The organism is Streptomyces sp. NPDC049954 (genome assembly GCF_040656295.1).
GTDB lineage: Bacteria > Actinomycetota > Actinomycetes > Streptomycetales > Streptomycetaceae > Streptomyces.
Genome location: NZ_JBFALS010000008.1, coordinates 91,975 through 148,043 on the forward strand (window position 1 = coordinate 91,975; position 56,069 = coordinate 148,043).

50 protein-coding genes and 3 pseudogenes (2 of these 53 only partly in view) are annotated in these 56,069 nt (G+C 72.2%); 28 read left to right on the forward strand and 25 right to left on the reverse strand.

The features are described 5' to 3' along the window. From AB0J21_RS19845 to AB0J21_RS19855, 3 genes and pseudogenes are all read left to right on the forward strand, one after another. Positions 1-118: pseudogene (locus AB0J21_RS19845) on the forward strand (CGNR zinc finger domain-containing protein); its annotated part reaches 158 nt to the left of the window's first position; the annotation flags it as partial. A gap of 106 nt (positions 119-224) precedes the next feature. Next, complete coding sequence (locus AB0J21_RS19850) at positions 225-731, forward strand: amino acid transporter (RefSeq protein ID WP_363147629.1); 507 nt, start codon at positions 225-227, stop codon at positions 729-731. Beyond that, complete coding sequence (locus tag AB0J21_RS19855; protein WP_363147325.1) at positions 728-1,714, forward strand: aminoglycoside phosphotransferase family protein; 987 nt, start codon at positions 728-730, stop codon at positions 1,712-1,714. Before AB0J21_RS19850 ends, AB0J21_RS19855 begins: the two co-directional genes overlap by 4 nt. A 21-nt stretch (positions 1,715-1,735) precedes the next feature. Here the strand turns inward: AB0J21_RS19855 and AB0J21_RS19860 are convergent, their stop codons facing one another. Next, positions 1,736-2,854, reverse strand: coding sequence for an MFS transporter (locus tag AB0J21_RS19860; RefSeq protein ID WP_363147630.1), 1,119 nt, complete (start codon positions 2,852-2,854; stop codon positions 1,736-1,738). A 138-nt stretch (positions 2,855-2,992) separates the two neighbouring features. Next, positions 2,993-3,475, reverse strand: coding sequence for a MarR family transcriptional regulator (locus AB0J21_RS19865; protein WP_363147326.1), 483 nt, complete (start codon positions 3,473-3,475; stop codon positions 2,993-2,995). 121 nt (positions 3,476-3,596) lie between these two features. Here AB0J21_RS19865 and AB0J21_RS19870 point away from each other — a divergent pair, with 121 nt between their 5' ends. After that, positions 3,597-4,007, forward strand: coding sequence for an organic hydroperoxide resistance protein (locus tag AB0J21_RS19870; protein ID WP_363147327.1), 411 nt, complete (start codon positions 3,597-3,599; stop codon positions 4,005-4,007). A gap of 122 nt (positions 4,008-4,129) precedes the next feature. Here the strand turns inward: AB0J21_RS19870 and AB0J21_RS19875 are convergent, their stop codons facing one another. Then, positions 4,130-4,747 (reverse strand): TlpA disulfide reductase family protein, encoded by a 618-nt coding sequence (locus AB0J21_RS19875; protein ID WP_363147328.1) that lies wholly within the window; start codon positions 4,745-4,747, stop codon positions 4,130-4,132. Positions 4,748-4,928: 181 nt separating this feature from the next. Here AB0J21_RS19875 and AB0J21_RS19880 point away from each other — a divergent pair, with 181 nt between their 5' ends. Further along, positions 4,929-6,164, forward strand: a complete 1,236-nt coding sequence (locus tag AB0J21_RS19880) for an SLC13 family permease (protein ID WP_363147631.1) — start codon at positions 4,929-4,931, stop codon at positions 6,162-6,164. Between the two features lie 90 nt (positions 6,165-6,254). On the opposite strand, the gene AB0J21_RS19885 is transcribed toward AB0J21_RS19880, so the two are convergent. Both AB0J21_RS19885 and AB0J21_RS19890 read right to left on the reverse strand, forming a co-directional pair. Continuing rightward, positions 6,255-6,377, reverse strand: a complete 123-nt coding sequence (locus AB0J21_RS19885; protein WP_363147329.1) for a 50S ribosomal protein L36 — start codon at positions 6,375-6,377, stop codon at positions 6,255-6,257. A 145-nt stretch (positions 6,378-6,522) separates the two neighbouring features. Beyond that, positions 6,523-8,028 (reverse strand): MFS transporter, encoded by a 1,506-nt coding sequence (locus tag AB0J21_RS19890; RefSeq protein ID WP_363147330.1) that lies wholly within the window; start codon positions 8,026-8,028, stop codon positions 6,523-6,525. A 252-nt stretch (positions 8,029-8,280) separates the two neighbouring features. On the opposite strand from AB0J21_RS19890, the gene AB0J21_RS19895 reads away from it, so the two are divergent. The 3 genes from AB0J21_RS19895 (at position 8,281) to AB0J21_RS19905 (ending at position 10,016) form a co-directional block, all read left to right on the forward strand. Further along, positions 8,281-9,003 (forward strand): YoaK family protein, encoded by a 723-nt coding sequence (locus AB0J21_RS19895; RefSeq protein ID WP_363147331.1) that lies wholly within the window; start codon positions 8,281-8,283, stop codon positions 9,001-9,003. Positions 9,004-9,060: 57 nt separating this feature from the next. Continuing rightward, positions 9,061-9,675, forward strand: a complete 615-nt coding sequence (locus AB0J21_RS19900; protein WP_363147332.1) for a thioredoxin domain-containing protein — start codon at positions 9,061-9,063, stop codon at positions 9,673-9,675. A 140-nt stretch (positions 9,676-9,815) separates the two neighbouring features. After that, the gene (locus tag AB0J21_RS19905; protein ID WP_363147333.1) at positions 9,816-10,016 is read left to right on the forward strand and encodes a hypothetical protein; all 201 of its coding nucleotides are present in this window, start codon (positions 9,816-9,818) and stop codon (positions 10,014-10,016) included. 112 nt (positions 10,017-10,128) lie between these two features. Here the strand turns inward: AB0J21_RS19905 and AB0J21_RS19910 are convergent, their stop codons facing one another. Beyond that, the gene (locus AB0J21_RS19910; RefSeq protein ID WP_363147334.1) at positions 10,129-10,983 is read right to left on the reverse strand and encodes an NmrA/HSCARG family protein; all 855 of its coding nucleotides are present in this window, start codon (positions 10,981-10,983) and stop codon (positions 10,129-10,131) included. Positions 10,984-11,247: 264 nt separating this feature from the next. Between AB0J21_RS19910 and AB0J21_RS19915 the strand changes: the two genes are divergently transcribed. Next, positions 11,248-11,568, forward strand: a complete 321-nt coding sequence (locus AB0J21_RS19915) for a GNAT family N-acetyltransferase (RefSeq protein WP_363147335.1) — start codon at positions 11,248-11,250, stop codon at positions 11,566-11,568. Positions 11,569-11,781: 213 nt separating this feature from the next. Next, a complete protein-coding gene (locus AB0J21_RS19920) occupies positions 11,782-14,175 on the forward strand; it encodes a phosphoketolase family protein (RefSeq protein ID WP_363147632.1) in 2,394 nt (797 codons plus the stop codon). Between the two features lie 239 nt (positions 14,176-14,414). On the opposite strand, the gene AB0J21_RS19925 is transcribed toward AB0J21_RS19920, so the two are convergent. The 4 genes and pseudogenes from AB0J21_RS19925 to AB0J21_RS19940 form a co-directional block, all read right to left on the reverse strand. Continuing rightward, positions 14,415-16,535 carry a TIM-barrel domain-containing protein gene (locus AB0J21_RS19925; protein WP_363147336.1) on the reverse strand — a complete coding sequence of 707 codons (2,121 nt, stop codon included), beginning with the start codon at positions 16,533-16,535 and terminating at the stop codon, positions 14,415-14,417. Between the two features lie 134 nt (positions 16,536-16,669). After that, complete coding sequence (locus AB0J21_RS19930; RefSeq protein WP_363147337.1) at positions 16,670-18,058, reverse strand: right-handed parallel beta-helix repeat-containing protein; 1,389 nt, start codon at positions 18,056-18,058, stop codon at positions 16,670-16,672. A gap of 501 nt (positions 18,059-18,559) precedes the next feature. Further along, a complete protein-coding gene (locus tag AB0J21_RS19935) occupies positions 18,560-19,453 on the reverse strand; it encodes a carbohydrate ABC transporter permease (protein WP_363147338.1) in 894 nt (297 codons plus the stop codon). Further along, positions 19,450-20,349 (reverse strand): annotated as a pseudogene (locus AB0J21_RS19940) (ABC transporter permease subunit); the annotation flags it as partial. The pseudogene AB0J21_RS19940 and the gene AB0J21_RS19935, both read right to left, overlap by 4 nt. Before the next feature lie 650 nt (positions 20,350-20,999). On the opposite strand from AB0J21_RS19940, the gene AB0J21_RS19945 reads away from it, so the two are divergent. From AB0J21_RS19945 to AB0J21_RS19965, 5 genes are read left to right on the forward strand one after another with little or no spacing between them, the layout of a single operon-like run. Continuing rightward, complete coding sequence (locus AB0J21_RS19945; protein ID WP_363147339.1) at positions 21,000-22,661, forward strand: extracellular solute-binding protein; 1,662 nt, start codon at positions 21,000-21,002, stop codon at positions 22,659-22,661. Then, the gene (locus AB0J21_RS19950) at positions 22,658-24,613 is read left to right on the forward strand and encodes a heparinase II/III family protein (RefSeq protein ID WP_363147340.1); all 1,956 of its coding nucleotides are present in this window, start codon (positions 22,658-22,660) and stop codon (positions 24,611-24,613) included. Before AB0J21_RS19945 ends, AB0J21_RS19950 begins: the two co-directional genes overlap by 4 nt. 36 nt (positions 24,614-24,649) lie before the next feature. Next, entirely contained in the window at positions 24,650-25,639 is a 990-nt protein-coding gene (locus tag AB0J21_RS19955) for a hydroxyacid dehydrogenase (RefSeq protein ID WP_363147341.1), read from the forward strand. Between the two features lie 10 nt (positions 25,640-25,649). Beyond that, positions 25,650-26,567, forward strand: a complete 918-nt coding sequence (locus tag AB0J21_RS19960) for a sugar phosphate isomerase/epimerase family protein (RefSeq protein WP_363147342.1) — start codon at positions 25,650-25,652, stop codon at positions 26,565-26,567. Then, positions 26,567-27,013: a phytanoyl-CoA dioxygenase family protein gene (locus tag AB0J21_RS19965; RefSeq protein ID WP_363147343.1), complete on the forward strand. Its 447-nt coding sequence runs from the start codon at positions 26,567-26,569 to the stop codon at positions 27,011-27,013. The genes AB0J21_RS19960 and AB0J21_RS19965 overlap by 1 nt, the downstream gene beginning before the upstream one ends. A gap of 71 nt (positions 27,014-27,084) precedes the next feature. On the opposite strand, the gene AB0J21_RS19970 is transcribed toward AB0J21_RS19965, so the two are convergent. Both AB0J21_RS19970 and AB0J21_RS19975 read right to left on the reverse strand, forming a co-directional pair. Further along, on the reverse strand, positions 27,085-28,194 hold the full coding sequence (locus AB0J21_RS19970) for a LacI family DNA-binding transcriptional regulator (RefSeq protein WP_363147344.1): 1,110 nt from the start codon (positions 28,192-28,194) through the stop codon (positions 27,085-27,087). A gap of 114 nt (positions 28,195-28,308) precedes the next feature. Then, positions 28,309-28,904: pseudogene (locus AB0J21_RS19975) on the reverse strand (family 1 glycosylhydrolase). Positions 28,905-29,452: 548 nt separating this feature from the next. On the opposite strand from AB0J21_RS19975, the gene AB0J21_RS19980 reads away from it, so the two are divergent. From AB0J21_RS19980 to AB0J21_RS19995, 4 genes are all read left to right on the forward strand, one after another. Beyond that, the gene (locus tag AB0J21_RS19980) at positions 29,453-30,982 is read left to right on the forward strand and encodes an MFS transporter (RefSeq protein ID WP_363147345.1); all 1,530 of its coding nucleotides are present in this window, start codon (positions 29,453-29,455) and stop codon (positions 30,980-30,982) included. A gap of 71 nt (positions 30,983-31,053) precedes the next feature. Next, a complete protein-coding gene (locus tag AB0J21_RS19985; RefSeq protein ID WP_363147346.1) occupies positions 31,054-32,301 on the forward strand; it encodes a glycosyl hydrolase in 1,248 nt (415 codons plus the stop codon). Positions 32,302-32,574: 273 nt separating this feature from the next. Then, positions 32,575-32,841 (forward strand): hypothetical protein, encoded by a 267-nt coding sequence (locus tag AB0J21_RS19990; RefSeq protein ID WP_363147347.1) that lies wholly within the window; start codon positions 32,575-32,577, stop codon positions 32,839-32,841. Between the two features lie 67 nt (positions 32,842-32,908). Continuing rightward, the gene (locus AB0J21_RS19995; RefSeq protein ID WP_363147348.1) at positions 32,909-33,418 is read left to right on the forward strand and encodes an isochorismatase family protein; all 510 of its coding nucleotides are present in this window, start codon (positions 32,909-32,911) and stop codon (positions 33,416-33,418) included. Here the strand turns inward: AB0J21_RS19995 and mnhG are convergent. The 7 genes from mnhG to AB0J21_RS20030 all read right to left on the reverse strand — a co-directional run bounded on the left by mnhG (position 33,415) and on the right by AB0J21_RS20030 (position 41,078). After that, positions 33,415-33,774, reverse strand: a complete 360-nt coding sequence (mnhG, locus tag AB0J21_RS20000; protein ID WP_363147349.1) for a monovalent cation/H(+) antiporter subunit G — start codon at positions 33,772-33,774, stop codon at positions 33,415-33,417. The two genes, AB0J21_RS19995 and mnhG, sit on opposite strands and share 4 nt — an antisense overlap. 52 nt (positions 33,775-33,826) lie before the next feature. Next, positions 33,827-34,144: a monovalent cation/H+ antiporter complex subunit F gene (locus tag AB0J21_RS20005; RefSeq protein WP_363147350.1), complete on the reverse strand. Its 318-nt coding sequence runs from the start codon at positions 34,142-34,144 to the stop codon at positions 33,827-33,829. Beyond that, positions 34,141-34,749 carry a Na+/H+ antiporter subunit E gene (locus tag AB0J21_RS20010; RefSeq protein ID WP_363147351.1) on the reverse strand — a complete coding sequence of 203 codons (609 nt, stop codon included), beginning with the start codon at positions 34,747-34,749 and terminating at the stop codon, positions 34,141-34,143. The genes AB0J21_RS20005 and AB0J21_RS20010 overlap by 4 nt, the downstream gene beginning before the upstream one ends. Next, positions 34,746-36,359 (reverse strand): Na+/H+ antiporter subunit D, encoded by a 1,614-nt coding sequence (locus AB0J21_RS20015; protein WP_363147352.1) that lies wholly within the window; start codon positions 36,357-36,359, stop codon positions 34,746-34,748. The genes AB0J21_RS20010 and AB0J21_RS20015 overlap by 4 nt, the downstream gene beginning before the upstream one ends. Beyond that, positions 36,356-37,081, reverse strand: coding sequence for a Na(+)/H(+) antiporter subunit C (locus AB0J21_RS20020; protein WP_363147353.1), 726 nt, complete (start codon positions 37,079-37,081; stop codon positions 36,356-36,358). Before AB0J21_RS20020 ends, AB0J21_RS20015 begins: the two co-directional genes overlap by 4 nt. Then, complete coding sequence (locus AB0J21_RS20025) at positions 37,078-39,993, reverse strand: Na+/H+ antiporter subunit A (protein ID WP_363147354.1); 2,916 nt, start codon at positions 39,991-39,993, stop codon at positions 37,078-37,080. Before AB0J21_RS20025 ends, AB0J21_RS20020 begins: the two co-directional genes overlap by 4 nt. 170 nt (positions 39,994-40,163) lie before the next feature. Further along, positions 40,164-41,078, reverse strand: a complete 915-nt coding sequence (locus AB0J21_RS20030; protein WP_363147355.1) for a class I SAM-dependent methyltransferase — start codon at positions 41,076-41,078, stop codon at positions 40,164-40,166. A 167-nt stretch (positions 41,079-41,245) separates the two neighbouring features. Between AB0J21_RS20030 and AB0J21_RS20035 the strand changes: the two genes are divergently transcribed. The 4 genes from AB0J21_RS20035 to AB0J21_RS20050 all read left to right on the forward strand — a co-directional run bounded on the left by AB0J21_RS20035 (position 41,246) and on the right by AB0J21_RS20050 (position 44,793). Continuing rightward, the gene (locus AB0J21_RS20035) at positions 41,246-42,040 is read left to right on the forward strand and encodes an SDR family oxidoreductase (protein ID WP_363147356.1); all 795 of its coding nucleotides are present in this window, start codon (positions 41,246-41,248) and stop codon (positions 42,038-42,040) included. 186 nt (positions 42,041-42,226) lie between these two features. Then, positions 42,227-42,607, forward strand: a complete 381-nt coding sequence (locus AB0J21_RS20040; protein WP_363147357.1) for a metalloregulator ArsR/SmtB family transcription factor — start codon at positions 42,227-42,229, stop codon at positions 42,605-42,607. A gap of 507 nt (positions 42,608-43,114) precedes the next feature. Further along, a complete protein-coding gene (locus AB0J21_RS20045; RefSeq protein WP_363147358.1) occupies positions 43,115-44,440 on the forward strand; it encodes an ATP-binding protein in 1,326 nt (441 codons plus the stop codon). After that, on the forward strand, positions 44,437-44,793 hold the full coding sequence (locus tag AB0J21_RS20050) for a DUF742 domain-containing protein (RefSeq protein ID WP_363147359.1): 357 nt from the start codon (positions 44,437-44,439) through the stop codon (positions 44,791-44,793). Before AB0J21_RS20045 ends, AB0J21_RS20050 begins: the two co-directional genes overlap by 4 nt. A gap of 85 nt (positions 44,794-44,878) precedes the next feature. On the opposite strand, the gene AB0J21_RS20055 is transcribed toward AB0J21_RS20050, so the two are convergent. The 4 genes from AB0J21_RS20055 to AB0J21_RS20070 form a co-directional block, all read right to left on the reverse strand. Then, a complete protein-coding gene (locus tag AB0J21_RS20055) occupies positions 44,879-45,964 on the reverse strand; it encodes a Gfo/Idh/MocA family oxidoreductase (RefSeq protein ID WP_363147360.1) in 1,086 nt (361 codons plus the stop codon). Then, positions 45,949-46,605 carry a ThuA domain-containing protein gene (locus AB0J21_RS20060; protein ID WP_363147361.1) on the reverse strand — a complete coding sequence of 219 codons (657 nt, stop codon included), beginning with the start codon at positions 46,603-46,605 and terminating at the stop codon, positions 45,949-45,951. The genes AB0J21_RS20055 and AB0J21_RS20060 overlap by 16 nt, the downstream gene beginning before the upstream one ends. Before the next feature lie 328 nt (positions 46,606-46,933). After that, complete coding sequence (locus tag AB0J21_RS20065; protein WP_363147362.1) at positions 46,934-47,503, reverse strand: lamin tail domain-containing protein; 570 nt, start codon at positions 47,501-47,503, stop codon at positions 46,934-46,936. 570 nt (positions 47,504-48,073) lie between these two features. Then, on the reverse strand, positions 48,074-48,733 hold the full coding sequence (locus tag AB0J21_RS20070; RefSeq protein WP_363147363.1) for a TetR family transcriptional regulator: 660 nt from the start codon (positions 48,731-48,733) through the stop codon (positions 48,074-48,076). 179 nt (positions 48,734-48,912) lie between these two features. Between AB0J21_RS20070 and AB0J21_RS20075 the strand changes: the two genes are divergently transcribed. Next, positions 48,913-49,680: an SDR family NAD(P)-dependent oxidoreductase gene (locus AB0J21_RS20075; RefSeq protein WP_363147364.1), complete on the forward strand. Its 768-nt coding sequence runs from the start codon at positions 48,913-48,915 to the stop codon at positions 49,678-49,680. A 159-nt stretch (positions 49,681-49,839) separates the two neighbouring features. On the opposite strand, the gene AB0J21_RS20080 is transcribed toward AB0J21_RS20075, so the two are convergent. After that, a complete protein-coding gene (locus AB0J21_RS20080; RefSeq protein WP_363147365.1) occupies positions 49,840-50,538 on the reverse strand; it encodes a ribonuclease H in 699 nt (232 codons plus the stop codon). A 74-nt stretch (positions 50,539-50,612) separates the two neighbouring features. Next, entirely contained in the window at positions 50,613-51,596 is a 984-nt protein-coding gene (gene ppk2, locus AB0J21_RS20085) for a polyphosphate kinase 2 (protein ID WP_363147366.1), read from the reverse strand. Between the two features lie 294 nt (positions 51,597-51,890). Between ppk2 and AB0J21_RS20090 the strand changes: the two genes are divergently transcribed. The 4 genes from AB0J21_RS20090 to AB0J21_RS20105 form a co-directional block, all read left to right on the forward strand. Next, entirely contained in the window at positions 51,891-53,171 is a 1,281-nt protein-coding gene (locus AB0J21_RS20090; protein ID WP_363147367.1) for an ABC transporter substrate-binding protein, read from the forward strand. 124 nt (positions 53,172-53,295) lie between these two features. After that, positions 53,296-54,234, forward strand: coding sequence for a sugar ABC transporter permease (locus tag AB0J21_RS20095; RefSeq protein ID WP_363147368.1), 939 nt, complete (start codon positions 53,296-53,298; stop codon positions 54,232-54,234). 118 nt (positions 54,235-54,352) lie between these two features. Continuing rightward, complete coding sequence (locus AB0J21_RS20100) at positions 54,353-55,180, forward strand: carbohydrate ABC transporter permease (RefSeq protein WP_363147369.1); 828 nt, start codon at positions 54,353-54,355, stop codon at positions 55,178-55,180. Continuing rightward, a protein-coding gene (locus AB0J21_RS20105; RefSeq protein WP_363147370.1) for a LacI family DNA-binding transcriptional regulator crosses the window boundary here: on the forward strand, positions 55,177-56,069 show its 5' portion. Its footprint extends 136 nt past the window's final position; only the first 893 of its 1,029 coding nucleotides appear in the window; it begins with the start codon at positions 55,177-55,179; the stop codon falls past the right edge of the window. The genes AB0J21_RS20100 and AB0J21_RS20105 overlap by 4 nt, the downstream gene beginning before the upstream one ends.

Below are 56,069 nucleotides of genomic sequence, written 5' to 3' on the forward strand. Positions count from 1 at the left end.
GCCGGGCTGCTCGCGGGTGTTCCTCGCCCTCGGCAGCGGCCCCGCGCGCCGTTACTGTTCGCGCCGGTGCGCGACGCGCGAACGGGTCGCGGCCCACCGGCGCGCCCAACGGTCCTGACCGCCGCCCGCCGCAGGCCGCGCCTCTGCGGGGGGCCTCTGCGGGGGGGCCTCCTGATATTCGCTCGACCGGCGCTCCTCTCCTGGCCTACCGTGCGCGGGTGTTGATGAGCGCCGAGTCCGTGATCGTCCTGCTGGACCGCCTGGAGTCGGCCGGCTGTGCCGTGTGGGTGGCCGGTGGCTGGGGTGTCGACGCCCTCCTCGGTAGGCCTACGCGACCCCACGAGGACCTGGATCTCGCCCACCGGGCGGATCAGGAAGCGGAGTTGACGGCAGCCCTGGGCACCCTCGGCCAGGTGCTCGCCGAGGACGCGCGCCCGGTCCGTCGCGTGCTGCGCGACGGGCACGGCCGTCAGGTGGACCTCCATCCGCTCGCCTTCGCGGCGGACGGGAGCGCGCGGCAGGAGTCGTTCACGCCGGGCCGCCCGTACGCGTACCCGGCGGACTGCTTCGTCACGGGAAGCATCGGGGGACGGACCGTGCCCTGCCTCTCGGCGCGGCAGCAGGTCGTCTTCCACGCGGGTTACCCGCCCAGGGAGCGCGATCTCCTCGACATGCGGAACCTGCGGACCGCCTTCCCCGGACTCCCGGACCCCTACGAGGAGCAGCTGTGACCGCCGCCCGCGCCCGGCTCACTCTCGACGACGTACGCCCCTTGGTGCGGGAGGCCCTGGGGCGGGCGCGCCGGGCCGTGGGCGTCGAGCGGCTCACGGGTGGCTCCAAGAAGGGCACCTACCGGGTCGCGCTGGACGACGGCCCGACGGTCGTGGTGCACGTCTGGACGGCCGACGAGGACTACTGGCCCGAGCCGCACGACACGTCCGGTGACGATCCGGCCGACCCGTTCTCGCCCGGTACCGGCTTCGGGCTGTTCGCCTCGGCGGTGCGGGAGTTGACGGCGGCCGGGGCGAGGACCCCGGAGGTGTACCTGTTGCGGGAGCCGTACGCCGTCGTCCAGGACCTGTCCGGGCCCGGCCTCGACGAACTGCTCGGCCGTGACCCGGCGCTGGCCGGGGCCCCGCTCGACGAACTCGCCGACATCCTCGCCCTGTTGCGGTCGCGGAGCGGGCCGGCCCCGGGGAAGGTCGGACCGGTGCGTGCGGGTCACCGCACCACGCGGGGCACCACCTGCGCGGGCCTGGTGTACGACAGGGCGCTCGCGGATCTCGCGGAGGCCGCGGTCCGGGTGCCGGCGATCGCGGAGGTGCGGGAGCGGGTGGCCGGCGAACTCGCGGAGCGCTACGGGCAGGTGGCGCCGCGCGAGGCGTTGTCGGTGATCCACGGGGAGCTGGGCCCGGACCATGTCCGGCTCGACGCGCGGCTGCGGCCCGTGCTGATCGACGTCGAGGGCACGATGTTCTTCGACGCGGAGTGGGAACACGCCTTCCTGCGCCTGCGCTTCGGCCACCACTACCCACGCCTGGTGCGCGGCGCCCCGCTGGACCCGCACCGGCTGTCCCTGTACGCCCTCGCCCATCGCCTGTCCCTCGTCGCGGGCCCCCTGCGGCTGCTCGACGGCGACTTCCCCGACCGGGAGTTCATGCTGTCGATCGTGCGCGAGCACACAGCCGGGGTACGGGCGGCGGTGGGGAGGTAGGGCGACTGCTCGGAGTACCGCTCACCGCACGCCGCGTCCGGCCCGTGGCCGCTCGCCGAGCAGGACCGCGCAGGAAGCGGCGGTCAGCAGACCGCCGACGAGGAAGACGCCGCGCACCCCGGCGAGCGGCAGGAGCAGTCCGCCCAGGCCGGCGCCGGCCGCGATCCCGCCGTTGTAGACACCGGAGTTGGCGGCGAGCGCGAGGTCGGTGCGGCCCGGCGCGCAGTGCAGCATCTCGTTCTGGGTGGCCATGAACACCGGTCCGAGCGCGCCGCCCGTCAGCGACAGGAACACCACCGCCGCCACCGGGTCGGTGCCGGCCGCACCCAGGCCGAGCATGCCCACCGTCTGCGTGGCCACGGCCGTGGTGAGCGTGGCGCGCGGGAAGCGGTCGAGCACGGCCCCGGTGAGGCTCACCCCGAGGAGACAGGCGACTCCGAAGGCCACGAACAGGGCGTTGACCGCGTCCGGCGAGAAGCCGCTCACCTCCCCCAGGAAGCGCACGACGTAGGTGTATCCCGCGAACGCCCCGGTCGCCGAGAGGGCCCCGGCCACCAGCACGGCCCTGAACCGCCGGGTGTCGGGGCTGGTTCCGTAGGCGGCGTGACCCGCTTCCGGACGTGAGGTCGGCAGCAGGACGGCGATCGTCACCAGGGCCAGCAGCCCCAGGCCCGCGAGCGCGGCGAAGGGAACCGCCCAGTCGGTGCTGCGGCCCAGCCAGGTTCCGGCGGGGACACCGAGGACGAGGGCGAGCGAACCGGCGACGGACAGCGCCCCGACGACGCGCCCGCGCGCCGCGGGCCGGAACAGCCCGACCGCGACCGGTCCCATGACCGCCCAGAACAGCGCCTGGGCGAGGGCGGTCAGCAGCCGGGCGGCGAACAGCGGCCAGTAGGAACCGGCCACCGCCGCGACCAGGCTGGACACGACGAGCGCGGCCAGCAGCGCCGTCAGCACATGGCGCCGGGGCACCGCCCGTACGAGGTGGGCCAGCGGCAGGGAGGCCACGGCGACCGTGACACCGTACGCGGTGACCAGATAGCCGACCGCCGACAGCGACACCCGCAGGCCCGCCGAGATGTTCTCCAGGAGGCCGACCGGCAGGTTCTCGGCGGTGTTGAAGGTGAACGCGGCGAGCATCAGGGCTGCGAGCACCGCCACCCCGCGCGCCGCGGGCCGTCGGCCGGTGGCCGGCGCACCGCTTCCCGTCGTGGTCAACCCTCTCCCCCCGCCGCTGGTCTCTCGCGGGCCGGTGGACGGCCGGCCCGACGCGTGCGATCAGCCGCCGAGCCCCTCGGCGGCGGCCCGGTCGAGCGAGGCGGTGAGCCGGGTGAGGTGGGAGCGCAGCTCGTTGATCTCTTCGAGGCCGAGTCCGGTGGCGCTCGCGATGGAGCGCGGGACCCGGCGCGCCTCGGCGCGCAGCGCGGTGCCTCGCGGGGTCAGACGTACCGAGACCGACCGCTCGTCACTCGCCAGCCGCTCCCGGCGCAGCAGACCCGCGCCCTCCAAGCGCTTGAGCAGCGGGGAGACAGTGCCGGAGTCCAGCCGCAGCAGCTCCCCTATGCGCTTGACCGGCAGCTCTCCGTGCTCCCACAGCACCAGCATCACGAGGTACTGGGGGTAGGTGAGGCCCAGTTCCCGCAGGGCGATGCGGTAGACGCTGCCGAAGGCGCGGGAGGCCGCGTTGAGCGAGAAGCAGATCTGGCGGTCGAGCAGCAGGAATTCCTCGTCGGGGGGGTCGAGCGGCGTCATGTCCTCCATGGCTCCAGGATAACGCCTCCGAGAGTTTTAGTTGTGCACAACTAAATTGCGTGCTCTACTGACGTCACGGTGAACGAACGGTGAGCAGCACCGGCACCGGCGATCGAGAGGGATGGTTTTCATGGACGCGCTCTACACCGCTGTGGCCACCGCCAACGGACGCGAGGGCCGGGCGGTCAGCTCCGACGGACAGATCGACCTCACCCTGGCGATGCCCCCGGCGCTCGGCGGCGACGGCAAGGGCACCAACCCGGAGCAGCTGTTCGCGGCCGGGTACGCCGCGTGCTTCGCGAGCGCGCTCGGCCTCGTCGGCCAGCAGGCGAAGGTCGACACCTCCGACATCTCGGTGACCGCCGAGGTCGGGATCGGCAAGGACGGCGAGAGCTTCGGCCTCGCGGTCACCCTGCGCGTCGAGCTGCCCGACGAGATCGAGGCCGCCGCCGGGCAGAAGCTGGTCGAGCAGGCGCACCAGGTGTGCCCCTACTCCAAGGCCACGCGCGGCAACATCCAGGTCGACCTCGTCGTCGAGTAACCTCCGCCGCACCGCTGCGGCCCCGTCGGCGGGGCCGTGCGTGACGGCGCACAGCGCTGAGGCCGGACTCCGCGGGGTCCGGCCCTCAGCGCTGTCGCTCGTGGTGCGGCCGGCGGGGGCTGTCAGTCCTCCGACACGACCGGGCGGATCAGCGCGCGCAGCGAGCGTTCCCCGAGCGGGGCGAAGGCGCGGGCGGCGATCCGGCCCCGGCGGTCGAGGACGACGGTCACCGGGATCGTCTGCGGGAAGGTGCCCCGGGGGAAGCCGAGGAGCACGCGTCCGTCCGGGTCGTAGAGGCTCGGATAAGTGATCTTGTGGGCCTTCTCGAAGGACCGGGCGGCTGCGCGGCTCGTCTCGCGGGTGTTGATTCCGAGGAAGACGACCCCCTGTTGCCGCGTCCGCCCGGCGACCTTCGCGAAGGCGGGGGCCTCGGCCCGGCAGGGAGCGCACGTGGACTCCCACACGTTGAGCACCACGATCTTGCCCCGGTAGGCCGCCGCGTCCAGCGGCTGTCCGTCCACGGTGGGACCGGAGAGCGCCGGGGCCCGCTGCCGGTCGGGGGCCTGCACCCTCAAAAACCCGTCGGCGTCCCCCCGGGAGCCGCGCGCGTCCGCACTGCCCGTGTTACCCCCGCACGCCGTCAGCAGCAGAAGCCCCGCGGCGACGGCCGCCCCCGCCACGCGCCGCGCCCTGCTCCGGCGGGAGGACCACGGGCGGGGCAACGATGATCGCGTCGTCATGGGGAGCATGATGCCACGCGCCGTCCGGCCTTCCGTGGGTGTCCCGCGCGCTTGGGTGGGGCCTGCCGGGCGCTGGGCGTGAGGGGTGGGAGGCTTGGCGCCGTACCGCCCTCTCCGGGCGCCGCGGCGCCGGCGCCCCGCGCACCCGGAGCACCCACTGAGTACCGTCCCCGCCGAGATCCTGTCCGTGGCCGTCCTGCTCGCGGTGCTCGCCTTCGCCGTGGTCCGGCCCCGGGCGCTGCCGGAGGCGGCGGTGGCCGTGCCGGGGGCGGCCCTGCTGGCGGGCACCGGCGCGGTCGGGCTGTCGGCCGCCTGGGACGAGGTGCGCACGCTGCTGCCGGTCGTCGGCTTTCTCGCGCTCGTCCTGATGCTCGCCCGGCTCTGCGCCGACGAGGGCTTGTTCAAGGTCGCGGGGGCCTGGGTGGCGCGCTGGTGCCGGGGCAGCGCGCCCCGGATGCTGGGCGGGGTCTTCGCGGTGGCCGCCGTGGTGACGGCGGTGCTCAGCCTCGACGCGACCGTGGTGCTGCTGACCCCGGTGGTGTTCGCCACGGCGGCGCGGGCCGGTGCCCGGGCCCGGCCGCACGTGTACGCGACGGCCCATCTGGCCAACTCCGCCTCGCTCCTGCTGCCGGTGTCCAATCTGACCAACCTGCTGGCCTTCGGCGTGAGCGGGCTGTCCTTCCTGCGTTTCGCGGGGCTCATGGCGGCGCCCTGGCTCGTGGCGATCGCGGTCGAGTACGCCGTGTTCCGCCGGTTCTTCCGCGCCGACCTCGCGGCGGGCGCCTCGGCGGTGCCCCCGACGGAGGAGGCGCCGCGCGCCCCGGTCTTCACGCTGGTCGTGGTGGGGCTGACCCTCGCCGGGTTCGTCGGCGCCTCGCTGATCGGCGTCGAACCGGCCTGGGCCGCGCTCGCGGGGGTCCTCGTGCTGGCCGCGCGCGGGCTGCGGCGGCACACCACGACCCCGCGCACGCTGGTGGCCTCGGCCTCCCCGCTGTTCTGCGTGTTCGTCCTGGCGCTCGGCGTGGTCGTACGAGCGGTGGTCGACAACGGCCTGGAGTCCGGCCTCGGCCGGCTGCTGCCCTCGGGCGACTCCTTCTGGGCGCTGCTCGCGGTGGCGGCGCTCGCCGCGCTCCTGGCCAATGTCATCAACAACCTGCCGGCCGTCCTGGCACTGCTGCCGATCCTCTCTCCGCACGGCCCGGGCCCGGTCCTCGCGGCCTTGCTCGGCGTCAACCTGGGCCCGAACCTGACGTACGCGGGCTCCCTCGCGACACTGCTGTGGCGCCGTGTCCTGCACCACCACGGGGAGAGCGCCTCGCTCCGGGCGTTCACCCGGCTCGGCCTGATCACGGTCCCGCTCACCCTGCTCGCCTCGACGGCCGCCCTGTGGGCCGGCCTGCGACTGACCGGGGGCTGAGGCCACGGGCCGACGCGGCCGGGAAACGCACACGGATGATCCCCCGCGCCCGGGTGGGCGCGGGGGATCACGGGTGTGGCGGGGCGGAGGTCAGCCCTGGCGGGTCTTCTGGCGCGGGTCCTTGCGGTTGAGGACGTAGACACGGCCTCGGCGGCGGACCACCTGGGCGCCCGGCTTGTTCTTCAGCGCGCGCAGCGAGTTGCGGACCTTCACGGTTGCGCCTTCCGGTCGGGGCAGTGCGTCGGCACCGTACTGCCGGTGATGGACATGCCAACGCGGACGGGGAGTGGTTCATTCCGGCGCGCGGAAGCAGGCGCGGCGGCAGGGTCCACGGCGGACCGCTCGCAGGGGTGCCGCGTCACCCCTGCGAGCGGGTCGCACCCCCCGTGTGCGTGCCGTCCGGCTCGCGCGCCGCTCGCCGGTGGTCCCGGCGGCCGGCCAGGACGTCGGCGAGGGCCAGCACGAAGGCCCCGAGGACGAAGGCGACGGAGACGTACAGACCGTGGTCGAGCGCGGTGGACCAGCCGTCCTTCCCGACCTGCGCGAAGAACACCGAGCCGACGGCGGCGATCCCGATGGCGGAGCCGACGCGCTGTCCGGTCTGGAGGGTGCCGCCCGCGCTGCCCGCCCGGTGCACGGGTACCTCGGACAGGGTCAGCGTCTGGTTGGGGGCGATCACCAGTCCGCTGCCGAGTCCGGCGAACAGGAGGGGGACGAGCATCGCCCAGCCGGCGCCCCGGCCCGGCACCTGGTGGACGGCGAAGGCCGTGCCCGCCAGTCCGATCGCGACCATGGCCAGCCCGAGTGCGACCAGCGGACGGCCGAAGCGGTCCACGAGCCGTCCGCCGAGTCCGGCCGCGGCGCCCGAGCCCACGGCGAAGGGCGTGATGGTGAGCCCGGCCTGCAGCGCGCTGTAGTGCAGGCCGTTCTGGAGGTACAGGGTGGTGACGAAGAAGATCGAGGTGAAGCCCGCGAAGTAGAGCAGGATCAGCGAGGAGCCGAGCCAGTACGAGCGGACCTTGAACAGCGCCAGCTCCACGACGGGCTGCGCGCCCATCGCGGCACACCGCGACTCCCACCACACGAAGACGCCGAGGACGGCCGCCGCGACCAGCACCAGCAGGTACTTGGCGTTGCCGTGCCACTGCTGGGACTGCACGAAGGGCAGCAGCAGCGCGAGCACCCCGCAGCCGAGCAGCAGAACGCCCAGCGGGTCGAGCCGGCGCAGCCCGACCGGGTGGGCGTCCGGGGTGTCGGGCAGCAGACGGCGCGCGAGCAGCAGGCAGAGCACGCCGAGCGGCAGGTTGACGTAGAAGACCCAGCGCCAGCCCTCCTGGGCCCCCGCCGCCTGGATGAGCAGCCCGCCGAGCAGCGGGCCCACGGCCGTGGAGATCCCGACGACGGTGCCGAACATGCCGAAGGCCTTGCCGCGTTCGCGGCCCCGGAACATCTGCTGGATCAGCGCGGAGATCTGCGGCGAGATGAGCCCGCCGGAGGCGCCCTGCACCAGCCGGGAGATCACCAGCCACATGCTCGACTGGGCGGCGCCGCAGGACGCGGAGGCGAGGGTGAACAGCGTGAGCCCGACCATGAACACCCGCCGCCTGCCGCGCGCGTCGCCGAGCCGTCCGGCGGGGATCAGGAACAGGCCGAAGGCCAGCGCGTACCCGGACAGGACCCACTGGAGGTCGGACTCGGGGGTGTTCAGGCCCTTGCGGATGGAGGGCAGTGCGACGTTGACGATCGACACGTCGAGCAGCGTCATGAACCCGGCGACGAGGCAGACCGCGAGGGCCTTCCACCGCCGGGGGTCCGGCTCCTCCGGTGCGGGAGCCGGAGGGTTCGCCGACTGGTCCTGGGCCACGTGCTCTCCTTCGTACGCGGGGTCCGGCGCCCCTGTCCGGCCCGTCCGCCGGGGCTCCCCGTGCCCCTGGTACCCGTCCCGAGCAGAGTATGGCCAGTTTTCGCGCGCCCGCCTGCCGAGGGGCCACGGCGCGGGAGGGGCGCCGGGCCGTTCGGAGCAGCGCCCGCGTCCGGGCGGGCGGGTGTCGTGGTGTGCTGGGCGGGCAGCCGGGCCGAGGAGGCCGGGAGGCGAGGCGGACGAGAGGCGGGAGCGGTGGCGACGAGCGCGGCGGGCCGCAGGGCGGGCCGGTACCAGGTGCTGACCGGACGCGGGGCGCTGCTCGCCCTCAGTTTCGCCTCGGGGGCGGTGGACGCGCTGGCCGTCGTCGCGCTGGGCGGGGCCTTCGCGGGCGTCATGACCGGCAACCTGGTCTTCCTGGGCGCGGCGGCCGCGGGGCGCGCGCCCGAGGGCGCGTGGGCACCGGGCGCGGCGCTGTGCGGATATGTGCTCGGCTCGGCGCTCGTCGCCCCGGTGCTGCACACGATCGGCCCCCGTTCCGCCGAGCGGCCGACGTGGCCCGGCCGGGTGCTCGTGGTGCTCGGCGCGGAGGCGCTCCTGCTGGCGGCGGTCGCGGCCGGCTGGGCGTGGGCGGGAGTCGATGCGGGGCCGCCGACGCGGTACGTCCTGCTGGGGCTGCTGGGCACGGCGATGGGGGCGCAGGCTTCCGCGGTGCTCGCACTGGGCCCCGCCGGGGCGCCCACCACGTTCTTCACGAGCACGCTCACGACCCTCGTGCTCGGTGTGTCCGCCGGGCGGGCCACGGCGGCGAACGGCTGGGCCGCGGCACGTCTGCTGTGCCTGGTCGCGGGCGCCTGCTGCGCGGTGCTGCTGCGCCGCACCCTCCCGGCGTGGTCCCCGGTGCTGCCCGCGGTACTCGTCGCGGTGGTGGCCGTGACCGGGGCGCTCGCGGCGCGGCGGGCCCGGGTACCGGACTGAGGCGCCGCGGCGCCTTTCCTTTTGCGGGCCGCGCGTGCGCACCGCAGCCTGGGACACATGACCTCTGCGAGTGCAAGGAACCCGGCGGGTGCCGCGGTCCCGGCCCACACCTCGGGCCCGGGTCACACCGTGGTGCGCTACGGGCCGGACACGGCCGCGCACGTGCTCAGCGTGTACGAGGACCTCCGCTGCCCGTACTGCAAACGGATGGAGAACGGCCTGGGCGCGGTGTTCCAGGAGGCTGCAGACGCGGGCCGGGTGCGTGTCGACCACCACTTCGCGACCTTCATCGACGTCAACGCGGGCGGTACGGGCTCGTTGCGGGCGCTCTCCGCGCTCGGCGCCGCGCTGGACGAGGGCAGTGAGCAGTTCGTCATGTACCTGCGGGTGCTGTTCGCCGAGCAGCCGTCCGAGGACGAGGACCTGTTCGCGGACACCACGACGCTGGTGCGGCTCGGCGCACAGGTGCCGGGCCTGGACACTCCGGAGTTCCGCGAGAAGGTGACGGAGGGGACGTATCTGTCGTGGGCGCGCGCGGTGTCGGAGGCCTTCGACGGCAGCGGCGTGCGGGCGACTCCGACGGTGCTGCTGGACGGTGAACCCCTCGCCGTCCTCGGCCCCGAGGGGTACGCGGTGACTCCGGAGGCGTTCGAGGCGCAGCTGCCGCGCTGAGTGTGCCGCCCCCTCGCCCGGGTACGCGAGCCGGGCGCGCTCCCGTGCTTCCGAGTGGCCGGGAGCGCGGGGGGCCGTGAAGATGACCAGAGCACAGGGCGCGGCCCGCACGGGTCCGCGCCGCGAGACGAGGAGGCCGCATGGCAGGCGAGAAGGACGCGGAGAACATGCCGCGCGTCGTCACTCCGGACGACGAACTCCACACCGGTGCCCAGGGTGAGGTGACCCCGGAGGACCTCGTTCAGGCCACCGGCCGCGACGTGACTCCGGAGAACCTGGAGTGGGCCCGGAAGAAGATCGCCGAAGAAGGACAGGAAGCCATCGAGCGGCTGCTGCCCTGACGGCGGGGCCGGTCGTGGTCGCGCGGCGGCCCGGGCCGTGACAGGGCGGTGGGGCGGAACCCGGTCCGGGTCCGCCCCACCGCCCTGTCGTCCTGCGCCCTGCCGCCCACGGTCAGCTGCCGGGGACCGGCCAGCGCTGGTCGGCCGCCCAGTCGGCGAACGAGGTCCACCCGATGTCGGGGAACTCGGCGTGCAGCGCGGGGATGTCCACCTGGTAGCCGACCTCCGTGAGGTAGGTGTACATCGCCCCCATGTCGGGGCTCGCGCGTACGACGGACTCCAGGGGGATCTGCCGGAAGCTGAGCGGGCCGCCGGCCGCCCGGCCGATGGCGCGGGCCATCTGCGCGGGGGTGGGGTCGTCACTGGCGATCTCGATGCGCCGGCCCCGGTAGCGCTCGGGGTCGGCGAGCACCGCGGCCACGACCCGGCCGAGGTCGCGGCGGGCGACCTGCTGGAGCGGGAGGTCGGGCGGCAACGCCATGGTGATCTCGCCGTCCGCGATCTCCTGGACCTCGCCGAAGGCGTTGTCGAAGAAGTAGGTGGGCGCGACGACGGTGGCGGGCAGGCCGGAGGCGGCGAGGATCCGGTCGGTGTGCGCCTTCGTGTCGAAGTGCGGGATGCCGGTGTCGCGGTCGGCGCTCGCGACGGAGGCCATGACGAGGTGCGGGAGCGCGGAGCGCGCCGCGGCGTCGACGATGGCGACCCCCTGGGCCTTCTCCGCCTCAAGACCGGACTCGAAGGGGGTGGTGACGGCGAAGGCCGCGGCGGCTCCCTGGAAGGCGGCGGCGAGGGAGTCGGTGTCGGAGAGGTCGGCGCGCACCACCTCCACGCCGGAGGAGGCGAGTGCCCGGGCGCGGGCCTCACCCGGGTCGCGTACGACGGCGCGCACGGACCGCCCCGCCTCGCGCAGGGCGTTGAGCACGGCGCCGCCCTGACCTCCGGTGGCCCCCAGTACCGCGATCTTCATGTGGTCGTCCTCCCTGGTGCGGATGGTCGCCCGGTGGCGCCAGGCGCGCGCTTCACCACTCTCCGACGGGCGGCGGGGCCGGGCCAGGGGACCCGGGCCGAACGGATGAGCGGCGCGCGAGCGGGGACCGCGCGGGGGCTCGGGCCCCTTCCGTCCGGCTCAGGCGAACAGCGCCGTCCGGCTCGCGCGGTCCGCCCGCGCGGGTCAGGCTGGTGCCCGTCAGCGCCGCGTCCGTGCGGCGGGCTGCGACAGTGAGGCGGGCCGATGGGCGACAGCGGTACGCGGCCGGTGGAGGTCACCGACGATCCCGCGACGGGCAGGTACGAGGCGCGGCTGGGCCCCGAGCTCGCGGGCTTCGCGCAGTACATCCACTCGGACGGGCTGATCGCCTTCGTGCACACCGTGGTGGACCCGGCGTACGAGGGGCGGGGCGTGGGCAGCGCACTCGTGCGGACCTCGCTGGACGCGGCACGCGCCTCGGGCACGCCGGTACTCGCGGTGTGCCCGTTCTACTCGGGGTGGGTCGCCCGCCATCCCGCGTACCAGGACCTGCTGTACCGCGAGAAGAGCCGGGTCAGCGACTGACGGCGGGCCTCTCGGGGGAACTGGGGCAAAGGGTTGTGCGGACGTACCGGTCCCGAGCCCGGCGCCCGGTGCGGGAAACCCGGCGGCCGGGCGGTGGACGGCGGGCCGCCGGGGTACCGGGGGTGAGAAGTGCGGTCCGCACTGGCGCGGGCCGAGACGGCCGGGGTCCCCGCCGTGGCCGGTTCCAGTGGTAGACGTGCCGGAAGGCTGGCGATGCAGGAGTTCACGTACGAGACACCGACCGCCCTCGCGCCCGAGCTGCCGGAGGACGAACTCCGTGCCCTGCTCGCGCACTGGCGTGCCGCCAACTACCTGGCGGTCGGCCAGATCTATCTCATGGACAACCCGCTGCTGCGCGAGGAGTTGCGGCCCGAGCACGTCAAGCCGCGCCTGCTGGGCCACTGGGGCACCGTCCCGGGCCTGAACCTCGTGTACACGCACCTGAACCGGCTGATCCGGCTGCGCCGGCAGAACGCCCTGTGCGTCTGGGGGCCCGGGCACGGCGGTCCTGGGGTGCTCGCCAACAGCTGGCTGGAGGGCAGCTACTCGGAGATCTACCCGGACGTGAGCCGGGACGAGCCGGGCATGCGACGGCTGTTCAAGCAGTTCTCCTTCCCCGGTGGGGTGCCCAGTCACGTGGCACCGGACGTTCCCGGTTCCCTCCACGAGGGCGGCGAGCTGGGCTACTCGCTGCTGCACGCGTACGGGGCCGCCTTCGACCATCCCGATCTGCTGGTGACCTGCGTGGTCGGCGACGGGGAGGCGGAGACGGGGCCGCTGGCGACCTCGTGGCACTCCAACAAGTTCCTCGACCCGGCGCACGACGGCGCGGTGCTGCCGGTCCTGCATCTGAACGGGTACAAGATCGCCAATCCGACGATCCTCGCCCGGCTCCCGCAGACCGAGCTGTACGACTTGATGCGGGGCCTCGGGTACCGGCCCATCGAGGTCGCGGGCGACGACCCCGAGGAGGTGCACCGGCTGATGGCGGGCGCCCTCGCGCAGGCGGTCGGCCGGATCGACGAGATCCAGGCCGAGGCGCGCCGGGGCCGTTCCACGGAGCGCGCCCACTGGCCGATGATCATCCTGCGCACCCCGAAGGGCTGGACCGGCCCCGCGGAGGTGGACGGGAAGCCGGTCGAGGGCACGTGGCGCGCCCATCAGGTCCCGCTGTCCCAGGTGCGCACCGACCCGGAGCACCTGCGGATGCTGGAGCGGTGGATGCGCTCGTACGGGCCCGAGGACCTGTTCGACGCGGAGGGCCGGCCGGGTCCGCAGGTCCTGGAGTGCCTGCCGGAGGGCGAGTTGCGGCTCGGCGCGAACCCGGTGGCCAACGGCGGCCGGCTCCTGCGGTCGCTGCCCACTCCCCCGCTGGAGCGGCACGCGGCCCGGTTCGACGGCCCGGGCACGACGACCCACGAGGCGACACGGGTGCTCGGCCACTATCTCGCCGACATCATGCGGGACACGGCCGACCGGCGCGACTTCCGGCTCGTGGGCCCGGACGAGACGGCCTCCAACCGGCTCGAAGGGGTCTACGAGGAGACCGGGAAGACGTGGCAGGAGAAGATCCTGCCGGTCGACGAGCATCTGACGCGGGACGGCAGGGTCATGGAGGTCCTGTCGGAGCACATGTGCCAGGGCTGGCTGGAGGGGTACCTGTTGACCGGCCGGCACGGGGTGTTCTCCACCTACGAGGCGTTCGCGCACATCGTGGACTCGATGGCCAACCAGCACATCAAGTGGTTGCGCACGAGCCGCGCACTGCCGTGGCGGGCCCCGGTCGCCTCGCTCAACTACCTGCTGACCTCGCACGTGTGGCGCCAGGACCACAACGGTTTCTCGCATCAGGACCCGGGGTTCATCGACCACGTGCTCAACAAGAGCCCCGAGGTCGTACGGGTCTATCTGCCGCCGGACGCCAACACGACGCTGGTGACCGCCGAGCAGGCGCTCGCGAGCCGCGACAACGTCAATGTGATCGTCGCGGGGAAGAACCCGCGGTTCGACTGGCTGACGCTCGACGAGGCGCGCGGGCACTGCGCGCGGGGAGCCGGGATCTGGGAGTGGGCCGGGACCGAGGGCGGCCGGGTGCCGGAGGTGGTGCTCGCGTGCGCGGGTGACGCGCCGACCCTGGAGATCCTGGCCGCCGCGCAACTGCTGCGGCAGCGGCTTCCGGAACTGGCCGTGCGGGTCGTCAACGTGGTGGACCTCGCGCGGCTCATGCCGGAGAAGGAACACCCGCACGGTATGCCGGACTTCGACTTCGACGGGCTGTTCACCCGCGACCGGCCGGTGATCTTCGCGTACCACGGGTACCCGTGGCTCGTGCACCGGCTGGCCTACCGCCGCTCCGTCCACCCGCACCTGCACGTACGCGGCTACCGGGAGCGCGGGACGACGACGACCCCCTTCGACATGGTGGTCCTCAACGACATGGACCGCTACCGGCTGGTCATGGACGTGATCGACCGCGTTCCCGGGCTGGCCCAGCGCGCGGCGGGCCTGCGGCAGGAGATGGCCGACACCCGTACCCGGCACCGTGCCTTCGTGCGGGAGCACGGCGAGGACCTGCCCGAGGTCACCGACTGGCGCTGGGAGGGCTGAGGGCCTGGCGGTGACGGAGTGCGGGGCCCTCATGTCGATCGTCTCGCACCGCCGGCCCGGCACCGCCGGCCCGGCACCGCCGGCCCGGCACCGCCCCGCCGGCCTCGTCGTCGCGGACGGCCGAGCCCGAGGCCAACACGGTCCCGGTCTCCAAGGCACACAAGCCACCAGTGGAATCTGCCCGTTCAGGCCCCGCACGCGGGCAGATCCCACAGATCGAACACGACTCGATTCGTGCTCTAGGCGTTCTGTCCGGGGAGGGTGGGTGCAGTGCCGCCGGAGCCCTCGACGAAGCCGCGGAGGCCGGCGAGAACCGGGGCGCCCGCCTGGCACCGGACCCACAGGGGGGCATGCCGCAGCCGCAGGGCCACCTCCCGCCACTGCGGCCCGGCGACTTTCTCACCGGTGGCGTAGTGTGCCCACTCGCCCGGGGGGAACCAGACCTGCCTGCGCCCACCAGGGGCGTACAGGGGCGCCACCAGGAGGTCGGGACCCAGGAGGTACTGGAGATCGGCGGCGTGGGCGTCCGGACGCCGTGGCTGGTCCAGGAACATGGGCCGCATCAGGGGCAGCCCGCCGCGTACGCACCGCGCGGCCTGTTCCACCAGATACGGCAGGAGGCTCTCCCGCAGCAGAGCGGCCTCGCGCACCGCGTCGCACGCCTCCTGCGGGAAGTCCCAGGGCAGCCGGGAGGTCATGCCGTGGAACCGTGCCATGGGAGACAGGAGACCGAACTGCGCCCAGCGAACATAGAGTTCAGGTGAGGGGGTGCCGTGGAACCCCCCTATGTCATGGCTCCAGAAGGGCTGCCCGGTGAGGCCAAGCGACAGTCCGCCGCGCAGTACCGAGGCGAGGTCCTCCCAGGTGGAGTTGGGGTCGCCGGCCCACTGGACGGCGTGCCGCTGGCCGCCGGTCCACGAGGAGCGGCCCCACACCATGCCCGTGCCACCGGTGACCTCACGCAGTACCTCGGACACCAGGTCGTTGTAGAGAAGCGGATAGAGGTTGTGGAGCCGTTGGCCCGTCATCCCGTTGGCGGCGACCGCATCGCGCGGGACTCCTTCCCCGAAGTCGGTCTTCATCGCGTCAGCCCCGCAGGACAGCGCCTCCCGCAGCAGTTCCCGGTACCAGGAATCCGCTTCCGGACGAGTGAAGTCGACCATCGCGACCTCGGGATGGAAGCCGCTCCACGCGTCACTGATCCAGGTCGTGCCGTCGGCGGTACGCAGAAGGTAGCCGGCGCGCTCCGCCTCGGCGAACCTCGGACTGGCGACGCCGATGTAGGGGTTCATCCAGAGGCAGGTGCGCAGGCCCTGGTTCCGCAAGCTCGTGATCAGGCCCTTGGGATCGGGGAACGCCCTGTCGTCCCACCGGAGGTCGGACCAGTTGCCGTGCTTCTGCCAGTGGCAGTCGATGTGGATCACCGAGCAGGGAAATCCGTGTTCCCGGATCTCCTCGGCCCTCCGGGTGACCCCGGCGGCGTCCTCCGTCGAGAAGCCGGAGGAGATCCAGGGGCCGAAAGCCCAGTCGGGCGGCAGCAGCGCCTCCCCGGTCAGCTCCCGATGGGCCCCCAGACAGGTGGCGGGGTCGCCCGCGATCAGGTAGTAGTCGAGCTGTTCGTCGGGGACGCTGAACGACCAGGCGGCGGTGTTGCTGTGTGCCAGGTCGAAGACCGCACGGGTCGTGGTGTCGACCAGCACCGCGTACCCACGGCTCGACAGGAGCCAGGGGCTCACCTTGTAGGCCCGGCTGCCCGAGGTCCCCATGGCGTCCTGGATCCAGCAGCTCACCTGCCGGCCCCTCAAGTTTGGTCCGGTGAACTGCTCCCCGAAGCCGTAGAACTTCTCTTCGGGTGCCGCCGCCCAGGTGTCGTGGTAGACGAGGGAGCCGTCCGTCAGCTCGGAGACTCCGAGGGGGAGCACGGTGAGGAGCTCGTCGGGCTGCCGGTCGTCCCCGTTCTGCCGCAAGACCTCGCCCGAGGTGCCGGGAGACAGCTGGAAGGCCATACGGAAGGGGTCGAGGTCCACCCGCAGTACGGCGCCGGGGGTGGCCAGTGCGACATGGTGCTCGTCCCGCACGACACGCCCGGTACTCCTGCCGGGGCGGGCCAGGCTCACCCGCGGTTCCCGCGGAACACCGTCCATGCGCAGGGTGACGCGTACCGATCCGGAGACAGCCGCCGCCAGGCGCAGAGTCCCTTCCCTGCCCTGCTCGGTGCGCACACGAAGGGTCAGGGCGTCCTCGGCGGTCTCAGCGATCTCGGCGCGGACGACCGGGTCGAGGGCGCCGGGGCCCGTGGCCGTCAGGGTGGGAGGCGGGGCGATGAACGGGTGGACCGCGCGGGGATGGAGGGTGGTCATGGTGTTCCTCGGGAGTCTGCTCGGAAGGACGGGTCGTCCCCTGGCTCAGGGACGGGGCCGCGCTGCGCGTCAGGGGCGCGCAGCGCGGCGCCGGGGTTCAGCAGGCCGGGGCCAGAGGCACCCCTGCGGACCCCCTACTGAGAGGGAGACGTGCGGGCGCCTGCCGACTTGCCCTGGCGGGGGAGGTTCTCGTAGACACCGCGGTCGTACGCGCCACCGAGCCCGCGCGGGACACCCAGTTGATCGGTCGGGACAGCCGGGAAGCCGGTGCCGCTGTCGAGCGCCGGCGAGTCGTCGCGCACGTGAAAGTCGGCCTTGGCGGGATCGGTGCTCGCACTGACGAACTTCGGGTCGGCGACCACATCGTGCGGGCCCATCGTTTCGGGCGCCAGGCCGTTGTAGTAGACGTTGTAGTCGTAGACGACGTCGGTGTTGTGGCCCACCTTGTTGGTCGCTTTGCCCGGGCGGGCGTAGGAGATGTTGTTGAGGAGCCGGACGTCCTTGCTGTAGCCGGCGTAGATGTTGGGATAGCCGTCGTAGGGCAGCTTGTCCTGGCGGGAGTTGTAGTACGCGGTGTTGTTGACGATGTCCACATGCTGGCTGTTGAACGAGTGGATACCCGAACCACCGTTGTCGTACGACAGGTTGTTGGCTACGAGAGTCCGTCCGGTGTACGGGTCGCCGGGGATCCCCTCGTGGCGGTTGAAGTCGATGATGATGCCGTTGCCGTCGGAGTAGCAGTCGCAGGACGACCACTTGACCTTGGTCTCGTTGTCGTGGACGACGTTGTTGGTGATCCGCACCTTGTAGCCGGATGTCTGCTCGTGGTCCACGTCCGTCGCCCGCAGGATGGAGATGCCGCTGGTGGCGAAGACGTTGTACCAGGAGGTGGAGTGCACGGTGTTGCGGTCGATGGTGATGTAGTCGGCGTCGTTGACCGAGATGCCGGCGCCGGGGCAGTCGTGCACGTCGTTGTCACGGATCACCAGGTGATGGGAGGGCGCGCCAGTGGTGGGGTCCTTGTAGAAGGCGAGGCAGTTGGTGTTGTACGTCGGGTCGGTGCGGTTGGCGTTCTGCTCGGCGTCGGCGAGGTTCAGGTTCTCGCTGTCCCCCTTGAACTCCAGCCCGATGACCTGGAGGTAGGAGCTGCCGAGGACGTTGAAGCCGTGCCAGCCGGTGATCGGGTGGATGACCGGGTGCTGGCCGGGGAAGTTGCGGTAGGTGATGGGGGCGCCGGGCGCGCCGGAGCGGGTGATCGTGACGACGTCGGTCTTCGGCTCGGCCTCGCTGTAGGTGCCGTTCATGACGTACACCGTGTCGCCGGGCTCGGTGAGATCGGCGGCCTTCTGGATGGTGCGGAACGGGTGGGCGGGGTCGGTTCCGGCGTTGCCGTCCGAACCGGCCGCGCTGACGTAGTAGTGGTGTCCGTTCGCCGCCTGTGCCGTGCCGGTGGTGACGGCAGTGAGCCCGAACGCCGAGCAGGCCAGGGCGAGTGCGGTGGCCAGGGTGCTTCTGCGGTTCATGGTGTGCCTTTCCGGTGACGTTTGAGGGACGGGATGGAAGGTGAAGGTGAGTCGGGCGTGTCGGCTCGCCTCCCTCGTCCGCACGCCCAGCCGCCTGACCTGACGGGATAGGTGCGCCAGAGCGTCGAACTGAGCGTGCCGAGGGGGGACTCGGCGGCTCGCCGGCCCGCCCGGACCAGTTCGCCGACGGCCTGCGGACCGAGCCGTCGGCCAGGCTCCGCCCAGGCGGACCGGTCGTCCACGCGCGGGAAGGGCTGCCATGACGGCGGGGCGGCGGCCAGCATGGCGCGGACTTCCCGCCGGCTCGCCCGTGGCAGCTTCGCGGCCGCCGGATCCCACCGGGAGACGCTCTCCCGCGGGAGCGGGCCGCCGCCGGGAGCGGACGGGGTGTCTGACGGATACACGCTGGATCGCCTCCTGGAACAATGGGTGGCTGCGAAGGTGCGGCGCTCGGCGAGCCGTGGGTGAAGCACCCGCCCCCGGTGGACGGCGGAGGCCGTCTCAGCCCTTGACGGCTCCGGTGAGGACGCCCTTGGAGAAGTGGCGCTGGACGAAGGGGTAGACACACAGGATCGGGATGATCGCGAGGACGACGACCGCCATCTGTACCGCCTGCTGGGGCGGTGGCACCTCTCCCGCGCCCTGGTCCATTCCGGCCAGCGGTGCTCCCTGCAACACATAGGTGCGCAGGATGAGCTGGAGGGGCCACTTCGTGTTGTCCGACAGGTAGAGGGTGGCGCTGAAGAAGGAGTTCCAGTAGGCGACGGCGTAGAAGAGGCCGACGACGGCGACGACGGCCTTCGACAGCGGAAGGACCATGGTGCGCAGAATGCGCCACTCACCCGCACCGTCGATCCGGGCGCTGTCCAGCAGTTCCTGCGGGATTCCCTGGAAGAACCCGCGCACGATCACCACGTTGAACGCGCTGATGGCGGTGGGCAGGATCAGCGAGGCGTAGTTGTCCAGCAGGCCCAGCTGCTTGACGACCAGGTAGCTGGGGATGATCCCCGGGGTGAACAGGAACGTCAGCAGAACGACGAGGAGCAGCGGCCGGTGGAACGTGGTGCCTGATCTGCTGAGCCCGTAGGCGGTCAGCACGGTCACGGTGAGGCTCACCGCCGTCCCCACGAGCGTCACTCCAGCACTCACCAGTACGGCCCGGGTGACGATGCCTCCGGAGAGCACCGATTCATAGGCTTCGAGGGTCGGATGGGACGGCCACAGCACGAAGCCTCCGCCGCCGGTGATCTCCGCCCGTCCGGCCAGGCTGGTCGAGAGGACGATGAGGAACGGGAAGGTGACCGCCAGGACGATCGCGGTCAGCACGAGGCCCTTGGCCGCGTTGCCGATCGGAGTCGGCCGCTCCCTCCACACCGGCCGTATCGCTGAGCTCATTTCGAGTACACCCCTTGCTCTCCCAAGGCTCGCGCGGCCCGGTTGGCGGCCAGGACGAGGATCAGGCTCACGACGCCCTTGAAGAGACCGGCGGCGGCCGCCACGCTCCAGTCCCCGTTGGCGACGCCGTGGAAGTACACGTAGGTGTCGAGCACCTCGCCGGCCCCGGGCCCCACCGCGTCGCGTTGCAGCAGGATCTGCTCGAAGCCGACGGACAGGCTCTCTCCGAGGCGCAGGATCAGCAGCAGCACGATCATGGGGCGGATTCCGGGCAGCGTGATGTGCCACAGCCGGCGCCACCGGCCCGCGCCGTCGACCACGGAGGACTCGTAGAGCTGGTCGTCGATGGTGCTCAGCGCGGCCAGGAAGATGATGGTTCCCCAGCCCGCGTCCTTCCAGATCGTCTGGGTGGTCACCAGGACGGCGAAGAGGTCGGGGTTGGTCATGATGTCGATGGGGTGCCAGCCGTGGTCCCGCAGCGTCTGGTTCAGTACTCCGGCTCCGCCGAGCACCTGCTGGAACAGGGCGACGATGATCACCCAGGACACGAAGTGCGGGAAGTAGACGACCGTCTGCACCAGCCGTTTGATCCGGGTTCCCACGAGGCTGTTCAGCAGCAGGGCCAGGGCAATGGGCAGCGGGAAGAAGAGGACGAGCTGGAGCCCGGTGATCTCCAGCGTGTTGCGCATCGCCTGCCAGAAGGCAGGGTCCGCGAACAGTGTGCCGAAGTTGTCGAACCCCACGAACTCGCTGTTCCTGATCCCCACGTAGGGCAGGTAGGTCTGGAAGGCGATCACGTTGCCGAACAACGGCAGGTAGTTGAAGAGCACGAGGAGCAGCAGGCCCGGGAGGACCATCAGGAGCAGCGAGCGGTCCCGCCTCATACGCCGGAGGAGGCTGGTGGGCCTGGGCTGCGGGGGACGGTTCCCCGCCGGTCGCGGCGGCTCTCGTTTCGCGCTCTTGGGTGGGTCGCTGGTGCGCGCGGTGATCGCCAAGGCGCTTCTCCCTGAGGTCGGTCCCGGTCGACGACCGGTGGAAAAGACATCCCAGGCGCCGGGGCAGTGAGGGGAGCCGCTCGGCCGCCGGGATGTTCAGCTGCTTGGCCGGGACCTTAAAAGGTTTACAGGAACGTCGTCAACACTTTCGCCGTCATTTACAACGAGACGCTATAGACAGGGACTTGCTCGCTCGCCACCGTTTCCCCAGTTCAGCGACTACGGGACGGGGCGCTGTCGACCTCGAACCGAGGCCTCCGGGTGGCGCCCGGCTGTTGCGCCGCCCATAACCTGCCACAGCGGAGCGCCTGACGCGCCATCCTCATGCCGGGACGGAGAGTGCCAGGTCACCTCGGCATTCGTTACCACTTCCCTCCGTACCGAGGTCTTGCGCCCACCCATACCTCTATGCAAACTACTGAGAAAACGTTTCCATCCTCCGTTCGCCACATCCCTGTGCAGACCGCCCCACGGCGGGAAGCCGACGCCGCGCCCCTGCCCCGCACGGACGGCGCCCGGCCGCTTCATTCCTCCGACCCCGGGACCCCCTCATGGCTCCTCGTGCCTCGTCTCCACTCGACCGCCGCACGTTCCTGCGCGGCGCTGTCCTCACCGCCGCCGCGACGACCGTCGGCGCGCCTCTGCTCACTGCCTGCGGGGGAGGTCCCTCCGCCGCTGGCTCCTCCGCCGCCAAGGCGGCGCTGCCCGACTACGTTTCGGCGCTGAAGGCGAAGCCCGAGCTGGCCGGCACCACGGCAGGGGTCCGGGACGGCTTCACCAGCCCCATCACCTCGCACTACCGTTCCGTCACCGGAGAAGTCGCCGACGGCAGCAGTGTGAAGGCGATGCTGCTCACCTACACACCGCCCCCGCCGCCGGCCAGGAAGAACACCTTCCTGCAGGCGGTGAACAAGCGGGCGAACATGACCTTCGATCCCCAGGTCACTCCGGCGGCCGACTACCCGGCGAAGTTCGGCGCCGTCACGGCGGGCGACGCGTTGCCCGACCTCGTACAGATGCCCCTGTTCATGAACCTGCCGCGACTGGACGAGCTGCTCCACTCCCGCTTCGCCGACCTCTCCGAGCACCTGTCGGGAAGCCGGATCAGGAAGTACCCGAACCTGGCCGGGATACCGACCTACGCGTGGAAGGCCGCGCGGATCGCGGGCCGGATCTACGGCATCCCGCTGTCCCGGCCCGTCGTCGCCTGGCCCATGGTGGTGCGGCAGGATCTCCTCTCCGAACGGGGGCTGGAACAGCCCACCACCGCCGAGGAGTTCGTCGGACTGTGCAAGGAGCTGACCAACGCCAGGGCCGGCCGCTGGGCACTGGGCTCCGACTCCACGTACATGTACGACGTCAACTGGTTCGGCCAGATGTACGGGGCACCCATGCGCTGGGGGAAGAAGCCGGACGGCTCACTCGTCAAGGACTGGGAGACCGAGGAGTTCGTCCAGGCAGTGGAGTTCGCCCGCAAGCTCAAGGCGGCGGGCTACTTCCACCCGGACTCCGGCGCCGTCAGCGCGGTGCAGGTCAAAGAACAGTTCATCCAGGGCAAGGTCTTCATGTGCATGGACAGCCCGATGGGATGGACGGCGTACTACGACACCTACGGCAAGACGGTCCCCGGCCTGAACATCGACGCGCTGGTCCCCTTCGCGCCCGGCGGCGGCCGCGCCAAGCAGTATCTGGACACCGGCATCTACTCGATCACCGCCATGAAGAAGGCCGGCAAGGACAGGATCGAGGAGCTGCTGCGGGTGATGAACTTCCTCGCCGCGCCGTACGGCAGCGAGGAGTACGAGCTGCTCACCTACGGGGTCAAGGGAGTCGACCACACCGTCGACGCCAAGGGTTTGCCCGCCATGACGGACCGGGGAACGGCCGAGAAGAACACGTGCTTCTTCTTCGTCGCGGCCGGCGCTCCCGTACTGGTCAGCTCCGCCTACCCGAAGCACGTGAAGCAGGCCCACGCCTGGGAGAAGGAGGTGGTCCCCGGCGGTGTGTCGGACCCCACCAACGGGCTGTTCTCCGAGACCGCCTCCCGGGTCGGCAGTCAGCTGACCAAGGCGATGACCGACAGCCTGCTCAGCATCATCTCCGGGCGCGGTTCGCTCCGTGACCTGAAGCCCGCGGTCACCGCCTGGCGCAACGGCGGCGGCGACAAGATGCGCGCCGAGTACGAGAAAGCCCTTGAGGAGGACGCCAAGTGAACGACCAGGACCCCGCACTCCCCCGCTATCCCGAGCAGGTCTCCCTGTTCGACCCGCTCGCCGCACGGCTGCCGAGGCCCAACCCCTACGACGTGCGGATGATGCTGGAGCGGGCACCTGCCGACTGGCACCCCTTCCCCGCGGTGGACGACAGGTCCGCCTGGGGGGCGATCGGCGCAGGCCTCGGCGCCGATCGCGAGCGGCTGGTCGAGGACGGCCGTCGTCTCGCGGAGCGAGGGCTGCTGCCGATGCCGGTCCAGGCATGGCGCGACATGCTGCTCAAGGGGGAGCCCGCCCCCTATGTCGACCTGTGGATGGAACGGCGCAGTGATCTGGCCAAGCTGCTCGTGGCGCACCTCCTGGAGCCCGGGGAGCACACCCGCGACGCGATCATCGACCTGGTGTGGGCCACGTGCGAGGAGACCAGCTGGGCCCAGCCGGAGTACGACCCGCCCTCCGAGTTCCCGGACTCCGAGGACCACATCGTCGATCTCTGGTCGAGCATCACGGCCGTCGGCCTGGCCGAACTGTGCGCGGTGCTGCGGCCGGTGCTGCCGCGGCCAGTGATCGCACGCGTGGAGCGGGAGATCGACCGGCGCGTCATCACTCCGTACCTCAGCAAGGACACCTGGTGGTGGATGTACGAAGGGGCGAAGCGGGCGAGCAACTGGGACGCGGTCTGCAACTGGGGCGTGGTGGGCGCGGCGCTCTACGTCGAGTCCGACACCGCGCGCCTGGCGTCGATCCTGTGCAAGTCGGCCCGCTCCCTTGAGGACTACCTGGAGAACTTCGATCCCGAGGGCGGCACCAGCGAGGGCACGGGTTACTGGAACTTCGGTTTCGGCTCGTACTGTCAGCTCGCCGATCTCGTGGAGCGTCGCACCGGCGGAGCGCTCAACTGGTTCGACGCACCGATCGTGGAACGGGTCGCCGCTTACCCGCTGCGTTCGCGGCTCACGGTGAACTCCTGGCCCACGTTCTCCGACGCCACTCCCGACCCGTCCTTCAACACCACCCTGCTGCTCGACCTCGGCCGGCGCCTGGGCATGGCCGACCTCGTCACGCTGGCGTCCACCCGCGCGGCGGGCGACTACTGGCTGATCGGCAACTCCCCGGTGACACAGGCCCTGCGCACGACCTGTGCCGGACGACTCGCGAAAGACGGCCCGATGCCGCCGCTGCGGGGAAGCTCGCAGTACTTCCGCGGGGTGCAGTGGCTGCTCTCGCAGGCCGACCCGGAGGACGAGGACACCCTCGCGCTCGCGGTCAAGGGCGGTCACAACCTCGAACTGCACAATCAGAACGACCTCGGGTCGGTCATCGTCAGGGCCGGTGGCGAGGATCTGGTCGTCGACCCCGGACGGGGCCGTTACACCCGCGACTACTTCAGTCCTGATCACCGCTACTCCTTCTTCGTCAACCGGTCCTTCGGCCATTCCGTGCCGTGTCCGGGCGGGATCGAGCAGGGCGAGGGCAACGAGTACCGGGCCGCTGTGCGGGAGTTGCGACAGTCCGAGGAATCGGACCGCATCGTCCTCGACCTCACCGCCGCCTATCCCCCGAAGGCGGCGCTGCACCGGCTCGAACGGACGGCCGAACTGCGCCGGAAGGACGCACGCGTCGTCCTGACCGACGACTTCTCCTTCAGCACACCGCAACAGGCCGAGAGCGCGATCGTGACCCACGCCGAGGTGATTCTCGTCGAGGAGGGCCGGCTGCTGCTGCGCGGCGAGAAGGCGACCCTTGCCGTCAGCTTCGATCCGCAGCTGGTCACCGAGGTCCACACGCAGGACGCACTCGACCTCTTCGACGGCCCACGGGACGCCTTCCGGGTGGCGTTCCGCACGCGGGAAGCCGTGTCCACAACGACGATCACCCTGGTCATGACCCGCAGCGACGAGGACGTCCCGCGCAAGCAGCACTCCCGGCCGCCCCTTCCGGCGTCCCGATGAATCTTTGAAAGGCGAACAGTGCCAGAACCTGTGATCATGGTGGCCATTCAGGACGAGCTGTTGCGCCGGCTCTTCGCCGGACCGTCCTGGGAAAGACTCCGCTCCCTGGGACGAGTCGTCGTCTCCCCCACCCCCCAAGACCACCTCAGCCCATCGGCACGCGAGTTGCTCGGCGAGGCGGACGTGCTCGTCACCGGCTGGGGAACCGCCATGGTGGACGCGGCCGTCCTCGACGCCGCCCCGCGCCTGAAGGCCGTGGTGCACACGGCAGGGTCCGTGAAGGCCTTCGCCTCACCCGACTGTTACGAGCGCGGCGTCGCCATCTCCTCCCAGGCCTCCGCGCTCGCCGGTCCGGTCGCCGAGTACACCCTGGCGATGATCCTTCTGGCGGCCAAGGGGGCCTTCCGGGCAGAGCGGATCTACCGCTCCCGGCGGGCGGCCTTCCACACGCAGAGCGAACTCGCTTCGTACGGGGTGCACGGCACACGGATCGGCATCATCGGAGCCTCCATGGTGGGCCGGAAGGTGATCGAGTTGCTGCGCCCGTTCCACCTGGAGGTGGTGGTGGCCGACCCGACCATCGACGATGCCGCGGCACACAGCCTCGGTGTCCGGCGCATCGGGCTCGACGAGCTCATGGCGACCTGCCCGGTGGTCTCCCTGCATGCACCAATCCTGGAAGACACGATCGGCATGATCACCGCTTCCCACCTTCGTTCACTGCCCGACGGAGCCACCTTCATCAACACGGCTCGCGGGGTGCTCGTCGACCAGGCGGCGCTCGTCGCGGAACTGGAGACGGGGCGGATCGAGGGCATTCTCGACGTGACGCATCCGGAGGTCAACGAACCGGGATCGCCGCTGTGGCAGCTGCCGAACCTCGTCCTCACCCCGCATATCGCGGGCCCCTTGGGCACCGAACTCGAGCTCCTTTCCTCCGCCGCCGTGGACGAGATCGACAGGGTGCTCAGCGGCCGGTCCCTGCACCGTGCCGTCGAGCCGTCCCGGTACCACGCCCTGGCCTGAGGAGGCATGTATGACCACGACCTGCGGGTCTGCCCGCACTTGGGCCGTCGGAGCCTCGACGCTCGGGGCCCCCGGCGAGGAACTGGCGACGGTTCTTCGCTGGTTGTCCGAGGCCGCTGTCAGGACCATGGAACTGCGTGTCGCCCACGGTCAGCCGGTTCACGTGGACAGTGGGCCCGAGCGTCGCGCGCGGGTCAGGGCGCAGATCGCGGACTCGGGTGTCGAGCTGCTGTCCTGCTCCTCCTACGTCCGGCTCGCCTCGGAGGCGCAGGACCGGGTCGTCGTCGATGACCTGAAGCGTCACCTGGAGCTGACCGCGGACCTGGGGGCGCGCTTCCTGAGGGTGTTCCCGGGGGCCGCGACCCTGCCGGGGCCGGGCGACCGTCCACCCGGGACCGTGCACGGTGTGCGGGAGGCGGACGAGAGCATCGTGCGCCGGCTGGCCGCGGTCACGACCACGGCCGAGGGTCTGGGGGTCCGGCCGGTGCTGGAGACCCACGGCTCGCATCCGCGCGGCCAGGACGTGGCCCGCGTGCTGCGCGCGCTGGACGAGCGGTCCCCCGACCACCGGGTGGGCGCCGTCTGGGACTTCGAGCACCCCTTCCGCACCGGCGAGGCTCCCGCACGCACGTGGGAGGAGATCGGGCGGCGTGTCCGGGGCGGTCGCGGTTTCGTACAGATCAAGGACGTCCGCTCCGTGCGCGACCAGACACCGGTGCTCGTGGGCCATGGCGTCCTGCCGCTGGCCACGATGGTGGACGTACTGGATACGGGGGGTTACACCGGACCGCTCTCACTGGAGTGGGAACGCACCTGGCATCCCGAGGTCGCTCCCCTGCCCGTGGCCCTCGGCTCGTTGAACGACTGGCTCGGCCGGCAGGCGCCAGCCGTCGACCGCCCCCACGCCGGAAACAGAAACGGAGAGTGATGGACATCCCGACTCCACCGGCGCAGGACGTGCCCGTCGATCCGGCGGCGCGTCGTGCGTACCACCTGAGCCCCCGACAAGTCGCCGCCTTCGACCGCGACGGCTTCCTGGTCCTGCCCGGATCGCAACGGGAGCCCTGGGACATCTGCTCGCTGGAGAGGGAACACGGCTGGGACGTGCCCGGCGCGGTATCCGTGGACATGGCTCCCGGTGACGTCCTCGTGCACGATGTCATGCTCGTTCACGGCTCCGCGTCGGTCGTGGGCAAGGATCTCCGCTGGACCTCGTCCTACGAGTTCAGGTCGGCCGAGCAGTTCGTCCGGCGGGCCCCCGAGGCCGTACGTCCGGCCGGGCGGGGCTCGGTGCAGGAGGAGTTGCGCGTGGTGCACCAGGCGCATCCCCCCGGCGCCTACTGCAGCGCGGGGGACGTGCCGCAGCCGTTCTGAGCCGGTGGGGGCCGGCCCGGCCGGCCCTTCCTCAGCCTCCCGCGGTCCCGCTCCCCCGGTGCCGCGGGAGATCAGCCTGCGGCCGGGCCCGCTCCACGCCCCAAGCCGGCGGAGAGCGGGCCCGGGCGCACTGAGTCTCGTGTGACGATGTGGGTGCCCAGGACGACGTGCTGCCGGTCGCGGGCGTCTCCGTCGCGATGCAGCGCCATCCGCACCGCTGTGCGGCCCAGTTCCTCGTGCGGCAAGTGCACCGAGGTCAGCCCGGGATGCAGGTCCGAGGCCACGGGCAGGTCGTCGTACCCGACCATCGAGATGTCCTCGGGCACGCGCAGACCGGCCTCGCGCAGGACTTTCATGGCGCTTGCCGCCATGTCGTCGGTACCCGCGAACACCGCCGTGAAGTCGAGTCCGGCGTCAAGAGCCCGCCGCATCCCCCGTGTCCCGCCCCTGCGGGTGAACTCGGTGTGGATGACCAGGTCCCCGTCGTACGGGACGCCGTGATCGGTGAGCGCCTGCCGATAGCCCTTGAGGCGATTCTCCGCGACCGTGCTTCCGGGAATCCCGGACAGGTGCAGGATGCGTTCGTGGCCCGCGGACAGAAGATGGCGGGTCACCGCGTAGGACCCGCCCTCATTGTCGTACTCGACCACGGAGGCGGGGACCCGCTCCCCCAGCGAAGGGCGGCCGCAGAGCACCAGCCGGCTCCCGGAGGCGTCCAGCGCCCGGGCCGAGGCGGTCATCCGCTCCTCGTAGTGGGGCCCCTGCACCGCACCGCCGACCACGATGATCGCCTCGGCGCCCTGCTCGCGCATCAGGGAGACCATCGCCATCTCGCGCTCGAAGTCGCCGCCGGTCGAGCAGATCAGGCACATCCGGCCCTCGACCGCGGCCTGCTGCTCCACGCCGTGGCACACCTGGGCGAAGAAGGACGCCGTGAACTCCGGCACCACGATCGCCACCGCTCCCCGGCTGGATCCCACCAAGGCGCGCGCGTGGGCGTTCACGACGTACTCCAGGTCCCTGGCGGCGGCAACGACACGCTTATAGGTGTCCGACCGCGCCGAGGCCTTGCCGGACAGCACGCGCGAGACCGTGGCGATGGACACATCGGCTCGCGCGGCCACATCCCGGATGGTCGCCCGCCTGCCGAGCCCCTCGACCGGCTTCTCACCCTGACGCACAATCCGCTCCTGCCCACTGAACACAGTCGATAAAACGTTTACACGTTACGTCTTCAAGCCGTTTCCATGCCAGCGGCCCGGGGCCCTCCCGGCGGGCCGGCACCGGCCCTCTGTTCACCCATCTTGCCTTCCGTACCCGCCCGGCGCGCGGGGCAGACGAAGGTAGTCCGCGAAGCGGTGGGCCGTGTCACGGGTGGGCCGGCCCGCCGCCTCCGGGTCCTGGGGCAGGTCCCCGTGGTGGAGGGTGAGCCGGGGGCGTACTCCGCGGCTCAGGAGTTCGTCGGCCAAGCGACCGCAGAAGGCCGTTCCCCGCGCGTCGGCAGGTCCCCTGCCGTGGAGTTGGACACGGGGCCACGACCCGGACAAGCGATGGACGTCCACGCCGAGGTCCGCGATCACCACGACGCCCTCAGGCATGCGGTGGTGATGATCGACGGCCGTCTCGCCGGTGCCGCCATCCGCGACAGCACCAGGTATGCGACCGATGATGTCCCAGATCGACTCCGTCCGTCCTCGGCGACCGCGCCCTCGATCCGGTAGGCGGACGTGGCCACGCCCCAGAGAAAGCGAGCCGGCCGACCGGACACTGCGCCCGGCGGGATCGGAGCGGACGAATCGGTCAGGGCGGGTGGCTGATGCGGCTTCAACGCGACTCCTGAGGAGACGGGGCGGGTGCGCGAGCTGCCGGGGCCGACAATTCGTCGAGCCACGGCTCGGCCCCCTGCCGACCGTCAACCCGGCCCTGCGGACCTGATACAGGTGTTTGACACCAGACCTTAAAAGGTTTTCTGGAACAAGGTCAACACGTGAGCGGGCGGGCCGCTGACTCGACATGAGGGGACCGTGGGGAATCAGCCAACACCCACCGCTCAGAAGGTAGTTTGCCGCATGGCATCGCCATCGACGGCAGTGTAAATTTCCAGAGATCGCTTCCTTTCGATCACTGCGGTGATCCAGTACGGCCAGCCATTTCGGTGCAGCCGCCGATCCCGCACCAGGCAGGCAACCCGAAGAGCCTGCGGCCGTGATGAACGCACCCCCTCCACACCTCAGCCGCCGCACGGATCACCAAGGATCGACTCCACCTCGCGACCCGACATCCCCCGCATCGGCCCCCTTGTCGGCCTCCCGTCCGGGCAGTAGGGTCACCATGATCCGCAAACGTTTACATACTGTTCCGCGGGCAGGGGTACCGGATCCCGCCGCAGGCTGGGCTCGGTGGCAACGGCTGGGCCAGGGGACGAGGGAGAGGGAGGCCGTGCGGCAGCCATCGCGAGCCCGCCACGGGGGCCGGGCAACAGGGCGAGGCAGGGAGCGGGGCCACCTCTGCGGTTCACGCGCTGGTGCGGCGAGTTCCGAAACCCTGGCCCGTGGAGCGTGGGCGGCCTGGGGCACGGGAGCGGGCGTCTACGTCTTCGCGGTCACCCAACGGACGAGTCTGGGCGTCGCGGGCCTGGACGCCTCTGAGCGCTTCGGGATCAGCGCCTCCGCCCTGTCCGTCTTCCCCGTGTTCCAGGTCCTCGTCTACGCGGTGGCACAGATACCCGTAGGGCTGGCGATCGACCGCCGCGGGCCCCGCAAGGTACTGGCCACCGGGCTGGTCCTGCTGATCACCGGACAGCTCGGCTTCGCCTTCGCGGACAACTATCCCTCGGCCCTCGTCTCACGCACCGTTCTCGGTTGCGGGGACGCCATGATCTTCACCAGCGTGCTCCGGCTCGTGTCCAACTGGTTCCCGCCCCACCGAAACCCCTTCATCTCCCAACTCGCCGGTCTGGTGGGGACCCTGGGAAACCTCCTGGCGGTCACCGCGCTTGCCCGTCTGCTGCCGGTGTTCGGGTGGACGGCGACCTTCGCCGCCACCGGGCTGCCCGGTTTCGCGGCGCTGGCCGTGGTCCTGTTGTTCCTGCGTGAATCACCACGGGCACACACCCCGGCGCGGGGCCTGCGGCAGCTACGTCGGCCCTTGTGGCGGCGGACAGGGGGCACCGCCGTGGGACGCGAGAGGTCAGGACCTGCCCCGCTCCATCCCGAGGCCGGGAGCGTACGGTCCCAGTCCCTGACCTCCCAGGTCCGCACGGCGTGGGGGGAACCCGGCACAAGGCTGGGCATGTGGGTTCACTTCACCACGTCCTGCTGGGCCAATCCGTTCCTCCTGCTGTGGGGACTGCCCTATCTCGTCGAAGGGCAGGGCCTGAGCCGCTCCGAGGCGGGTTCGGTGCTGGGACTGGTGGTAGTGAGCGGCATGGGATTCTCCCTGCTGTTCGGCCAGTTGGTCTCGCGTCGTCCTGCCGCCCGCACCCCGCTGACGCTCGCCGTGGTCCTCAGCACCTGCTCGCTGTGGGCGGCCGTGCTGGGCACACCACCGGGGCACGTCCCCTGGTGGCTGCTGGTCGCCCTGGCCGCCGCGATGGGCAGCAACGGCCCCGCGTCACTCGTGGGGCTCGACTACTCACGCCCGGTGAACCCGCCCGCCCGGGCCGCGACCGCGACCGGCATGGTCGTCATGGGAGGCTTCACCGCCACGATCTTCGTGATCCTGGGGGTCGGCGCAGCCCTCGACAGGCTCACCCCGGCGGGCTTCTCCGGTTACTCGCCCTCCGCGTACCGCACCGCCTTCCTCGTCCCTTTCGTGCTGACGGCCCTCGGACTCGTCCAGATCCTTCGCCTGCACGGCAGAGCCGCCCGCCGCGAGGAGGAGATCACCCCGGGGTCACCGGGTGAGAGCTCGGCTCCGTCCTCGCACACAGCCCCTGAAGGTCCCGCCGGGAGCGGGCCGGCGGGCTGACCTTCCGGCCGCGTCCAGGCCCCCTTTGTCGTTCTCCCCCTACGTCTTCGGACAGGAAAAGCCAGGAGCGCATGTTGAACAACACCCACCGCGTCGGCCCCCGATTCGGCGTCAACTACGTCCCCAGTCGCAACTGGTGGTACTGCTGGAACGACTGGGACGCGGACTCCGTCCTGGCGGACCTGCAGGCCGTCTCGGCGCTCGGCATGGACCACATCCGGATTCAGTTGCTCTGGCCGGTGTTCCAGCCCAATCCGGCGATGGTCAGTCCTTCCGCCCTCGACCGGCTGAGTGAACTGCTGGACCTCGCCGACCGGCCGGACACCGGGCTCGACGTCAGCGTCAGCGTGCTCGACGGCTGGCTCAGTGGATTCGCCTTCAAGCCGGCCTGGCTCAAGGGCAGAAACATGATCGGCGACGAGGACGTCGTCAGGGCGGAGCTGTACCTCCTCGACGCACTCGCCGCTGCCGTCGGCGCTCACCCACGCTTCCTCGGCTTCGATCTGGGCAATGAGATCGCCGTGCTCAACGACGACGTCGCACCGGCGGTGGGCGACCGCTGGGCCGCCCGGCTGCTGAACCACTGCGAGCACATCGCGCCCGGACGGTTCCACGTCAACGGGGTCGACCATCTTCCCTGGCTGGAAGGGCAGACGTTCTCGCAGCGGGGAGTGGTGACGAGCGGCAGCGCGAGTGTCTTCCACAGCTATCCGTACTGGACGGGCGTACTCGAACGCCACGGCCCCGACGGCACGGGAACCCGGCACCTCGGTGAGTTCATGGCGGAGTTGGCCGAGGCCTACGCGGAGCAGCCCGGCCGGCCCAAGTGGCTCCAGGAGTTCGGGGCCTCTCCTGCCGAACGCGCCCCGGAGACGATCCCCGACTGGGCCGAGACCTTCATCCGTGCCACCTTGTCCTCCGCGGGTGTCTGGGGCTGTACCTGGTGGGGCAGCCATGACATCGACCGGCGCTTCGCCGGCTTCGACGAGTACGAGTACGGGCTCGGCCTTCTCACGGTGGACAACCAGGTCAAACCGGCGGGCCGCAGAATCGCCGAGCTTGTCGCCACGTTCCGGAACAGTCCGCCCCAACCCGTTCCCCGTCCGACGGCGCTGGTCGTGGAGGACTTCGGCAAGGCCGGCCTGGAGGTGGCGGAAGACTTCTTCGCACTGATCGACGAGGGAATCCGGCCCGCCCTCGTTACCGCGGATCGAGCAGCGGACGCCTCTTACCTGGCATCACGCGGCATCACCGAACTGCGGAGGAGGCCGGAGCCGGATCGCTCAAGCCGGAGGCAGACCGGTTCGGACAGCCGCTGAGCCGGATTCCGGCACGGGCACGGCACATGCACAGCCGACGGAGATGACGTGAGGCGTCCGCCTCGCGGAACCGTCGCACCTTGGCCAGGGCCCGGCCGAGTGCGCCCGCCTCGCCCGGGCAGCCGGCCAGGGAGGCGATGGATCGCCTCCCTGGCGAGGACGGCACCGAGACCGTGACCGTGCCACGTCTCGTCCGGGCTCGCCCTGTCCATCCGGAGCGGGGCGGAGCCGACGTGCGGCAGCCACCCGCCGCTGTCCTGGGTGCAGCTTCCTGTGCGTCCATCGCGAGTCCAGCCGCTGGTCGTCCCGGCGCTGCCGCTCGCGGTGGGTCTGTCCGACCACGCCTACCGGGATGCCTCGGCGGTGAACGCGGCTTTCCACCGGGCCGCGTCCGGGAGGGCGGGCCTGCTGGTCCTCGCGGCGGCCCTGGCGGCGCTGTTCGTGCGCCGCCAGGCCCCGGAGGCCGGGGAGCGGCCCGCCGCCCGCGGTGCCGCACGCGCGCCGGGCCGTCCGGGCGCCGGGCCGTCCGGGCGCCGCTGAGCGCCCCTGTCCCGTAGGGGCGGGAAACCGGTTGGCGCCTCCGGCACAGGTGCCTAGCGTGGCGGCCATGACGTCCGTCCTGCTCCTGATCGACCTTCAGCGCTCGGTGTTCGCCCCGCCCGACCCGGTGCCGGAAGCCTCCGCGCTGCGGGAGGCGGTGGCCGTGCTGCTGGCCGGGGCGCGGGACTCGGGCACGCGGGTGATCCACGTACGGCACAACGATCCGCGCGAGCCGGGGTGTGTGCCGGGCAGCCCCGGCTGGCATCTGGAGCACGCGGTGCGGGAGGGGGAACCGGTGCTCGACAAGACCCGGGCGGACGCCTTCGAGGGCACGGGGCTCGGGGAACTGCTGCCCGAAGGGGCCACGGTGGTGGTCGCGGGCATCGCGAGCGGCCTGTGCGTGCGGGCGACGGTCCTCGCGGCCCTGCGCCGGGGCCGTCCGGTGCGTCTGGTGCGGGGCGCGCACGCGGACTGGGACGGTGCGGAGCCCGCCGCGGTGTCGATGCGCGCCGTCGAGCGGGAGCTGTCGGCGGCCGGCGCGCACGTCGTGCCGCTCACCGGGGCCGTCTTCCGCTAATCACCTTCGCCGTCGCTGAGTTGCGGATCGAGGTCGTCCCGTACGAGGTCGCGGGAGCCGGTCTGCGCGGTGCGGTAGGCGGAGCGGGCGACCAGGTGCGAGGCGACGGGGCTGGTGAGGAACTGGAAGAAGACGACGAGCGCGAGGGTGCCGATGTCGATGCCGTTGCGCAGCCGCAGCGCGACCCCGACCAGGACGAGCAGCATGCCGAGGGTCTGGGGTTTGGTGGCGGCGTGGCTGCGGGCGAGCACGTCGGGCAGCCTGAGCATGCCGATGACGCCCAGCAGGCACTGGAAGCAGCCGAAGAACAGCAGCAGCGCCCCCGCGAGGTCGGCGATCTGTGCTCCCACGCTCATCGTTCGTCCTCCCGGGTCGTCGTGGCCGCGCCCGCCGCCGCGGTGCTCCGCCTCATCGGTGGTCCTCCTTGTCGTCCCCGTGCCGAGGGGGCCGGTCGCGGACGGCGATGAAGCGGGCGATGCCCACGGAGCCGGTGAAACCGAGGAAGGCGAGCACGAGCATCACCGGGAAGTAGAAGGGGTCCATGTCCAGGGCGGACTTGGCGCCGATCCCGGCGATGATGAGGGCCGCGACGACGTCGAGGGCGACGGCGCGGTCGAGCATCGAGGGGCCGCGCCAGATGCGGATCACGATGAGGGCCCCGGCCAGCAGGATCATGCAGCCCGCGGCGATGATCAAGCCCCTCTCGGCGGAGTGCAGCGCGCTCACGGCGACGGGTTCCCTTCCGGTCGGGGCGGGTTGCTGACGGCCTCGATGTCCTCGGCGGTGCCGAAGGCCCGGGCGGTGAGTTCCTCCATGCGCCACACGGAGCGCCGCGCCCGTTCGATCTGCGCGGGGTCGTCGGCGTCCAGGACGTGCAGGAACAGGGTCGCCGTCGCGCGCCGTACCTCGACGACGGAGCCGCCCGGCACGTTGGAGACGGCCACGGCGGTGGCGGCGAGCATGAGATCGCTGCGGCAGCGCAGCGGGACGGCGACGACGGCCGCGTGGAAGGGACCGCGGGAGAAGATCTTCCCGGTCACCTCGACGCTGGAGGAGAACATGTCGTACAGCAGGTAGCCGAGGAAGCGCACGATGCCCAGGGGCCGCAGCCGCAGTCCCAGGTCGACGGCGGGCAGCGGGAACGCGAGGCACAGGACGAAGCCGACGACGAGCCCGTTGATGAGGTTGGCCCAGGACAGGGTGCCCCACAGCAGTACCCAGATGACGGTGAGCCAGGCGATGAGGGGCAGGTCCAGGACGCGGCGGCTGGTGCCCCCGCCGATGGTCCAGCTGTAGGGCGAGCGTCTGCGGCCCCGGAACAGGATGCTCATGGTCCGAGTACCGCCTCGATGTAGGGGGAACGGGTGAGGAGTTCACCGGCGGCGCGGTCGGCGAGGCTGGTGAGCGGGCCGCCGAGGACGGTGTAGAGCAGGCCGAGGCAGACGGCCCCGGTGGTCGCGAGGGTCATGGTGCGCGGCAGCCGGCTGGTGGTGGTGACAGCCCGCCCCGACAGGGTCGCGGCGACCGCGCGGCCCGCCGGTTCGGGGCGGGTCGTCTCGTCGTCGCCCTCGTCCTCGCCCTCGTCGGACTCCAGGAGGACGCCCTCGGCGATCTGGCCGGGCGGGGCCTCGCGCCAGAACGCGAGGTTCCAGATCTTCGCCATGACGTAGAGGGTGAGCAGGCTGGTGGCGGCGGAACCGGCCACGAGAGTCCACGCCCAGCCGCCGCCGTTCTCGACACCGGCCCGCATGAGCCCGAGCTTGCCGATGAAGCCGGACAGCGGCGGGATGCCGGCGAGGTTCATCGCGGGGACGAAGAACAGCACGGCGAGCAGCGGCGCGGAGCGCGCGAGGCCGCCGAGCCGGGTGAGTTCGGTGGTGCCGCCGCGCCGTTCGATGAGCCCGGCGACGAGGAACAGCGTCGTCTGCACGGTGATGTGGTGGGCGACGTAGACGATGGCTCCGCCCAGGCCGGCCCGGGAGGCGAGGCCGATCCCGAAGACCATGTACCCGATATGGCTGATGAGGGTGAAGGACAGCAGCCGTTTCAGGTCCGTCTGGGCGACGGCCCCGAGGATGCCGATCACCATCGAGGCGAGCGCGGCGAGCAGCAGCAGGTTGCCGAGGCGGTGGCCGGGGAACAGCAGGGTCTGGGTCCGCAGCATCGAGTAGACGCCGACCTTCGTGAGCAGTCCGGCGAACACGGCGGTCACGGGCGCCGGCGCCGTCGGGTAGGAGTCGGGCAGCCACGCGGCGAGCGGGAAGACGGCGGCCTTGATGGCGAAGACGGTGAGCAGCATCGCCTCCAGCAGGGTGCGCACCCCGACGGGCACGTCCTGCAGGCGCAGGGCGAGCTGCGCGAAGTTGACGGTGCCCGCCACCGAATAGGCCATGGCGATCGCGACGAGGAACAGCACCGAGGAGAACAGCGAGATGATCACGTACGTGGAGCCCGCGCGGATGCGGGGCGCGGTGCCGCCGACGGTGAGCAGGACGAAACTCGCGACGAGCATGATCTCGAAGCCGACGTAGAGGTTGACGAGGTCCCCGGCGAGGAAGGTGCAGGAGACTCCGGCGACGAGGATGAGGTACGCGGGGTGGAACACGCCGAGCGGGGTCTCGTCGTCGCGGTCCGCCATGCCCTGTCCGAGGGAGTACACGAGAACCAGCAGGGTCACGGCCGAGGACACGGTGAGCATGAGGCCGGAGAGCCGGTCGGCGACGAGGGTGATGCCGAGCGGCGGGGCGAAGTCGCCGAGGTTGACGGCGAGGGGGCCCGTGCGGTCCGCCTCGACCAGGAGGATCACGGCGAGTACCAGGACCGCGCCGAGCACGGCGACGCTGATGAGGCGCTGGAGGCGGTGCAGCCGGGGCCCGATGGCGAGCTTGAGTCCGGTGACGCACAGCGGCAGCAGCACGGGCAGGGGGACGAGGGCGTTCACCGTGCACCTTCCTGTCCGGGTCCTTCGGAGTCGTCGGGCGGGCGGGGCCCCCCGGGTTCGCGGTCGTTCTCGTCCGGGTCGTCGGCGGGTCCCGGCGGGGCGGGGCCGTCTCCTCGCGGGGCGGGTGCTTCGGGGCCCGGTTCGTCGTCGTCCGTGTAGTCCTCCGGATCGGCGCCGAGCACGTCGTTCCACAGGTCGCCCGAGGCGTCGCGGGCGCGGGCCTGGTAGGCGCGGTCGGCACGCAGCCGGGCGCGCAGTTGTTTGCGCTCCTCGCGGTAGCGGGCGCGCTGTTCGGGGGTCCGGCCGAGTTCGGCGCGGGCCTCGCGGTAGCGGGCGCGCAGTTGGCTGCGTTCGTCGAGGACTTCGGCGCGCAGCGCGACGAGCCGGTCCTCGGTGTCGTCGCTGATCTCGTCGGTGCCGCTGACCTGCTGGCTGCGGTAGGCCATGGCGAGCAGGAAGGCGGTGGTGGCGAGGGTGATGACGATCGCGGTGAGGGCGATGGCCTGCGGCAGCGGGTCGGTGACGCGGTTGCGGAGGACCTTCGGGTAGAGCAGCGGGGCGGCTCCGGCCGCGCCCGTCGAGGTGAGGATCAGCAGGTTGACGCCGTTGCCGAGGACGACGGTACCGAGCAGGATGCGGGTCAGCGAGCGGGTGAGGACGAGGATTCCGCCGACCGCGCACAGGACGGCGGCGGTGACGAGCAGGCTGAGGCTGACGGTCATCGGCCGCCCCCGTGGCCCTCGGCGGCGCGCAGGGCGGCGAGCCGTTCGATCTGCCGGTCGACCTTGCCGCCGAGGGCACGCACGATGTCGAGGACGACGCCGAGGACGAGGAGGTAGACGCCGCAGTCGAAGAGGAGCGCCGTGGACGCGTGGACCTCGCCGAAGGGCGGCACGTGGCCGTGCCAGGTCCAGCCGTGCAGGACGGTGCCCTCGGCGAGCCCGCTCAGGGCGACTCCGGTCGAGACGACCAGGCCGAGGCCGGTGAAGAGTCCGGGGCCGAAGGGCGCGGCCTCGGCGAGTTCGTAGCGTCCGCCCGCGAGGTAGCGGGTGATGAAGGCGAGACCGGCGACGAGTCCGGCGACGAATCCGCCGCCCGGCATGTTCTCCGCGCAGAACAGCAGGTAGACGGAGAGCACGAGGATCGGGTGGTAGACGAGGCGGGCGACGACCTCGAAGACCACGGAGCGGTGTTCGGGCGCGAGGGTCCTGCCCGCGGCCAACCAGGTGCGTTCCGGGGCGCCCTCGTCGCCTTCGGGCAGCCCGGCGAGGTCACCGTGCGGCTGGGCCCAGGCGGTGCGCAGTCCGGTGCCGGCCATTTCGCGGGGGGCGGGTTCGGGCAGCGGATCGTCGCGGTCGGTGCGGCGGTGCAGGTAGATGAGGCTGGTGACGCCGATCGCGGCGGCGGCCAGGACGCTGGACTCGCCCATGGTGTCCCAGGCCCGCAGGTCGACGAGGATGGTGGCGACGACGTCCTTGAGCCCGTGGTGGTCGGTCTCCTCGACCATGGCGGCGCCGGCGGGGTCGCTGCGGCGGGCCCCGGCCATGATCCACACGACGACGGAGACGGCGGCGGCCCCGCCGAGGGCGACGGGCATCCGTACGGTCCGGCGCCAGCGGGTGAAGTTCTCCTCGAAGTACACGGGCATCCGGCGCAGGACGAGGACGAACACGAGCATCGACACGGTCTCGACGCAGAACTGGGTGAGGGCGAGGTCGGGGGCGCCCTGGACGACGAACAGCAGGGCGGTGCCGTAACCGGTCAGCCCGGCGAGCACGACGGCCTTCATCCGGCGCCGCACGCCCAGGCAGAGCAGGGCGACGGCGCAGGTCAGGACAGCGACTCCGGCCTGGGCCGGGTTGTCCCACAGGCGGGGCGCGGGGGCGCCGTGCCACGGGGAGTCGACGGCGAGCACCGCGATCTGCCCGGCGAGCACCACGGTGAGTGTGGTCGCGAGGTACACGGACAAGGAGCCGCGCTGGACGAATCCGGTGCACTGCAGGGCGGTGCGTTCCAGGCCCAGCAGGATGCGGCCGAACGCGCGGTCGGCGGGGCGCCAGGCGAGGAGCCGGCCGGCGCGGGCGACGGGCCGGCCGGCCAGGAACAGGACGAGCCCGCCGGCCCAGGCGAGGGCGGACAGCAGCAGCGCGGGGCCCCAGCCGTGCCAGAGGGCCAGGTGGTAGGGGTGGCTCGGGGCCGGGAAGCCGGCGGCGTAGGCGCTGAAGAGGTGGTCCGTCCAGCCCACCCCGGGCCCGAGCACGAGGCAGAGGCACGCGAGGACGGCGGGGGCGGCGAGGAAGGCCGGGGAGACGCGGTGCGTCGCGGTGTCGTGGTGTCCGGGTTTGCGGGCGAAGGCTCCCCACAGGTAGCGCAGCGTGTAGGCGGTGGTGAGCGCGGAGCCGACGACGACCGCCGCCAGCGCCCAGCGGTCGGCCGTGGAGCCGTCGAGCAGCGTCTGGAACGCGGCCTCCTTGGCGGCGAAGCCGAGCGTCGGCGGTAGGGCGGCCATGGACAGCCCGGCGACGACGGCGACGGCGCACACGGCGGGCGTCCGCCGGGCCAGTCCGGACAGGCCGCGCAGGTCCCGGGTGCCGGCCGCGTGATCGATGATCCCCGTCACGAGGAACAGCGGCGCCTTGAACAGGGCGTGACCGAGGATCATGACGACGGCGGCGACCCCGGTGTCGTAGTGGCCCGCGCCGGCCAGCACGGTGAGGAAGCCGAGCTGGCTCACGGTGCCGTAGGCGAGGACGAGCTTCAGGTCGTGCAGGCGCAGTGCCCGCCAGCCGCCGAGCAGCATGGTCGCGGAGCCGAGGACCAGCAGCAACGGCCGCCAGGGCGTGATGTCGGCGAAGGCGGGCGCGAGCCGCGCGACGAGGTACACCCCGCCCTTGACCATCGCGGCGGCGTGCAGGTAGGCGCTGACCGGGGTGGGCGCGGCCATGGCGTTGGGCAGCCACAGGCTGAACGGCCAGATCGCGGACTTCGACAGGGCGCCGCACAGGACGAGGACGACGGCGGTGGAGACGGCGGCGGAGGGCGCCGGGGGGTGCGCGATCAGCTCGGACAGCCGGTAGGTGTGGGCGGCCTGCCCGAGAATCAGGAAGCCGACGAGCATGGCGAGCCCGCCCATGGTGGTGACCGTGAGCGCCTGGAGGGCGGAGCGCCGGTTCTGTTTGACGCCGCTGTGCTGGCCGATGAGCAGGAACGAGAAGACGGTGGTCAGTTCCCAGAAGATGTAGAGCAGGATCAGGTCGTCGGCGAGGACGAGACCGAGCATGGCGCCCGCGAAGGCGAGGAGGTTGCCGGCGAACCGGCCCAGCTGCGGGGAGTGGTCCGTGAAGTACGAGGCGCAGTACAGCAGGACGAGAGCGCCGACGCCGCCCGCGAGCAGCACCATGAGTTCGCCGAGTGCGTCCAGGCGCAGCGCGCACTCGACTCCGTAGTCGGGCAGCCACCGCCACGAACTGCTCTGCGCCTCTCCGTCCGCGGTGCCCCGCCACTTCGCCGCGGCCCAGATCGCGGCGGCGGCCGGCGGCAGGGCGAGCACCACGAAGGCGCGGGTGCCGAGCCGGCGCACCAGCGGCGGGGCGAACAGGGCCAGCGCGAAGTGGCAGGCGATGAGCGCGGTCATACGGCTCCGGCACGGGGGCCGAACGGTGCGGCGGGGGCGGGACGAACAGACGGAAAAGCCACGCGACAGTGATATATCGACCGCGCCGCACGGGGGGACCGGCACGCCGCTCGGCGGCCCGCCCGCCACGCTCCTGCACCCGCGCGCCCGCTGCCACGGGCCCGGCGGCGCTACCTCGACGCGCCGCCCGGTACCTGTCCGGCGGCACGGACCGCGTCCGGACCGGTGCGGTCCGGGCCGCCCGAGCGCGGCGGGACGATCGCGCGGGCGAGCAGGGCGGTGTGCGGGAGGAGCAGGGCTCCGTCCGGCGCGGTGAACGGGTCGCTCAGCTTCAGGAAGTGACGGTGGATCTCGGCCTGCTCGGCGGCCGGCCGGCTCGCGACGACCCGGCCGATCGTCGCGACGCCCGCCGCCGGGCCGCTCCACCATTCGGCGGGGCCGGTGCGGTGCTCCCACGCCAGGGTGCGGCACTGCGCCGCGTCGAGTCCGGCCTCCGTGAGCAGCGCGCGGACGCCCTGTTCGGTGCGCGGGAAGTCCTCCGCGGGGTCGAGCGTGGGCAGGTCGGCGGGCCGCCGGACCCCGGCGGCCTCCACGGCGCGGCCGAGCAGCGCCTGTCCCGGGGCGGCGGGCACGGGCCACAGGGTGAACGCGATCCGGCCGCCGGGCCGGGCGACGCGGACGAGTTCGGCGAGCGCGGCCCGGGGCCGGCCCACGTGGTTGAGGACGAAGTTCGCGACGACCGCGTCGAAGGCGTCCGGTGCGAAGGGCAGCCGGGGCAGCGCGGCGACAGCGGTGCGCGCCTCGGGCACGGCCCGTGCGGCGGCCCGCGCCATGCCGGGATCGGCGTCCACGGCGCTCACCTGCGCGCCGTGCTCCCGGGCCCGCGCGGCCACGGCGCCCGTTCCGGTGCCGACGTCGAGGAGTCGTCGCCCGGCCAGCGGCCCGCAGGCCGCGAGCAGTTCGGGCACGGTGTGCGCGCACAGTCTGCCGAAACTCGCCGCGTAGGCCGTGCTGCGCCCCGCCCAGGCCGCCCGTTCCCCCGCGTCGAAAGCCGCCGTCCGCTCCGCGCCCGTACCCTCAACCATTCAGTGCCCCCTACATGTTTTGACGGCCACCGACTGTATCCCGATGGCCCGGTGTCCCGGCACGCGCACGGAGGGGAAGGCATCGACCATGGGGGAAGCGGACAGCGGTACAGGGCGGGCTCGTGCACGCCCTCCGCACTCGACCGACCCGAAGGGACAGCACCACCATGCAGGTCACTCTCGAAGGCAGGACCGCTCTCGTCACCGGCTCGACCCAGGGCATCGGCGCGGCCATCGCCGCCTCGCTCGCCGCGGCCGGGGCGCGGGTGGCGGTCAACGGACGGGACCCCGAGCGCACCGGGGAGGCGGTGGAGCGGCTGCGCGCCGAACTGCCGGGGGCCGAACTGCTCGCCGTCCCCGGTGACCTCGCGAGTGACGAGGGGCTCGCCGAGGTCCTCGACCGGCTGCCGGGGACAGACATCCTCGTGAACAACCTCGGGATCTTCGGGGCCAAACCGGCGCTGGAGATCGAGGACGCGGAGTGGCGCCGCTACTTCGAGGTCAACGTCCTGACCGCGGTCCGGCTCATCCGCGCCTATCTGCCGCGCATGACGGAGCGGGGCTGGGGCCGGGTACTGAACATCGCGAGCGACTCCGCCGTGGTCGTCCCGGCCGAGATGATCCACTACGGGATGACGAAGACCGCGCTGCTCTCGGTGACGCGCGGCTTCGCCAAGGAGGCGGCGGGCACGGGCGTCACGGTGAACTCCGTGATCGCCGGCCCGACGCACACCGGTGGCGTGGAGGACTTCGTGTACGAACTCGTGGACAAGGACCTGCCGTGGGAGGGGGCGCAGCGGGTGTTCATGCGCGAACACCGGCCGCAGTCGCTGCTGCAGCGCCTCATCGAGCCGGAGGAGATCGCGCACATGGTCACGTACCTGAGTTCACCGCTCGCCTCGGCGACCACCGGGGGCGCGCTGCGGGTGGACGGGGGCTACGTGGACTCGATCCTGCCGTAGGCGGACCGCCGGGACACCGCCCGGCCGTGTTCCCCCGGAGCGGGCCGGTCCCGCCACCTCCGTCAGGGGGACGAGCGGGACCGGCCGCCCCCTTACGATGAACCCGTGGCGGTGGAAGGGGAATCGAGAGGTGGGGGCGGCGGACGCGGGGGCGCCCGGGCCGCCCGGACCGTTCGGCGGCCCCCGGTGGCGGCACGGCTCCCGGCCCGCTCCCCCGCTCCGCCCCGCGGTGCGGAGCCGACCGGCCCCGCACCGTCGGCGGCTCCGTCGTTCTCCCTCGCCGCGCGGGTCTTCGCCCAGCTCGGCGATCCCACACGGCTGCGCCTGCTGTGGCTGCTGCGGGAGGGCGAGAGGAGCGTCGGAGCGCTCAGCACGGCCTGCGGAACAGCCCGGCCCTCGGTCAGCCAGCACTTGGCACGGCTGCGCGCGGCGGGACTGGTACGCGTACGCAAGGACGGCCGGCGCGCCCTCTACTCGCTGCCCGGCGGAGCGTACGGAGCCCTGGTCGCGGACGCCCTGCGGCACGCCGAGCGCCTGCCCCTCCCCCCTCCCGGTCACACTCGGTGACGAAAGGCGCCCCCCTTCCGGGCGAACTGCCCCGTAATGCACGGGATGCCGCCGTCCGGGCGATACGCTCAGGCAACATCGTTCGACGCGCGGCCAGTTGCGCGGGCCCGGCCGGCCTTGCACGAGGCAACGGCACGGCGTCGACGGACACGGACAGAGGGAGGCCAGCGAGCCGATGCGGCTGAACAGGGCGATAGGCAGGGGTGCGGCGGACGGTCCACGTATCGGCGGCTGAACCCGGCCACCGGGCACACCCACCGACCCGGACCGGACCCGACGGGACCGGCATGCGGCTTCGGCTTCGGCTTCGGCTTCGGCTTCGGCTTCGGCTTCGGCTTCGGCTTCGGCTTCGGCTTCGGCTTCGGCTTCGGCTTCGGCTTCGGCGGAGCGTCGGAGGCCGAAGGGCCAAGGTCGTGTTGTCGATATGTCAGTCCTGCTCCCCCGCCGCACCCGGCCCCGCGCGCAGCGCCCCCTGTCAGCCACGCGTCGTCCCGTCGAAGGTGCTTCATGCCCCGTCCCCCCTCCCCGCCTTCCTCCGCGCCCGTCCCGGCGCCCTCCCGTGCGGCCGGTGTGCTGTGGCCCGCCACGCTCACCGTGACCCTCGGCACGTTCGGGGGCACCCTGTTCCTGATGGCGGCACACCGGCTGGCCACCGCCGTGCTGCTCGGCACTCTGATGGCCCTGGCGTTGTGCGGCTTCGAGGCGCTGCGCAGACACCACCGCGCCGCGCTGGCCGAGACCGAGCGGCTGTCCGGCGAACTGACCCGCCGCGAGGCACACGCCGAACGCAGGGACGCCGACTGGCACAGCTACCTCGCCGAGCAGGCCGAACTGATGCGCCTGGAGCTGGAACACCTCGTCAAGCAGCGGCTGCCCGCCGCCGTCCGGGGCCTGGAGGTGCCACCGGCCCGCCCGGAGAGCGCCGCTCTCGCGACCGTGGCCGCGGACCTCTTCGAGCGGGTTCTGCGGGAGGTCGCGGAGGAGTCCGAGTACCAGGAGGAGTGCCGCAGGCTGGTGCTCGTGGAGCTAGCGGGGCGGGTGCAGAGTTCCGCGCACCGCATCCAGGCGACCGTGACCGGCCTGACGGACCGCTACCCCGACGATCCCGATCTGCTGGAGGCCACGATGCGGGTCGACCACGCGGCGACGCAGCAGGCCCGGCACGCGCAGAGCCTGAAGGTGCTGTGCGGCGAATGGCCGGGGCAGCAGTGGCAGAAGCCGCTGGCCCTGGTGGACGTGGCCCGCGCCGCCTCCGGGCGCATCGTCGACTTCCAGCGGGTCGAGGTGTCGGGCGCCCCCGATCTCGCGGTGACCGCCCCGCTCGCCGAACCCCTCATCCACCTCGTCGCGGAGCTCCTCGCGAACGCCACCGAGTACTCACCGCCCCGGACCTCGGTTCCGGTGACGGTGCGCGCCGTGCAGAAGGGAGCCGTGATCGAGGTGGACGACGGAGGGCTCGGTCTCGACGCGTTCCGGCTCGCCAAGGCGAAGGAGATCGTCTCGGGGCGCCGGCCCATCGGCCTGCGGGACGTCGGCGAGATTCCGCAGACGGGGCTCGCCGTGGTCGGCCGTTTCGGGCGCCGGCACGGTTTCCAGGTGGACCTGAGCCCGTCGCCGTACGGGGGTCTGCGGGCCGTCGTCCTGGTGCCGGCCGAGGCTCTGGACCAGCCGGTGGAGCCCGGGCGGGCGGAACCCCGCGGCGGCTTGGCGCGGTTGTCCGGCGACGCCCCCGCGGAGGGGATGGAGGGCGTGGTGCTGGAGGGGCCGCCGGAGGGCGTGCCCGGGCAGCCCGGCCCCGCGGTCGTCCTCCCCCGGCCTTCGAGGTCGGCATGAGCAGGGCCACGGGAGGCGCCGGGGGCGCGCTGCGCCCGTACGTGATCACGCGCGGGCGGGCCAGGGCCGCGCACGCGCGGCTCGGACTGGACACCTTGCTGACCGCTCTGTCCGGCGAGCACGAACTGCCGGTCTCGGCGACCGGGGAGGAGCGCACCCTCGTGCGGCTGTGCGCGCGGCCCACCGCCCTGGCGGAGGCGGCGGCCCGGCTCGGGCTCGCGGTCGGGCTGGTCCGGGTGCTGGTGTCCGACCTCATCGGCTCCGGGCGGATGAGCGCCCGGGACGGGGACCGTTCCCGGCCGGACACCCAGTTGCTCCAGGAAGTGCTGAACGGACTGCGGCGCATGCGCTGAGCGGCGGTCCCGGGTCCCGGCCGGGGCGGGCACGGCGCGGCACCGCGCACGCCCCGGCCAAGGATCGCCGCCGAGCCGGGACCCGTCAGATCTCCGGTACGGGCCTGGGACGTTCGCAGCCCTGGGCCACCGCCAGGGACACTCCCTGGTGGGCCGAGTCGAGCAGGCTCAGCATGATGTCGAGGACGTGCTGGGCGAGCCCGGCCGAGGCGCGGTGCTCGGTGCCCTCGCGCAAGGACTCGGCGAGATCGGCGAGCCCGATGCCCCGGCCGCCCTCCCGTACTCCGGCGCTGACGGGCAACTCCTCCCAGGCGCCCGCCCGGTGGAGCAGCACGGTGCCGTCGAAGCCGTTCGGGTCGGGGACCGACAGGGAGCCGGCGGTGCCGTGCACCTCGATGCAGGGCAGGTGGGCGGCCTGCACGTCGAAGCTCATGACGAGTGTGGTGAGCGCCCCGCCCGCGTGGTGCAGGACTCCGGTGACGTGCGTGTCCACCTCGACGGGGAACCTCGTCCCCGCGCGGGGACCGCTGCCGATCTCCCGTTCGGTGCGCGGGGCGGAGGCGGCACCGGTGACCCGGACGACCGGTCCGAGCAGGTGGACGAGCGCGGACAGGTAGTAGGGGCCCATGTCGAGCAGGGGTCCGCCGCCGGGCCGGTAGTAGAACTCCGGGTCGGGGTGCCAGCTCTCGTGGCCGGGGCAGGCCATGAAGGCGGTCGCGGCGACCGGTGTGCCGATGAGCCCGTCGTCGACGGCCTTGCGGGCCGTCTGGGTGCCGGTCCCCAGCACCGTGTCGGGCGCGCAGCCGACGCGTACGCCGCCCGCGCGCGCCGCGGTGAGGATCTCGGCGGCCTGCGCGCGCGTGGTGGCGAGCGGCTTCTCCCCGTAGACGTGCTTGCCCGCGGTGATGGCGGCGAGGGCGACCTCGGTGTGCACGGCGGGGATCGTGAGGTTCAGGACGGCGTCGACGTCCTCCCGCTCGACGAGGGCGGCGACGGAGCCGAGGGCTGCGACCCCGTGTCCGGCGCGGGCGGCGGCCTGCTGGGCCCGCACCCGGTTCACGTCGGCGACCGCGGTGACCCGCAGGGTGTCACGGAGCCGGTCCAGGGTGTCGAGGTAGGCGCCGCTGATGGCGCCGGCACCGACGACGCCTATCCTCAGCGGCTCGCCCACAGCAGCCCCCGTTCGGTGAGTGTGCGGACCTCGGGCACGTCGAAGTCGTCGGCCTTGTGGCCGATGGTGGAGACGAAGACGCGTCCCGCGCCGACGTGCCGGGTCCACACGGCCGGCATGACGACCTCCCGGTCGTGGTCCGCTCCGGGCGGGAACACGGTCGTGGCGTGCACCTCTACGAGCGGGTCGGTCGCCGTCCAGTACTGCTCGGTGTGCACCTGGAAGTCGTCGAGGCCGGCGACGACGGGGTGGTCGGAGCCGATGTGCACGGTGTGGTCGTGGAAGCCCTCGGGGTGCATGAGGAACTGACCGCCCGTGAGCAACGCGTAGTCGACATCGCCGCGGAAGGCGTCCACGATGCCGCCGTGCCAGCCGGCCAGACCGGTGCCCGCCCGCACAGCGGCGGCGAGTCCCCTGCTCTGCTCGGGGGTGACGGTGCCCATCGTCCAGCACTGCACCACGAGGTCGGTGGCGGCCAGTCGCGCTTCGTCCGTGTACACGTCGAGGGAGTCGCTCGTCTCCACCGCGTAGCCCGCGTCCTTGAGGAAGGGCAGGAACAGGTCGGTGATCCCGACCGGCGAGTGCCCCTCCCAGCCTCCCCGGACGACGAGTGCGCGTCGCTGTGGTGTCGTGTCGCTCACGGTGCTCGTAACTCCCCTCTGCGGTGCGCGCCCAGGCAGGCGCCCGGGGTTTGTCAATCGCTTTGACTAACGCTAGCAGCAAGCGCTTTCTCCGCCTAGGGCCTGTCTTCAAACTGGCGTCGCACGGCAGGCGACAGTTCGAAGACAGGCCCGAGGGGTCGGGCGACTCCCGGGAAAGCCGAGGCCCGGGGCCCCGCCGGGCCGCCCCCGCCGCCCCGTCGCGGGGGCTCACGAGTGGGCACACGCACGGGCGCGCCGCCCCCACCGGTCGGCGGGGACGGCGCGCTCGGACGGCGCCGGGTCGGTGGCGCCTGGTCGTGCGGGAGGGTCAGGAACGGCGGCCCCACGACTCGCGGTCGGCCACGCGACCCCGGTTGTCGCTCAGGGTCGCGGTGTCACGGCGGTTGTCCCAGAAGTAGTCCCGCTTGCCCTGGAAGAGGTCCCGCCAGGTGTTGTTGCCGTAGCCGGTGTGCACGCGGACCGAGGAGTTGCCGCGCAGCCGGACGTCGCCGAAGCGGTAGCGCTCGTGGTCGCTGTTGGTCAGCGTCCAGCCCCGCAGGTTGACCGTGTGGCGCCCGAGGTTCTTGACCGTCACCCACTCCGCGTTGCGGCTGCGGTTGGAGTTGTTGTCGGGGCCCGGGCTGTCGTACTGGATGGGCCCGAGCACGACCGACGAGCGCGGGGCCGGGGGCCGGCCGTGGTCACGGCCCTGGTCGCGCCCGTGGTCACGGCCCTGGTCGCGCCCGTGGTCACGGCTCTGGTCACGCCCGTGGTCACGTCCGTGGCCGCTGCCGCGGTCGTGGTCGGCGGCCATGGCCGGGAGGGCGGCGGCGCCCAGGAGGCTTCCGGTGACGAGCAGGGTCGCGGCGATCCGCCGGCCGGTACGGGATGCAGCCATGTGGATGGTTCCTCCAAGTGCTGTGCGCGTGCGGCTCCTTGCGAGAGCCGCACGGTATTGCGGGTCCCCCGGCTGTCCGGGGAGTCACACTGTGATCCACGGAAGGCGCTTTCCACCAGATATCCCGATTGATATGACTGAGTGCCGACATGTCCGTGAAGCGGCCATGTATCACCCTAAAGTTGACACACTGACATGCTCACCCACGAGTGTCACCACCGTGGACCTGCGCCAATACGCCGTAGGCCGGCAAGGCTCCCGACCGCTGCCCGGCGAAGCGCCGGGCGCACGCCCCGGTCGTACGCCTCCCGGACGCGGACGGCGGGCTTACGGATCATGACGACAGCGCCTCGTACGTCGAGCGGAGACGGCCTGCGCACAACGACGGACGCGAAAGGGCGCCGACCCCCTCGACCAGGGACCGGGAGGGCGACGGGCGGCGCAAGCTCAGCCTGGAGTCGCCCGGCGGGGCCGCGTGTCCGGGCGGACGGGCCGGCCGTCCCTCGGTCGCGGCAGGGCAGGAGCGGCCTGACCCGGCGCCGCCTGACCCGCGTTCGCGCGCCGCGCGGTTCAGCAGTCGAGGCCCTCCAGGGCCGTGCGCCATGCCGCGCGGACGGCCACTCCGTGCGCACCGGGGTCGCGGTTCCCGGAACGTGCCCACTCCTCGGCGCCCACCCGCATCGCCCCGTTCATGATGACGGCCTGCACCCGGACGGCCAGATCGTCGGCGCGACGGCCGGTGCGCCGGGCCACGAAGTCGGCGAAGACCGCCTCGGCGTCGTAGTGCACCTCCAGCCACACCGCGTGCAGACCCGGCTCGCGTGCCGCCAGGCGGATCAGCTCCTGCGTGAGGCCGGCCTCCTCCGGGGCGACTCCGCGCCACTGCTCCCCGATCGCCTCCGACAGCGGCCGGTCCCCGGGCCAGGCCCGCAGGTGGGCGATGACGGAGTCGAGACCGCCGGTGAGCAGCGGGCGCACGCACTGCTCCTTCGAGGGGAAGTAGCGCCACAGAGTGCGCACGGAGACCCCCACCGCACGGGCGATGTCCTCGCCCGAGGTCTCGGCCACGCCCTGGGAGCTGAACAGCCGGACGGCCTCCCGGGCGATCTCCAGGCGGGTGGCCGCCTTGCGCCGCTCGGTCAGCGGGGGGCGGCCGACCCGAGCGGACCGGTTCCCGCACCCTGGGTCGTCGCTCCCCGGTCGCTCCCGGTCACGTGCGCTCGCCGTCATACCCCTCGCCCTCCGCCTCGACCCGTACCCCTGCCATTGTCGCCCGTACCCGGGTTTATGTCGCGCGATGCCTTTATGGCATTGCGCGACATAAAGACGTAGGCTCCCAGGTGCCGGAGGGAGCCGGGACGCGGATCCCGGCTCCGGCCGGCGGCACCATTTCTGCGAGGGAGCACCACATGAGCACCATCACCGGCCTTGAGGGCCGCAGCGTCGTCGTCACCGGGGCCGGCTCCGGGATAGGCAGGGCCACGGCTCTGAAGTTCGCCGCCGAGGGCGCGAAGGTCCTCGTCGCGGACCTCGACGCGCAGGGCGCGAGGGACGTCGTCGCCGAGATCGAGAAGTCGGGCGGCACGGCGGTCGCCGTGGTCGGTGACCTGAGCGAGCAGAGCGTCGTGGACGAGGTCGTGGGCACCGCCGTGGACTCCTTCGGCGGCGTCGACGTCCTCGTGAACAACGCGGGCGTCATGGACCGCATGTCCGCCGTGGCCGACACCGACGACGGCGAGTGGGAGCGGGTGCTGCGCGTCAACCTGACGGCGCCGTTCCTGCTGACCCGTGCGACGCTGCCGCACATGCTCAGGGCCGGGCGTGGCGCGATCGTCTCGACCGCCTCCGAGGCCTCGCTGCGCGGCAGCGCCGCGGGCGCGGCGTACACCGCCTCGAAGCACGGGGTGGTGGGGCTGACCAAGTCCCTCGCGGTGATGTACCGGGACAAGGGCATCCGAGCCAACGCGATCGCGCCCGGCGGTACCGCGACGAACATCCGCGTCGACACCGAGCAGGGCGCGCACGGCCCGGCGACCGTCGGCTCGTACCTGCACAACATCGGCCGTCCGGCCGCCGCCGAGGAGCAGGCAGCGGCGATCCTCTTCCTCGCGTCGGACGCGGCGAGCAACATCAGCGGCGCGATCCTCCCCGTCGACAACGGGTGGTCGGCCGTCTGACCGGTCCGCGAGACCACCGGGCCCGCCACGGGCAACGGTCAGCCACACGTGAAGGGGCGGGGCACCGGAAGATCGCCGGAGCCCCGCCCCTTCACGTGCGCGCGAGCGCGCCGCCGGCTCCTTCACCCCTCGAACCGGTCAGGTCTCGTCGGGGACGGCTCACGCCCCCGCGCGGCAGGCCGGGTGGCCCCAGCCCTTGCCGACCTTGGTGATCGACTCGCCCGCGGCGTAGGACTGGCCGCACGCGCAGCGCCCCGGGAACTTGGCCTTGATGGTGGGGGCGGACCCGGAGGCGCGGCCCGACTTTTTTCGGGTGGCACCGGTGCCACCGCTCTCGCGGGTGCGCGCGGGTTCGGTGCGCGAGACGCTCGGCACGGGAGGCGCGGCGGCGCCGTGGGCGGTGCCCGCGGGTTCCTGGCTGACGGCCGCCTCGCTGGCCGCCTGGTCGGCGATCGCGTTGAGTGGGTCGCCTCCTACCTGGTGCGCGGGGACGTAGCGGAACTCGACGGGACGTCCGGCGAGCAGGGCGTCGATGCTCTCGACCAGTTCCCGGTTGGCGACGGGTTTGCCGCCGGCCGTCTTCCAGCCCCGCCGCTTCCAGCCGGGCAGCCATTCGGTGACGGCCTTCATGGCGTACTGGGAGTCCATGCGGACCTCGAGCGGCCGGGCGGGGTCGGTGGTCTCCAGGAGCCGCAGCAGCGCCGTCAGCTCCGCCACGTTGTTGGTGGCCGATCCGAGCGGCCCGGCCTCCCAGCGCTCCGGGGTGCCCTCCGCGTCGGCGGCGACCCACGCCCAGGCTGCGGGGCCCGGGTTTCCCTTCGACGCCCCGTCACACGCGGCGATGATGCGATCTGACATCCCTCGATCATGCCAGGGCCCCGCGGGTGCCCGTGCCGCGCGGCCCCTCGCACCGGTCGCCGAGGCCGGCCCGCTCACGTGTCGGGGTGGGTGCCGCGCCCCTGACCGCCGGGGGCGAGCGGGGTGGGCGAGAGGCTGACGCGCTCCTCCCCGGCCTCCAGCAGGGTGTCGGCGGGTCCGACGATCCTGAGGTCGGGGGTGCCCACGGCCTCGTGGTCCTTAGCCGGGTAGTCGAGCCGGGCGAGCAGGCTGCGCATGGCCTCCAGCCGGCCGCGCCGCTTGTCGTTGTTCTTGACGACGGTCCAGGGCGCGGCGTCCGTGTCGGTGGCGCGGAACATGTCGATCTTCGCCTCGGTGTAGTCGTCCCAGCGGTCCAGGGAGGCCAGGTCGATCGGGGAGAGCTTCCACTGCCGTACGGGGTCGATCTGGCGGATCGCGAACCGCGTGCGCTGTTCGGCCCGGGAGACCGAGAACCAGAACTTGACCAGGATGATGCCGTCATCGGTGAGCATGCGCTCGAAGTCGGGGGTCTGGCGCAGGAAGTGCTCGTACTCCTCGGTGGTGCAGAAGCCCATGACCCGCTCGACCCCCGCGCGGTTGTACCAGGAGCGGTCGAAGAACACGATTTCCCCGGCGGAGGGGAGCTGGCTGACGTAGCGCTGGAAGTACCACTGCCCCGCCTCCCGCTCGGTCGGTTTCTCCAGGGCGACGACGCGGGCGCCACGCGGGTTGAGCCGTTCCGTGAACCGCTGGATGGTGCCGCCCTTCCCGGCCGCGTCCCGCCCCTCGCACACCACGACGAGGCGCTGCCCGGTGTCCTTGACCCAGCGCTGCACCTTCAGCATCTCGATCTGGAGGACGCGTTTGCGCTGGTCGTAGGCGCTTCGGCCCATCTTCCGTTCGTAGGGATAGTTCTCGCGCCAGGTGCGCAGCGGCCGGCCCTCGCCGTCGAGAAGGAGAGGGCGCTCCGGGCGCCGGTCGTCGACGGTGAGCCCCTCCAGCAGCGAGGCGCCGGGGTCCTGGTCCGTTGCGTCCGGCGGCGGTGGTGGGGTCGGCATGCGTCTGTGTGTCCTCGCTGCTGGGCTGGTGGTGAAACGGGTGGTGAGCCGGGTGCCCCGCGGCGCCCCTCCCAGTCCTAACCCCGGCGGGGGTGGGCCCGCGCGGCGGCTGCGCCACTCGGAGGCCGTCCCCGGCCGGCCGGGACCCGCGCGCCCGACGCCGGGCGCGGAAAGCAGAGGCCCGCACGGAAAATCCCTCCGCCCGCACCCCTTGACACCCCTTCCGCGCCGTTCCTACTGTCTAGCCCATCCTCTGGTATATCGATTAACCCTCCTGGTTGGAGAGAGTTCGCTGTGCGCTCCCCCTTGAGTCGGCGGGGTCTGTTCGCCGCCGGTACCGGACTTGCCGCGGCTGCCGCCGTGCCCGCCGTCGGCGGGTGTTCCGCGGACGCGGACCCCGGCACCCTCGTGGTCCACACGCAGCTGGGCACGACCGCTCCCGGATCGCCCACCTATCTCGCGGCCTGCCGGCGGTTCGAGAAGGAGCATCCGGGGCTGCGGATCAAGAACCTGGTCAACGGCGACGACCTCGCGCAGGTCTACGAGACCTCGCGGCTGGCCCGCAAGGAGCCGGACGTCGTCATGGTCAACCTGTACGACAAGACGCTGGCCTGGACCGAGGTGGGGGCCACGGTCGACGTACGCGAGCACCTCGACGACTGGGGACTGCGCGGGCGCGTACTGCCCGAGGCGCTGCGGGCCTGGACGGACGGCGAGGGCCGGCTGCGCGCCTTCCCCTACTTCGCGACCAACTGGCCCGTCGCCTACAACACGGCGCTGCTGGAGCGGGCCGGGGTGGACGGCCCGCCGAGGACGGGGGACGCGCTGATCGGGGCGGCCCGCAGACTACGCGCCAAGGGGATCGCCCCGGTCACCGTGGGCGGCAACGACTGGACCGGGCAGAAGCTGCTGGCCCAGGTCATCCAGACCTTCCTGAGCGCGGACGAGGCCGAACACCTCTACCGCACCGGGGACTTCAGCGGCAGTCGCGGAGCGCGGCGGGGCATCGAGTACTTCGTGCAGTTGCGCGAGGCGGGGGTCTTCGCGGACAAGGCGCAGGGCCTCACCTCGGACACGATGACCACCCAGTTCAACACCGGGCGCGCGGCGATCCAGTCCGCGATGTCCTCGGCGCTCGCGAAGGTGCCGGCGAAGATCGCGGCGCACACCGAGGTGGGCGGCTGGCCGCTCGCTCCCGGCGCCGTCCACCGCTCGCCGACGATCCTGCGCACGTACACGCTGATCGGCCTGTGGATCAGTCCGAACGGGCGCAGGAAGCTGGACGCGGTCGAGAAGTTCGTGCGCTTCCTGTACCGGGACGACATCGTGTCCCGCTTCGTGACCGAGAGCGGCCGGGACATGGCGCTGCGGACGAGGACGACCAGCAAGGACTTCCCCCTGGTGGCCGCCGCCCAGCGGCTGGGGGACTCGGTGAGCCAGGCGGTGGTGCCCGATGTGTACGTCCCGCCGGTCGCCAACCAGCCGCTCATCACCGCGACCAGTACGGCCTTCACGCGCGGCACCAGCGAGGCGAAGGTGCGCCGGGCCCTCGAAGCCGCCTACCACTCGGCATGAGGAGCGACCGGCCCGCGTCCCCCGGCCGCGCCGCGCGCCGTCCGTCCGCTCCCCCGCCCGTCCGGCCTCTCGCCGCTCCCGTCCCCGTGCGGCCCTGCGGCCCCGACGTCCTGGAAGTGACCCCATGACTCTGCTGTCCCCCGGCGGCGCCCCGGCCGTGCTGCCCGCCGACTCCGCGCCGCGGCCGGAGCGCCGCGCACCCCGCAAGCAGCAGGGCGGCACGATCCTCGCGGTGCCCGCGCTCGCCTGGTACCTGGTCTTCATGGTCGGTCCGATGGTCGCGATCTTCGTGATCGCCGCCCTGCGCTGGCCCGGGATGCTCCAGCCGGTGTCCTTCGCGGGGCTCGGCAACTTCCGTACGGTGTTCGGCGATCCGGTGTTCTGGGACGCGGTGCGCAACACGGCGGTGCAGATGGCGGTCGCCCTGCCCGTGATGATCGGGTGCGCCTACCTGCTCGGCTACTACGTCGCCCAGCGGCCACCCGGTCACCGGGCGCTGCGGTACCTGTTGTTCGTGCCGGGGCTCATCTCGACCCCGGCGAAGGCGATGGTGTTCTACGCGGCGCTGTCCCCGGACGGCCTGGTCAACGGGGTACTGGAGGCGGTCGGTCTGGGCTCGCTCACCGATGCCTGGCTCGCCTCGCCCTCCTCGGCGCTGGCCTGTGTGATCGTGCTGGACGTGTGGAGCGGGATCGGTTTCACCGCCGTGCTGTTCGCGGCACGGCTGGGCAGTGTGCCCGAGGAGATCGGCGAGGCGGCGCAGCTGGACGGGGCCGGGCACTGGCGCACGATGTGGCGCGTCCACTTCCCGGTGATCCGGGACTACGTGGGCGTCGTGACCATGCTCCAGTTCCTGTGGACGCTGTTCGGTTCGGCGCAGCAGGTGCTGCTGCTGACCCAGGGCGGGCCGGGCACCTCCTCGACCACCCTGTCCTTCCTCGTCTACCAGAAGGCGTTCATCGCGGCCGATCTCGGTTACAGCCAGGCGGTGGGCGTGGTTCTGTTCCTGGTGGGGCTCGTGGGACTGCTGAGTATCCGCCGGGTCTTCCGGCAGAGCCACTGATCCCGCGGCGGAGCCGCTGACCGGGCGGCCTGTGCGCGAGCCGCCCGCGTGTCCCTCCGCGCCGTCCCCGTTCCGCCCGCGCGCACCGCGTGCCCCCTCCCGAAACGGAGCTGCTCCCGTGAAGCACGGCAAGTCCTGGCTGCCCGCGCACGTCCTCGCCTGGGCGTACGCGGCCCTGCTGCTCGTCCCGCTGTACTACCTGCTGGTGTCGTCGTTCAAGACGAACGACCAGATCTTCTCGAACGCCTTCTCGCTGCCGACGTCCCTGTCGCCCGGCAACTTCACCTCCTCCTTCGGCGATGCCGATCTCGGCCTGGCGATCGTCAACTCGGGCCTGGTGACGGTGGGGTCCCTGGTACTGACGGTGGCGCTCGCCCTGCCGGCCGCGTTCGCGCTGGCGCGGGCCACGGGGCGGCTGGGCGCGGTGATCGAGGGGGTCTTCTCGCTCGGGTTTCTCATTCCGACCTTCGCCGCGCTGTTCCCGACCTTCCTGCTCGCGGCGGCCACCGGCCTGTTCCACACGCAGGTCTTCATGGTGCTGTTCCTGCCCGCCACGGCGATGCCGCTGTCGGTGGTGATCCTGGTGCAGTTCATGCGGACCATCCCGCCCGAGATGGAGGAGGCGGCGCGCATCGACGGCGCCTCGACCTTCGCCGTCCTGCGCCACGTGTACACGCCGATGTGCCTGCCGGGGATCGCGACGATCCTGCTGATGAACTTCCTGACCTTCTGGAACGAGTACCTGTACTCACTGGTGATCATCGGTCCGGACCCCTCGCGGCGTACCGTCCAGGTGGCGCTGCCCACGCTCAAGTCGATCACCGGCACCGACTACGGTGTGCTCACGGCGGGCACGGTGCTGACCCTGGTTCCGGTCTGGGTCGTCTACACCGTGCTCCAGAAGCGGATGCAACAGGCCCTCGTGGCCGGGGCGGTGAAGATGTGAGCGGGCGGCCGACGATCAAGCGGGTGGCGGAGCTGGCCGGGGTCTCCACGGCGGCCGTGTCGCAGGCGCTCAACGGGACCGGGCGACTCTCCGAGGCCACCCGTCGACGGGTCCTCGACACCGCGCGCGAGCTGGGCTGGTCGCCCTCGGCCTCGGCGGCGGCGCTGCGCCGGGCGCGCACCCGGACGCTCGCCCTGGTGGTGCGCCGGCCCACCGACGTACTCGGCGCCGACCCGCACTTCAGCGAGCTGATCACGGGCCTGGAGGGCGAGCTGTCACCACGCGGCTACGGGCTCCTGCTGCACCTCGTGGACGACGTACGCGAGGAGAACGCGCTGTACGAACGGCTGGCGGCGGGCAGCCGGGTGGACGGGGCGGTGCTGACCGAGGCGCGCGCCGACGACCCCCGGCCCCCGCTGCTGCGCCGGCTGGGTCTGCCCGCCGTGCTGCTGGGCGCGGGCGGCCAGGAGTCCGCCGTGCCCGCGGTGGGCCTGGCCGAGCAGGACGCGGGGGTGCGGGAGGCGGTGCGTCACCTGCTGGCCCTCGGGCACCGCCGGATCGCGTGTGTGGCGGGTCCCGAGGAACTGCTGCACACCCGGTTGCGCGGGGCGGCCGTGCTCGCCGAACTGGCGGACGCGGGGCTGCGGCCCGTCCGGGTCGTGCACACCGATTTCACCGAGGCGGCCGCCGTCCGGGCCACCGAGGACCTGCTCGCGCTCGCGCAGCCGCCGACCGCCGTCGTGTACGCCAACGACTCGATGGCGGTGTGCGGCATCGGCACAGCACAGCGCCGGGGGCTGCGGGTGCCGCAGGACCTCGCCGTCGTCGGGTACGACAACCTGCCGCTGGGCCGGTGGCTGCACCCGCGGCTGACCACCGTCGACCAGCA

Coding starts and splice junctions, on each gene's coding strand:
- AB0J21_RS19910 (WP_363147334.1), bottom strand. CDS start 10,983: ATGAAGATCGCGGTACTGGGGGCCACCGGAGGTCAGGGCGGCGCCGTG.
- AB0J21_RS19900 (WP_363147332.1), top strand. CDS start 9,061: ATGACCTCTGCGAGTGCAAGGAACCCGGCGGGTGCCGCGGTCCCGGCC.
- AB0J21_RS20065 (WP_363147362.1), bottom strand. CDS start 47,503: ATGGCTGCATCCCGTACCGGCCGGCGGATCGCCGCGACCCTGCTCGTC.
- AB0J21_RS20025 (WP_363147354.1), bottom strand. CDS start 39,993: ATGACCGCGCTCATCGCCTGCCACTTCGCGCTGGCCCTGTTCGCCCCG.
- AB0J21_RS19865 (WP_363147326.1), bottom strand. CDS start 3,475: ATGGAGGACATGACGCCGCTCGACCCCCCCGACGAGGAATTCCTGCTG.
- AB0J21_RS19945 (WP_363147339.1), top strand. CDS start 21,000: ATGGCTCCTCGTGCCTCGTCTCCACTCGACCGCCGCACGTTCCTGCGC.
- AB0J21_RS19995 (WP_363147348.1), top strand. CDS start 32,909: ATGACGTCCGTCCTGCTCCTGATCGACCTTCAGCGCTCGGTGTTCGCC.
- AB0J21_RS20030 (WP_363147355.1), bottom strand. CDS start 41,078: ATGGTTGAGGGTACGGGCGCGGAGCGGACGGCGGCTTTCGACGCGGGG.
- AB0J21_RS19915 (WP_363147335.1), top strand. CDS start 11,248: ATGGGCGACAGCGGTACGCGGCCGGTGGAGGTCACCGACGATCCCGCG.
- ppk2 (WP_363147366.1), bottom strand. CDS start 51,596: ATGCCGACCCCACCACCGCCGCCGGACGCAACGGACCAGGACCCCGGC.
- AB0J21_RS19920 (WP_363147632.1), top strand. CDS start 11,782: ATGCAGGAGTTCACGTACGAGACACCGACCGCCCTCGCGCCCGAGCTG.
- mnhG (WP_363147349.1), bottom strand. CDS start 33,774: ATGAGCGTGGGAGCACAGATCGCCGACCTCGCGGGGGCGCTGCTGCTG.
- AB0J21_RS19955 (WP_363147341.1), top strand. CDS start 24,650: ATGGTGGCCATTCAGGACGAGCTGTTGCGCCGGCTCTTCGCCGGACCG.
- AB0J21_RS19875 (WP_363147328.1), bottom strand. CDS start 4,747: ATGACGACGCGATCATCGTTGCCCCGCCCGTGGTCCTCCCGCCGGAGC.
- AB0J21_RS19985 (WP_363147346.1), top strand. CDS start 31,054: ATGTTGAACAACACCCACCGCGTCGGCCCCCGATTCGGCGTCAACTAC.
- AB0J21_RS19860 (WP_363147630.1), bottom strand. CDS start 2,854: ATGCTCGCCGCGTTCACCTTCAACACCGCCGAGAACCTGCCGGTCGGC.
- AB0J21_RS20020 (WP_363147353.1), bottom strand. CDS start 37,081: ATGACCGTCAGCCTCAGCCTGCTCGTCACCGCCGCCGTCCTGTGCGCG.
- AB0J21_RS19870 (WP_363147327.1), top strand. CDS start 3,597: ATGGACGCGCTCTACACCGCTGTGGCCACCGCCAACGGACGCGAGGGC.
- AB0J21_RS19925 (WP_363147336.1), bottom strand. CDS start 16,535: ATGACCACCCTCCATCCCCGCGCGGTCCACCCGTTCATCGCCCCGCCT.
- AB0J21_RS20035 (WP_363147356.1), top strand. CDS start 41,246: ATGCAGGTCACTCTCGAAGGCAGGACCGCTCTCGTCACCGGCTCGACC.
- AB0J21_RS19935 (WP_363147338.1), bottom strand. CDS start 19,453: ATGAGCTCAGCGATACGGCCGGTGTGGAGGGAGCGGCCGACTCCGATC.
- AB0J21_RS19850 (WP_363147629.1), top strand. CDS start 225: ATGAGCGCCGAGTCCGTGATCGTCCTGCTGGACCGCCTGGAGTCGGCC.
- AB0J21_RS20045 (WP_363147358.1), top strand. CDS start 43,115: ATGCCCCGTCCCCCCTCCCCGCCTTCCTCCGCGCCCGTCCCGGCGCCC.
- AB0J21_RS20070 (WP_363147363.1), bottom strand. CDS start 48,733: ATGACGGCGAGCGCACGTGACCGGGAGCGACCGGGGAGCGACGACCCA.
- AB0J21_RS20050 (WP_363147359.1), top strand. CDS start 44,437: ATGAGCAGGGCCACGGGAGGCGCCGGGGGCGCGCTGCGCCCGTACGTG.
- AB0J21_RS19960 (WP_363147342.1), top strand. CDS start 25,650: ATGACCACGACCTGCGGGTCTGCCCGCACTTGGGCCGTCGGAGCCTCG.
- AB0J21_RS19905 (WP_363147333.1), top strand. CDS start 9,816: ATGGCAGGCGAGAAGGACGCGGAGAACATGCCGCGCGTCGTCACTCCG.
- AB0J21_RS20095 (WP_363147368.1), top strand. CDS start 53,296: ATGACTCTGCTGTCCCCCGGCGGCGCCCCGGCCGTGCTGCCCGCCGAC.
- AB0J21_RS20080 (WP_363147365.1), bottom strand. CDS start 50,538: ATGTCAGATCGCATCATCGCCGCGTGTGACGGGGCGTCGAAGGGAAAC.
- AB0J21_RS20075 (WP_363147364.1), top strand. CDS start 48,913: ATGAGCACCATCACCGGCCTTGAGGGCCGCAGCGTCGTCGTCACCGGG.
- AB0J21_RS19965 (WP_363147343.1), top strand. CDS start 26,567: ATGGACATCCCGACTCCACCGGCGCAGGACGTGCCCGTCGATCCGGCG.
- AB0J21_RS20010 (WP_363147351.1), bottom strand. CDS start 34,749: ATGAGCATCCTGTTCCGGGGCCGCAGACGCTCGCCCTACAGCTGGACC.
- AB0J21_RS19930 (WP_363147337.1), bottom strand. CDS start 18,058: ATGAACCGCAGAAGCACCCTGGCCACCGCACTCGCCCTGGCCTGCTCG.